Consider the following 56,140-nt stretch of genomic DNA (forward strand, 5'->3'; position numbering starts at 1 on the left):
AAGTCGGGCATCAGCCGGCCGGTCAGCCAGATCAGTTCGATGTTGCGCTGGCTCTCGCGTTCGAGGCGGCGGCTCGACGGAACGCGGTTGAGGTAGCCGTATACGTAAATCTTCAGCAGAGTCGCTGGATGGTAGGCTGGACGGCCCGTGGCCTCCGGTACCGCGCCCGCGAAGCCGAGCCGGCCCAGATCGAGCTCATCGACGAACACTTCGACAAGGCGAACCGGATTGTCGGCGGTGATGTAGTCGTCCAGGCAGTCGGGAAGGAGCGTGATCTGCTGACGATCCTCGCCTGCGATGAAGCGCTTCATCCCGACCTCCCCAGATCGGGATTTACTCTACCAGATCAGCACGTTTTCACACAGCCTGGTTAGGAAGCGGACCTTACAGAGCCCTAGCTCATATTCTTCTCTGCCTTGCGGCAGCTTGACCATGCTGGCCACCGTGGGTTTACCATCTGCAATCTCCATGGGCGCTCAACCGATGCAGACGGGATGGCCACATCGCACTTGGTCGCACGTTTACCACTCGACCTAATCCCTTTGCTATTCGATCTAGCTCGCCGCGTTCGTGGATTGAGGGCTTCTTGGCAAGGACCCGTTAAGGCCGCGGGCTCGATTTTCGGCGCGTCACGCAGGTCAGGTGGCGTTCCGACATGCATTCTTCAGTTCTCGGCTGTGCCGCGGCGATGGCCGTCGGCGCGAGCGGTGCCGCGTGCGCGGCCGATTGGTACACCGGGGCGGTCACGCCCGCGGAGCGCGACGCCTGGATCGTGGCGGTCGATGCCTCCGCCACGCTGTCCTCGCAGGGCTCGCAGTTCGCGTCCGCCACGCTGACGGCGGCTCCGCGGGACGACCTCACGGTCAGCGGGCCGCGGGTGCGCCTCGACGGGCTGATCGGCTCGTACCGGGCCGGCAGCGGGGGCACGAATAACGCGCTCGGCGACCAGGCCGAGATCGCCGCCATGGCGGGCTATGCCTGGGCGAGCCGGGACGCCGTGCTGTCCGGCTTCGTCGGGCTGAACCTGCGCCGCAACGCCCTGTCGCGGTTCGATGCGGACACGCCGTCCGAGACGGTCGCGGTCGGGCTCAAGGCCGCGCTCGACTACTACGCCCAGCCGACCGCCTTCACGATGATCCACGCGACCGGCACCTACTCCACCGCGTTCAACGCCTATTACGGCCGCCTGCGCGGCGGCATCGCGGCGTTTGCCGGCGGGTACGTCGGGCCGGAATTCGCGCTTCTGGGCGACGACTATTACCGCCAGTGGCGCGCCGGCGTGCACTTGTCGGGCCTGACCTTCGGGGCGATGCAGCTCGGCCTGTCGGCGGGCTACCTCCACGACCACGCCCGCAAAGGCGGCCTCTACACCACTGTCGATCTGCGGACGGGCTTCTGATGGCCACCCCCGCCTCGACGGCGCCGCGCCGCAACCTCGCCCTCACCTGGGCGGCCTGGGGCGTCAGCGCGGCCCTGGCGCTCGCCCTCGTGGCCCAGCCAGTGGCATCGAACGCCCAGCTCGCCCTCTTCGCGGCGGCCTGCGGCGGCATGCTGGCGCTGTGGCTACTGTGCCCGCCCCGCGGCCTGCCCCGGATGGCCTTCATCGCGCTGGCGATGCTGGTGGTCGGACGCTACCTCTACTGGCGGCTCGCCGGCACGCTGCCCGCCCTCGACGACCCGGTGGGCCTCGGTCTCGGGCTCGTGCTGCTGGCGGCCGAACTCTACTGCGTGCTGATCCTTACGGTCAGCCTGATCGTCAACGCCGACCCGCTGGAGCGCCCGGCGGCGACGCTCCTGCCGGAGGCGGCCCTTCCCACCGTCGATGTCTTCGTCCCGAGCTACAACGAACCCGCCGACATCCTCGCGTTGACGCTCGCCGCCGCCCGCCAGCTCGAGTACCCAGCAGAGCGCGTTACGGTTTGGCTGCTCGACGACGGCGGCACCGACCAGAAATGCGCCGACCCCGATCCGGCCCGCGCCGCCGCCGCGCGGGAGCGCCGGGCGAGCCTCCAGACTCTCTGCGCCGATCTGGGTGTCCGCTACCTCGCGCGGCAAAGAAACGAGCACGCCAAGGCCGGCAACCTCAATGCGGGGCTGGCCGCCGCGACCGGTGAGCTGGTGCTGGTACTCGACGCCGATCACGCGCCGTTCCGCCCATTCCTGCGCGAGACGGTCGGGCTGTTTTCGGCCGACCCCAAGCTGTTCCTCGTCCAGACCCCGCACGTCTTCCTCAACCCGGACCCGATCGAACGGAACCTGCGCACCTTCGGCCGGATGCCGTCCGAGAACGAGATGTTCTACGGGCTGACCCAGCGCGGCCTCGACAAGTGGAACGCCTCGTTCTTCTGCGGCTCGGCGGCCCTGTTGCGGCGCTCTGCGCTGGATGAGGTCGGCGGCTTCTCCGGCGTCACCATCACCGAGGATTGCGAGACCGCCTTCGAGCTGCATGCGCGCGGCTGGACCAGCGCCTTTGTCGACAAGCCGCTCATCGCCGGCCTGCAGCCCGACACCTTCGCCGACTTCATCGGCCAGCGCGCCCGCTGGTGCCAGGGCATGTTCCAGATCCTCATCCTCAAGAACCCGCTGACGAAGCCGGGCCTCGGGGCGATCCAGCGCCTGTCCTACCTGTCGAGCATGGCGTTCTGGTTCTTTCCCCTGCCGCGCCTGATCTTCATGCTGGCGCCGCTGCTGCACATCTTCTTCGACGTGAAGATCTTTGTCGCCTCGATCGACGAGGCCGTGGCCTTCACGGCGACCTACGTCGTCGCCAACATGATGATGCAGAACTACCTCTACGGCCGCCTGCGCTGGCCGTGGGTGTCGGAACTCTACGAATACGTCCAGGGCGTCTACCTGATCCGCTCCATCGCCTCGGTGCTAATCTCGCCGCGGAAACCCCATTTCAACGTGACGAACAAGGGCGCCGGCCTCGACGGCGACCGCCTCTCTTCGCTCGCCGGTCCGTACTTCGCGATCTTCGGCCTGCTCGCGGCGGGCTGCGCCACGGCGGCGTGGCGCTACCTCTACGAGCCCGGCGTCACCAGCCTGATGCTCGTGGTCGGCCTGTGGTGCCTGTTCAACCTCGTCATCGCGGGCGCCGCTCTCGGCGTCGTCGCCGAGCGGCGCCGGAGCGAAACCCATGCGAGCCTGCCGACCGCCCGGTGCGCCCGGCTCGACCTCGGGGGCGAGGTGATAGCGGTCACGGTCGAGCGGGCGGCCGCCGAGACCTGCCTCCTGCGCCGCCGCGACGGCGCCGCCTGGGGCGCCCGCGCGCCGGCCTCCGGCATCCTGACGCTCAAACCCGTCCCCGGCCGCCCGGTGCCCGCGCCCCTCACCGTCGCCTGCCCGAGCGGCACGGGGGATCGCCTCACCGTGACGGTCGAGGCGCTGACGCCCGCCGCCGCCTTCACCCTGGCCGACCTGATCTACGGCGATCCGGCGCCGCTGCGCGCCTTCCTCGCCGGCCGTCGCCGGCACGAGAACCTGCTGACGGGTTCGCTTCGGCTGCTCGGCTGGGGCCTCACCGAGCCGGTCCGCGCCGCCGCCTACGCCGTCGCGGCCCTGCGCCACCGGACGGCGGACGCCCTCCCGCTCGCCCCCGCAGCGGCACCCGCCGAAGTCCTGGTCGCGGAGCGCGAGACGCCGCAAGCGCCGGCCCCCGCGACCCTGCCGGTCGAGCCGCACATCGCCCCCCATGCGATCCGCCAGGCCGATGCGACGGCCGCACCGCCCGTGCCCTTCACGGCCGAGGCGTGGCGCGAGGCGGTCGAGGCCCTGAGCAAGCAGGAGGCCCTCCCGGCCGGCATGGTCGTCACCGGGTTCGAGCCGGCGGAATGGCGGGCCTGCATCGCCGCGCTCGCCGCCGCCGAGCGCAGGATCGAGGCGGGCCGGCACACCTCCGCGACGGCGAGCCCCGCCGCCGCCATCCTCACCGTGCCGGACGCCCACCCCGTGCCGGAAGCCCACCCCACGCCGGAGCTGCCGAGCGAGCGGCGCGATCCGGCCTCCCGCGGCGCCGCCATGCGGCGGGTCGCCTGAGATGTCCGCGATGCGCTTTGCCCTTCCCCTCGTCCTCGCCCTGCTCGGCGGCACCGCCGCCGCCGCGCAGAGCTTTTCGGGCTACGGCCCGGCCCGGCCGATGCTGCTGCCGCAGGCCCCCGGCCGGGAGGCCGCGGCCGAAGCCCCCACCCGTTCGGCGCCCGTTTTGCGCCGGCCGGGCTCGGTCGCCGCCTCCCTGCGGCTCGCGGGCGAGAACGGCGCGGTCACGCTCCCGCTCACCGTGACGGAGGCCGAGGCGCGCGCCGGCGGGCGCTTCCAACTCGGCTACCTCTCGGCGATTTCGGTGCTGCCCGAGGCTTCGACCCTGACGGTCTCGATCAACGGCACCGAGATCGGCGGGGTCGCCATCGACGGCGCCCGCGAGCCGCGCAATGTCGCCTTCGACGTGCCGCCGGGGCTCCTCGCCCGCGGCGTCAACGCGGTGCGGGTAGGCGTGGTCCAGCGCCACCGGGTCGATTGCTCGGTCGCCGCCACCTACGAGCTGTGGACCCAGATCGACCGAGACACCACCGGCTTCCTCCCCGCCGCCGAGGTTTTGCCCGGCCTCGACGATCTCGCAGCCTTCCCCCTCGCGGCCGACGGCGCCATGCCGATCCGCCTGATCCAGGCCGGAGGGCGCCTCTCCGCCCGCGGGGTCGAGCACCTGCTCGCTGCATTGCAGGCGACGGTGCTCGCCGGGCGCTTCGGCCAGCCGCGGGCGCAGTTCGTCACGAATACGGACGGCGACGGTCTCGCGCTGGCGGCGGCCCCCGCGGGCGAACTCGCGGAAAAGATCGATCTGTCGAGCCTCGGGGCCGTCACCGGGCCGGTGCTGGCGCTGCTGCCCGCTGCGAACGGACGCGCCGCGACCCTCGTCGCCACCGGCCGCGACGAGGCGGAAGTCGATGCGGCACTAGTCGAACTCGCCCGCCGCCGCGTGGCAGCGCCGCCCGGCACCCCGGCGGGCCTGCGCGCGCTCGCGGAAGCCGAGGGCCGCCCGGTCGAGGGCGGCGTCGCCCTGACGCTCGCCGATCTCGGTTTCGCCGACCAGCGCGTCAGCGCCCGCAGTCACCGCATCGAGTTCGACCTCGCGCTGCCCCATGACATCCTGGCGGCCGATTACGACCGGCTGACGCTCGATCTCGACGGCGCCTACGCGGCCGGGCTCGACCCGGAGGCCCGCATCAGCGTCGAGATCAACGGGGCCAGCGCCGGCAGCACGCCGCTGGCCAAGCCGCGGGGTGAGAGCTTTGCCCGCCGTACGGTCCTGCTGCCGCTGCGGCTGCTGCGGCCCGGCCTCAACCACGTGACGATCCTGGCCGAGCTGCCGCGGGCGCAGGACGCCGCCTGCACAGACCACGCCGTTGCGCCCGAGCGGCTGCGTCTCGCGGCGAGCACGCGGCTCACGATCCCGCCGCTGGCGCGGATCGCCCGCCAGCCCGAACTCGCCGCCTCGCTGGAGGCCGGCTTCCCCTACGCGGAGGGCGCGCGCCGCCCGACGCTCGCGGTTCCGGCCCCCGACCGCGACAGCATGGCCGCCGCCGCAACCGTCGCGGCCCGGCTCGCGGTGGCGGCGGGGCGGCCGATCCCCTTCGCCTTCGCGGCCGGGCGCGGCAGTGCCGAGGGCCCGACCGTGATGGTCGCCCCGGCCCGCCTGCTCGATCCGGCCACCGTCACGGCCGCTGGTCTCGATCCGCAGGCCCTGCGCGAGGCCTGGACCGGCCGCGAGGCCATGGCGGCCGCCGCGGCCACCCCCGCCGCCCGCCGCCGGGCGCTGCGCCAGGACGGCATCGCCGCCTGCCGCGCGCCGCGCCCGGCCGCGCCGGAGGCGCCCGCCGAGGCGGCGCCCGATCTCGGCGGCGCCTCCGCGGTGCTGGCGCAGGCGGTGACCGGCCCGCAAACCGACGACCTCCTCACCCTCGTCACGGCGCCGAGCCCCGCGGCACTCCGCGACGCGGTCGATTGCCTCGTCCATCCGCGGGTCTGGAGCCGGCCGCAGGGACGGCTCGCCATGCTCTCGGCCGCCGACGGCACCGTCGTCGTGCGGCCCGCCGAGGCGCCGCGCTACGTGCCGACCGCACCACCCTCGCTCGCCAACCTCCGCCGCGTGCTGGCCGGATGGCTCTCGCTCAACGCCGGCTTCTACGGGCTCGCCGCCCTCCTCGTCGCCGCCTGCCTCGCCGGCTTTTCGCGCCTCCTCGTGCGCCAGCTCGGCCGGAGGTCGTCATGAGATTCTTTGTGACCTTTGCGCTGATGCTGGCCCTCGCCGCGCATCATCCGGCCCGTGCCGAGCCGGCCGTCGCCTTCGCCGGCTCGCTCGCCGGTCAGGACGGCTGGCGCGCCTATCGCGAGCGCTTCGTCACCCCGCAGGGGCGCGTGGTCGATACCGGCAACGGCGGCATCAGCCATTCGGAGGGCCAGGGCTACGGCATGCTGCTCGCCGTCGCCGCCGACGACCGCGCGACCTTTGAGCGGATCTGGACCTGGACGCGGGCCAACCTGATGGTGCGCGACGACCAGTTGCTCGCGTGGCGCTGGGAGCCCGAGCGGCGCCCGGCGGTGGCCGACCTGAACAACGCCTCCGATGGCGACCTCCTCGTCGCCTGGGCCCTGGCCGAGGCGGTGCAGGCCTGGGGCGAGCCCTCCCACCGGGTCGCGGGCCGCCGCATCGCGGTCGAACTCGGCCGCAAGCAGATCCTGCCGCGCGCTGCGCAGGGGCCGCTGCTGCTGCCGGGGATGTCCGGCTTCTCCGCCGAGGAGCGGGCCGACGGCCCCGTGGTCAACCTGTCCTACTGGGTGTTTCCGGCCTTCGATCGCGTCACCGGGCTCGCCCCGGAATTCGACTGGGCCGGGCTTGCGCGCAGCGGACGGCGCCTGATCGCCGCCGCGCGATTCGGGCCGGCGCGGCTGCCGAGCGACTGGGTCTCGCTCGCCGGTCCCGCCCCGCGCCCGGCCGACGGGTTTCCGGCGCAGTTCTCCTACAACGCGATCCGCATCCCGCTCTATCTGGCGATGGCCGGCGTGACCGAGCCCGATCTCTACGCTCCCTTCCTGGCGCTGTGGGAGGGCAAGGCCGGGCCGGCGCTCGCCGACATCGCGGCGGGTGCGGTCAGCGACCGCCTCGTCGAGCCGGGCTACGCCGCGCTGCCCGCGCTCGCCGCCTGCGCCGCGCGCGGCACGCCGTTCCCGGCCGTGCTCCGCACCCCGCGGGCGGAGCAGAACTACTATCCCCTCACCCTGCACCTGCTGGCGCTCGCCGCACTCCGCACGAGGTTTTCCGCATGCGCGCCGCGTTGATTTGGGCGCCGATACTCGCGCTTACCGCCGCGGGCCTCGCGCCCGCCCTCGCGCAGCCCGCGGCCGACCGGCCCGACGAGACGGCGCTCCGCTACTACGCCGCGCAGAAGCAGGAGGCGCGCGTCGCCGCCGAGAGCGCGCGCCTGCGCCGCCAGCATCCGGGCTGGCAGCCCCCGGCCGACCTCTGGACCGCCGAGCCCGGCGGCGAGGACGAAGGCCCGCTCTGGGATCTCTTGGGCGCCGACCGTCTCACCGACCTACAAACGGCGCTCGCCGAGCGCGCCCGCACCGAGCCCGGCTGGAAGCCCTCCGCCGCGCTGACCCGCGCGATAGTGCGCCGCGACTTGCGCCGCACCGTCCTGGCGCTCGCCAAGGCGGGGCGCTGGGCCGATCTCGCCGCCACCGTCGAGCGCCGCCGGGCCGAGGCCGAATCCGGCGACCTCGAACTGACGCTGGCGATCGCCGAAGCGCTCGGCCGCACCGAGCGCGCCCCGGAGGCCGTCGCTCTGCTGCGGCGGCTGATCGTTGGCGCCGAGGGCGAGGCCCGCCGCGCGGTGCTGCTGCGGGCGATGGCCTTCCTGCCGATGGCCGAGATCGACCGCCTCGCCGACCTCTCTTCGGCGGACGAGCGTGTCCCGATCCGCACCGACCTGACCCGCGGGCGCATCGCGGCCGTGCTGCACGACGAGGCGGGTCAGACGGTGCCCCCCGACGACCTCGCGGCGTTCGAGACCTACGCCGAGGCGGCGGGCGATCCGAACCAGCCGGCCCTGGTGGCGTGGCTCGCGTTCAAGCGCCGCGATTTCCCGACCGCGCTGACATGGTTCAAGCGGGCGATGTCTCGGGGCGGCGACGCCATGGTGGCCCACGGCCTCGCCCACACCCTCGACCGGCTCGGCTACCGCCGCGAGGCCGAGGAGGTCGCCTATGTGTGGCGCGAGCCGCTGGTGAACAACACGCTGCTGTTCATCGACCTGCTGGAGGCCGACCTCACGCGAACGAACCCGCCGCCGATCGAGGCCGAGCGGCTCCGGCGCTACGCCCAGGTCGCTGCGTCCGTCGCCTCCGGCGAGGGGGCGCAGGCGCTGGCTTGGTACGCCTACAACAACTGCCAGTTCGACACCGCGCTCGGCTGGTTCCGGCGCGCGGTCGCGTGGTTCCCGAAGGAGGCCACCGTCTACGGCTACGCCCTGACCCTGCGGCGCCTGCACCAGGAGAAGGCGTTTCTCGACGTCGTGAACCGCTACGACGGCCTGTTTCCGAAGGTGGTCGATCTCCTGTTCCGCACCGGCGATCGCCCGACCCCGTGCGGGCCGCAACCGGAACACGCTCCGAAGCCGGCTTCCGCTTGGCTTGCCCTCGACGCCCGCGCCCCAGCCGGGCGCGTCCCCTCCGCCGAGGAGGCCGCCGCACCGGACGTCGCGCTCCCTAAGATCGCGCGCAGCCAGTTCCCGGTCGCGGTCGCGATGGAGAACGACCTGCGCGCCGCGCCCACCGGCCAGGCCGATCCGGCCCTTCCGGCGCAGAAGGTCTCCGCCCGGACGCCCACGATCGCCCGCCGCGTCCCCGGCGTCGGCCCGATGCCCTACGAGCGCTTCGGCTTCGCGCTGAAACCCGCCTGGAACGGCGAGGACGGCCCCAGCAGTCCGACCGCGGCCGAAAAGCCCGCACCCGTCGGCTCGCTCTGGTCGGACGAGCGCCTGAATGCCCCGCATGAGGCCGCCGGGCGAACCCTCGACGCCGACCGCACCGGCTCGATCCGCCGCCCGCCCGCCCGTCAGGAGAACCGCCCGTGATCCGCCCGCTCCTGCCCAACCTCACACTCTTGCTCACCCTCCCGCTCGCCCTGCTCGGCGCCTGCCAGAGCCGCGACATGGCCTCCCTCGCCGCGCCGCGCTACGCCAGCCTCGACGCCCAGTTCGCGGCGGGCCACGGCACCGTCGCCCGCCCCCTCGACCGGCACGCGGTGGCGGCTCTCCCGACCTGGATCGGCCGCCCGTCGAAGATCCAGGTCGCCGAACGCCCCGAGGGAATCGCCCAAAGGGTGACGTTCGCGAGCCCCGGCGGTACGGCCCGCCTCGTTGCCGCCTGGCCGGCGGCGGGCGCCGCCTCGCCCGATCTGCCGCCGAAGCCGACGCGGGACGGTATCCGCGACGAGTTGGCCGCCGCGCTTCCAGGGATAGTCATGGAGGTCGTGACGCGGCCCGCCCGGAACGCCTACGGCCCCTACGGTCTGGCGATCGGCCGCGACGGTGACGCTCGGCGCTGCCTCTACGCATGGCAGTGGATCGAGGCACCGCCGGCCCTCGGCTTTGCCGGCGCCGACCAGCCGCTGTCGCTGCGCCTCAGCCTGTGCCGCTCCGACCTCACCTTCGACGCCATGGCCGCCGCCGTCGACCGGCTGCGCCTCGTCCCCGCCGGGCAGGGCGAAGCGGTCGCAGCCGTTCCGCGTCCGCACCGCGCGAAGGCGCAGCCGGTCGCCGCCGCGCTCGCTTCCATGGCCGCCCCCGCGATCGCGCCTCTGCCGGCCCCCGCCCCGGACCCGTCCGGGCGGCGCTATCTCGGGGCCGATTTCGAGCCTGCCCCGCGCTCCGCCCTCGCAGCGGCTGCAGCGACGGTCCAAGGTGCCACCGCGGCGCCGGAGCCGTCGGCCCGGCTCGCCATCGACCTTCCGCCCGAGGCCCTGCGCGGCCCCGCGACCGATCCCTCCCGCCCGCGGCCCTGAGCGCGATGTCGTCCCTGCTTCCCCCCTCCGCCGCATCCGAATCGTCCGCCGAGGCGCACGCCCGCACCGGCCTCCGCATCCTCCTCGTCGAGGACGATCCGAGTTCGCAGGAGCTGATCCGCGCCTTATGCGAGCGCCGCGGCGACCGGGTCGAGATCGCCGCCGACGGCTTCCAGGGTCTGCGCCGGCTCGCCGAGGGCGAGCACGACATAGTGCTGATCGACTATCACCTGCCCGAGATGGACGGCTACGCGCTCGCCCGCTTGATGAAGGAGCTGTCCCGGCCGGCCGGCCGCCTGCGCCTGGTCGGCATCACCGCCGACCGCCACGGCCTCGCCGCACGCCGCGGCGCCGACCAGCTGTTCGACGCGATCCTGGTCAAGCCGCTGCGCCCGGCCGACTTGTTCGGGACGCTCGACCGGCTGGCGCAGCGCGCAGCCCCCGCAGCCCAGTCCGCGCCCGCCGACGAACTCTGGGCACGGCGCGGCCTGAAGGCTCGGCCCACCGCCCTGCTGTACCCTGAGGGCGCGACCGGCCCCGTCGAGGCCCTGTCCCAGGCGTTCCGCCTCGTCGCCTCCGCGGACGAGGCCGACCTCGTTCTCGTCGCCGATGAGGCCGGGCTCGGTGCCCTGAGGGCCCTCCGCGCTGCCGGCCCGGCCGGTCTCGTGCCGAGCGTCGCCCTGACCGACCGCCTCGGGCCGGCCTGCGACCTCGTCTTCCAAGTCGGCGACCCGGAGGCCTGGACGGCGGTGGCAGCGGCCAGCCGCGGCTTCCGCGAGCGCCGCGCCGCCCTGCCGCCGGATGCCGCGCCCGACGTCACCTCACGCCTCCTCCGGCTCCTCGTCGTCGCGGAGCGCGACCTAACCTTGCACCGCGACGCGACCGATCTCGCCTACGAGACGGGGGATTCCCCCGCTAGCCGGATGGCGGCCGTCCTCGCCCTCGCCCAGGCTGGGCTGGTGCACTGCGAGCCCTGCCTGCAGGGGATGCGGGTGGCAGTGACAGAGGCCGGCCGCGCCAGCCTCCTGCGACGCCAGCCCGTCTCGGCAGAGGGCGGCGCGCCCGCCCTCGCGAAGGCATCGGCCTGGGCGCCGCCGTCCGTGAAGGGCGGACCACTCGCCGGCCGCGCGTGGTCCGTCCCGGGCGTCACTGAGCAGCCCTCGATGCCTGACAGCAACGCCCACGCACCGCCGACCGCCAACCCGGAGACGGTGGCCGAACTCTGTCGCCTCATCGGCACCGATCACGTCGAACGGCTGCGGGAACGCCTGATCGAGATGCTGAAGGCGAGCTTCGTTGACGGCGCCGATGCCGCGACCCTCGCGCGAGAAGCTCACATTCTCGTCTCCGCGGCCGGAAGTCTGGGCTTCGATCACCTCGCCGCCCGTTGCCGCTCACTGGAATGCACTATCCGGTCGCAACGCGATTACCGAGATGAACTCATGCAGGTACGCCGTGCCGCGAAAGAAATCGCGGACCGACAGCCCAAGCGGCGCGGCCTACCCGGCCTGAAAACTTGCAGTCTCCCGGTTTGACCAATCCATACAGAGGCTGCTTGCGAGCGAAGAGCGGCCATTTCAGCGGTTTTGGCGGAAGGTCCGGAAGTGGCGCGAAGCCGTCCTTCAGCGGGCAGATGCTGAACAGTGGCTTCCCACCCTCTGCAGATCATCGCAGCGTCAAGCTGATTGGGTTTGCCCCTAGGCCATCCTGCTGCGTGGTGGCCAGGACCCCGCGGAACGCCTTGATGACTTGCTTGGTGGGGCCGAGTTTTTGCCCGAGATTGAAGTCGTGCATGCTCTCCCGGTGCGACCGACGAACGGATCCCCCCGCGTTGTGGATCAGCTTCGCCCGCGCAGAGTCGGCATCCAGTACCTTTATGACCTATCGCAGAGGCTCCCGAGAAACGGAGGATGGCTCAGCTGCAGTGAACACGGTCTCAGCCGTGCATCTCTCCCCATTCGATCCGAACAACGCGAGTAGAATGCGGAGGCGTCAACGAACGTGATCCGCCTGGGCAGGCGAATGGTCCGAGCCGACATCCCTGGTTGCGCGATGCCTGACGCCCGCCCACTCCCTGAGCGCGTCCCAGCCCCAAGCCTCTCTGTCGTTCAGATGGACGGTGCGCCGAGCAGCGCTAGGACGTGCGCTCGATTCGCCGGTCGATGGTCTCGGTCGGGGCGGATCACGCCGGGTGCGGTGGCCGATGGGCGTCGCGTCGAGAGGAAGAGGTCAGGTGCGCGGCGCGCGACGGGTTTGGAGGTCGGGAGAGAGGCTCCTCGGCCGCCCGTCGCGAAAGCCTGTCCGATGGCGCACTCCCCTCCCCGGCCCGCTCCGGATCGCTCCAGCGTGTATCGCGAGGTCACCGACCGCATCCTCGCCGACCTGGAGGCCGGTCGCCTGCCCTGGGTCCAGCCCTGGACCTCCGATCGCGTTCGGGCGCCGCTCGGACTGCCGGCCAACGCCGCCACCGGTCGCCGTTACTCGGGCATCAACATCCTGATCCTGTGGTGCGCCGTGGTGGAGCGTGGTTTCGCCGGCCAGGGCTGGCTCACCTTCCGGCAAGCGCAGGCGCTCGGCGGCAGCGTGCGCCGGGGCGAGCGCGGGACGTCGGTCGTCTATGCCGACCGCTTCACGCCGCGGGATGAACGGGTTCGTGCGGACCGCGACGGCGATGCGGCCCGCAGCGTCCCCTTCCTCAAGCGGTTCACGGTCTTCAACACCGAGCAATGCGACGGCCTGCCCGGCGCTGCCTGGGAGACCGCCGCAACGGTGCCGCCCGGCCTCATTCGTCCGCAGGTCGAGACGCTGATCGCCCGAAGCGGGGCCGACCTGCGGATCGGCGGCGACCGGGCCTTCTACGACATCGACGCCGATCACGTGCGGCTGCCGCCGCCCCACAGCTTTCGGCAGCCGATCGATTGGCACCGGACGGCCCTGCACGAACTCGGTCACTGGACCGGCGCGGGGCACCGCCTGGCGCGCGATCTCTCCGGTCGCTTCGGCTCCGCGCCCTACGCCCAGGAGGAACTCGTCGCCGAACTGACGGCGGCGTTCACCTGCGCCAGCCTGTCGATCGTGCCGACCGTCCGCCATGCCGACTACATCGGTGCCTGGCTTCAGATTCTTCGCGCGGACGAACGTGCGGTGGTGCGCGCGGCCTCAGCCGCCTCCCGTGCCGCCGATTTCCTCCTCGCCTTCCTTCCGTCGGACGCTGCGAATTTCCCGGCATCGGTCGCGGCCGATCCGGAGCGCGCCGAGCGTCCGTTCCGTGCGGAGGCCCTGTGATGCCGCGCACCGTCTCGGCTTACGCCGCGCTGATCGCGCGGGCCCTGCGCACGGAGGGCGGCCACCTTGCCGTCGGCCGGGGCGGCTTCACCTTGTGGTTCGGACGCGATGGCCGCCTGTCGGGGGGTGACGAGACCGAGATCCCGGAGGCCTGCCGCGCGGCCGGTCTGCCCGTGATCGACAGCCGCCCGGTCCCGTTCGACCGGCTGGCGCACCTCGTCATGTCCGGTCCGATGATCGCCGTCGGGGAGCCCCCGGATCCGCCGCCCCATCACGGTCTGTCCAACGCGCCGTTGGCGGTCGTGGCGGCGGCCTATCGTGCTTCGGGTGCGACCGTGTTCAACCTCGAAGCCGTCGAGCGTGGCACCGCGCGCTGAGAGGACGAGGACAGGAAAAGGCTTCGCGACGGCGTGAGATGATCGCGAGAGGTCCTCCCGGCCGCGTCCGTCGCGGAGACCCGACATGGCCCGACCCACCACGAAGCTGACCCTGCATGCCGCCCGCGCGATTCCATTCGACAAGCTCGTTCTGTCCCAGGCGAACGTCCGGCGCCTTCAGGCCGGTCAGTCGATCGAGGACCTCGCCGAAGACATCGCCCGGCTCAGCCTTCTCACCAGCCTTACCGTCCGTCCTGTCCGGGACGCGACCGGCGCCGAGACCGGCCTGTTCGAGGTGCCGGCGGGCGGGCGCCGCTACCGCGCGCTCGAACATCTTGTGAAGACCAAGCGCCTCGCCAATCATGCGAGCGTGCCCTGCATCGTGGTGCCGGCCGACCCCGGCCATACGGCCGAGGAGGACTCGCTCGCGGAAAACCTGCAGCGCGTGGCGCTCCATCCGCTCGATCAGTTTCGGGCCTTCCGGACGCTGCACGACCAGGGGCTGGGGGACGAGGCGATCGCCGCCCGCTTCTTCGTGTCGGTCCGGATCGTGGCCCAACGCCTCAAGCTCGCGCGCGTCAGCCCGACGCTGCTCGACCTCTACGCGCAGGACGGCCTCAGCCTCGAGCAGCTGATGGCGTTCACGGTCCGCGACGATCACGCCCGCCAGGAGGCGGTGTGGTCGGCGCTCGCCCGCAGCAATTCCCGCGAGCCCTACGCGACCCGCCGCATGTTAACCGAGAGCGCGGTAAACGGCACCGACAAGCGCGCCCAGTATGTCGGGCTCGCGGTCTACGAGGCGGCGGGTGGTGTGATGCTGCGGGACCTGTTCGCCGCCGACGATGGCGGCGGCTGGCTCCAAGATATCGCTCTGCTCGACCGCTTGACGGCGGACCGTCTGGCCGAGGACGCCGAGCGCATCCGGGCCGAGGGCTGGCGCTGGGTCGAGGCGATGTCCGATCTGGCCTACGGCCACTCGGTCGGCCTGCGCCGGTTGCGCGGCGAGAGCGGACTGAGCCCGGAGGAGCAAGCGAGCCGCGCGGCGCTGCTGCTGGAAGCCGAGGGGATCGAGGCGGAGCACGCCGCAGCCGAGGAGCTGCCGGCCGCCGCCGACCAGCGTCTCGGAGCAATCGAGGCGATGCTGGAAGCGCTGGACGAGCGGTCGCCGGTCTTCGAGCCGGAGCAGGTCGCCTACGCCGGCGCCTTCGTGTCGCTCGATGCCTCCGGTCGTCTGCGGGTCGAGCGCGGGTACGTGCGCCCGGAGGATGAGCCGGGCGCGGCGGAGCCCGGGACACGTGAGGCCGAAACTGGGACGGACGGGCCGGAGGCGCCATCGCCGGTGCCGGCACTCGGCGCCGCTGCGGCGGCCCCCCTGCCCCCGTGGAGGCCGATGAGGGCAGTGCCGTCATCTCCGATCGGCTTCTGTCCGATTTGACGAGCGGGCGCACCCTCGGCCTGGGCGACGCGCTCGCGCGCGATCCCGACGCCGCGTTGCTCGCCCTGCTGCATGCCCTGACGCTGCAAACGTTCGACCGGGAGAGCGGCGCGCGCGAGACATGTCTGGACATCGAGGTGCGCCACATCGCCCTGACGCGCGCCGCGCCGAGGCTTGCCGACAACCCGGCGGCCATCGCGCTCGCGCAGCGGCATGCCGACGGGTCTCAGCAGCTCCCGGTTCGGCCCCAGGACCGTTGGAAGGCGTTGCGCAGCTTCGATCACGACAGCCGGCACGACCTCCTTGCGTATTGCACGGCGCTCAGCCTCAATGCCGTGATCCTGCCGCACGATCGGCCCGGCCGCACCGTGACGCCCGCCGTTCGGATCGCCCAGCAGGTCGGCCTCGACATGACCCGCAGTTTCACGCCGACGGCCGCGAATGATTTCGGGCGCACGACGAAGACCGGCATTCTCGCCGCGGTGCGACAGGCCAAGGGCGAGGCAGCGGGCCAGCTCATCGACCACCTGCGCAAGGCCGACATGGCCGTAGAAGCAGAACGGCTCGTGGCCGGAACCGGATGGCTGCCGCAGCCGCTGCGCACGCCTGGGGACGATGGCGAAGCCCCCTCCCCTGCCCCGGACGGTGTCGATCGCGGCTCGGCCGCCGAGACCGGTCTTGCGCTTCCGGCCTTCCTGACCGAGCCGGACGCGAGCACCCCGTCGGACGCCGGAGCCTGGCCGCAAGCGGCCGAGTAACGCCATGGCCTTCTGCCGTCTCAGCCGACGCCGGCCCGTTGCGGCGCGGGCCGTGCGCTGACCCCACGCGTGCCGCTCGCCTGTCCCGCAATGGGCGGCGCGTCTCATCCCTCGCGCGAAGTTTGCCGCGGCAGGGCGGCTCATCGCGCCGCGCAGGAGAGGCCGAGGACGGACCGGAAGACCGCGAAGGTCACAGGCGGGCGCGAGAGCAGAACCGCGACGCGGCCGTCACATCTTCGGAGCTGTCCATGAACACGCTGGCCTCCCTCCTGCCGTGGCGCGTCCCCTCCCCTCCCCTCACCGTTCGTCGCCTGTCGCCGAAGAGACGGCCGATGCGCTGATCGCCGCCGCCCATGATCTCGCTGGCCTTCTCGAGACGCGTGGTCGCATCGCGTCGCCCGATCTCCGCGCGGCTGTCGCTTCGGGTCCGAGGGCCTGCGGCGGCGGGCGCTGCATCAGATGCTCGGTGCCGGTCCGGGCCGGCCGGCTAGCGCGCCGGGCTCCGGAGCGCCACCGCGACGTCGCTGACCCTATCGCATCTTGAGCGGGCCGGACGTCGCAAGGGGGCCGATCCACCGGAGGGCCGCGCAGCCGGCCTTCGGAGAGCGAGCGACCTTGGCCGGAGGGGATGGGGGAGGCGGCGCGTCCCCCGTCGCGGCCCGCAACGCCGTGGACCGGGCTTGCTCCCCGGCTGGGCCTCCTCGCACACCAGCAGGCTCGACCGCGGCGTCCTCCGCTGCGCTATGGCCCTGAACCGGGTGTGGGCCTCTCCCCCCTCCGGCGAGGGGCGCCCGTGAAAGCCGCGGCCGGAACGCGCACCGGAGCCTGCCGTGCACGACCATACCGCCGGGGATCCCACCGCGTCCTTCGCCTCGCCGATGGCCGAGGTCCTAACCAACCTCCAGCTGTTCGGCCCCCCCCGAACGCGGACGAGCCGGATCGTCGCCCCCTCCCCGCGCCCGAAGCGCTGGAGGCGATCGTGTCCGGCCTGTTCGCCGTCCTGCCCGAAGGCCTCGCCGAGACCCGGCGGGAGGATGACCTGCCCGACTTGCTCTGGGCGCCCGTCAACCTGTTTCACCGCAGGCTCGAACGCATCGAACGCGACCTCGACGACAACGAGCAGGCTCAACGGCGCAGCCAAGCCGAGCAGGATTTTTCGGAGGTGCGCTCGGTCGAACTCGAGTGGCCCACCGATCACGGCCTCGCCCTAATCGCGCGCCGCGAGAGTTCCGAAGAGATGCGCGAGGCCACGTGCCGGCACTACACGGCGCTCGTTGGCGCCCCGTGGCAGCCGCGAACCGGCTCGCTCGTCGCACGCCCCCGTTTGACCAACGCCGTCATCGACAGCCGTGCCTTTTTGGAGGCGCGGCGGCGCACGGAGGCCGCGGTCCTGATGCCCGATGGGACCCGGGGGCGCGCTGACCAGTGGCCCGACCTGCGACGATCATCGCTCGATCTGGGCCAAACTCGACCGCGTCCATACCAAGTATCCCGACTTGCTCCTGCTTCACGGCGGATCGCCCAGGGGCGCTGAGCACATCGCGGCCCTCTGGGCGCGCCAGCGGCAGGTGCCGCAGGTCGTGCTCAAGCCGGATTGGACCCGCCATCGGAAGCGCGCGCCGTTCAAACGCAACGATGCGCTCCTGGACGCTCTCCCGATCGCCGTGATGGTGTTTCCGGGAAACGGTATCTCGGTGAGCTTGGCGGACAAGGCCTGGGCTCAGGGCATCCTGGGTCCGCCGCTTCCAACTAATGGAGACGTGAGGCCCACCGCGTCGGCGGTTCGGCTCTGCCATCCGCCGACGCGTCCGTTTACAAAACTCAGCGCAGTTGCGTCGGCGGTGGAAAAAATCAGCGCTACGCCGACCGCCTCGCGCCGTCGGGGGAGAGTCGCAGGCAACGCGGGCTTACAAAACTCAGCGTCGCGGGGCCGTCGGTGCTCGATACCGCAGGCTCACTGGCCGCTCGGTGACGTGAAATGGGGTACGACACGCTGACTTTTGCCAGCGGAGCTCCGGGAGACGCTGATTTTTCGCACTCCAGGGGCGACGGGGGGACGGCGAAGGGGCCCACCGGTTCCCGGACTCGGCGCGGCGGCGCTGAGTTTTGTAAAGAATCCCGTTCGTGGCGCTGAGATTTGGAAACCCGGTCGTTGCGCCGGACCGGCGACTCCCGCCTGATAGCCTCCAGGTTGCCGTGCGTGTGACGTCAAGGAGAGTAGGACCGGCCATGAACGCCGCAGAAACCCGTCAGTTGAGCCTGTGGGAGCAGAGCCTTCTGCGTCCTGACGGGGGGACGGTCGGGACGCGGCAGGGCGTCGGTCCGGCCCTCGATGGCCGTATGGACGTCTCGTTCCTCCACAAAGGCTTCTGCATCGCCGGGCTTCCGCTGCGGCGCCCCAAGAACACGATGGAACCGTGGAACCGACGCGACGGCCGCTTCTCGCTTACCGTCGAGCCGGCTCGGTTCGTCCTGCCGAACGGACGCCAGATCGAAGTCGGCGTGCCGTTCGGGCCCAAGGCTCGGCTCCTGTCCATGTGGTTGGCCACGGAAGCGCGCGACCCGCGGCGCAGCGCCGGCGACCGCTGGATGGAGATGGGACGGATCACCGAATGGCTGCAGGCGGTCGGCTTGCCGGTCACGGGCGGCGAGCGGGGGTCGATCGGCCCGACCAAGGACCAGTTGGTGCGACTGAGCTTTCCTATCTTCACGATGTTCCTGAACGGGGATGACGGCGGACACGTCTTCAAGCGTGAGAGCCTGATCGAAGGCGGCGCCTTCAAGGACGACGATCTCGAGGTCTGGGCCTCGGGCGGGCACAGCGCCATGCGGTGGCCGGAAGCCCTGATGCTCAGCCAGAACGCCTACGATCGCTTCACGCGCCACTCGATCCCGGTGCCGACCGCCCGGTTGCGCCAGGTCGCCCACAACGCCATGGCGATCGATATCCTGGTCTACCTCTGCTACCGGCTGCCGCTGCTGTCGCGCGGCGAGAGCGAGCTGCTGACCTGGCGCGATCTGATGGCGCAGTTCGGCTCCTCCGAATTCGCCTCGCGGTTCAAGCAGGCCTTCTCGGAGTCGATCAAGCGCACGCTCGACGCCTACCCGGAAGCCAATGTGGCAATGACCACCGAGGGTCTGGTGCTGCGCCATTCCGAGCCGGCCGAACTGCGACGCGCCTTCGTCGCCGTTGCCGGGAGCCTGCCCCGTCGCGCGCGCGCGGCGCCGCGGCCCCGCAAGCCCCCGCGCGCCACGGATCCGTCCGGTCACGAGACGGGAGGAGACCTGTTGTCCTCAGCCGAGGCCGCGCATGGCTGAACCGCCGCGCGAGACCGCGCCGAGGCCAACCTGACGTCTCAGCCTCACCGAACCCCTCGTCAGCTGCGCCCATCGTGTGGGGCTGACGCGGAGTCACCCCTTCCATTCCGAACGGAGCAACTCGGCAAAAGAAAAGGCCCCCGAGACAATCGCCCCGGAAGCCCTCTCTGTCGTCTGGACAACCTCAGAGAATCACTCCCGGACATCGCTGTCAAGCGCGTGCGACGTGGCTTTCGCCTCGGCGGGCGCTGATCTCTTGCCTCAACGCAGGCGAGGACCATGCATCCCGGATCTCAACCCACGACGCCCTTCGGGCGGCGGCCGCTCTCGCTCGCCATGATGGCCGCGCAGGCGGCGGCCAAGGCCTGCCCCGAGGAGGCGGTTGGGCACAAATGGCGCATCTTCCGCGACGTCACCGAAGCGAAGGATCGTCTCGGCGTGTCGGACCGTGCGCTCGCCGTTCTGAGCGCCCTGCTCACGTTTCATCCCGAGACCACGCTGACGTCCGGCACGGAAACTGTGGTTTTCCCCTCGAACCGCGAGCTGTCCCTACGGGCGCACGGCCCCTCCCCGGCGACCTTGCGGCGGGCCTTGGCGCAACTCGTCGAGGTCGGCTTGGTGATCCGGCGCGATAGCCCGAACGGCAAGCGCTACGCGCGCCGCGACACCGATGGCGGCATCGCGCAGGCCTTCGGTTTCGATCTGACGCCGCTTCTGGTCCGGGCCGCGGAACTCGCCGGCCTCGCACAGGAGGTGAGAGCGGAGGCGCGCTTGCGCACGCTGCTGCGCGAAGAGATCGCCCTGCTGCGCCGGGACATCGTCAAGACCCTCGCGGCCGCCGTCGAAGCCGATTGGCCGGGTCCATGGTCGGCCCTAGCGGATCGGTTCACGGAACTCGGCGGCATGCCGGGACGCGCCGCCTCCGCTGCAGCGCTGCAGCCGGCCGCCGAGGCACTGCGCATGCTTCGTGGGGACGTGGATAAGTGGCTGTCTGAGGCAACGGATTTCACGAAAACGCACGCCAATGAGTCTCAGAATGAGCGCCATCATCAGAATTCAAAACCAGACCCTGCTCTAGAATCTGAACGATGCTTCCGAAGAAGCCCGGCGGCGACCGAGCGATCCGACTCGGACAGAGTGCGGGCCGATCAGCGTCCCCTCCCCTTGCCCATGGTGCTCGAAGCGTGTCCGGACATCGTTCTGTACGCCCGCGACGGCATCAGGAGCTGGGCCGATCTCGCGACGGTCGCCGAGATCGTGCGTCCCTCCCTCGGGATCAGCTCGAGTGCCTGGGAGGCCGCCGTCGCCGCGATGGGCCGAGACCCGGCGCTGGTGGTGCTGGCGGCGATCCTCCAGCGCGCCGCCATGATCAATGCACCGGGTGGTTACCTGCGCGCCCTGACGCAGAAGGCGCGCTCAGGCGGATTTTCCGCATGGCCGATGCTCCTCGCCCTGTGGCGGCTGCGGCACGGGGCGGCTGGCGCCGAGCGCCGACAGACCGGTTGACCGCGGTCAACTCGGTCACGATGGCGACCGGCCGGGATGTCGGTCGGCGCGATGCAGAAGGGCCCCTCGTGTGCGTCAACGTTCCGGTAACCTTTCGCGTGCTCTTCTCACGGTGTAGCAGCGTGCACAGCCGTTCAAATCGTGACAGGAGATCGAAACCGTGGCCAGCACCGCGGCGCTCGCCGCCTCACCCTCTTCGGTCCCAGCCATCATGGCGATGCATGATCTGATCGCCGGCGACGCCCAAGCGCTGTCGGCAAAACTGCAGTCCCACCGCCAGCGCCTGTTTCCGCCGAAGGCCCGGAAGCAGCTGCGGCGCTTCTCGTCCGGCGAAGCCGCTCGCCTGATCGGCGTCGATGACGGCTACCTGCGGCGCCTGTCGCTCGACGGGAAGGGGCCCGCTCCGGAGATCGGGCCCTCCGGACGGCGCTCGTACTCGAGCGCGGACATCCAGGCCCTGCGCAGCGTTCTCGACGAGGGGGCCAAGACCGGCCGGCGCTACCGGAAGAATCGCCGGGACGAGGAGCATCTCCAAGTCATCGCCGTGGTGAACTTCAAGGGCGGCTCGGGTAAGACGACGACGGCGGCCCACCTCGCTCAGCACATGGCGCTGCAGGGCTACCGCGTGCTCGCCGTCGATCTCGACCCGCAGGCGAGCCTGTCGGCGCTTCATGGAATCCAGCCCGAATTCGACGTACGGGACAACGAAACCCTCTACGCGGCGATCCGCTACGACGAGGCACGCCGTCCCTTGGCCGACGTCATCCAAGAGACCTACTTTCCCGGTCTCGACCTCGTGCCGGGCAATCTCGAACTGATGGAGTTCGAGCACGAGACCCCGCGCGCCCTCCTCCAACGGCGCAGCGACGAGAATTCCCTGTTCTTCACCCGCTTCGCGCAGGCCCTCGCGCCGGTCGCCCCGCGCTACGACGTGGTCGTGGTCGATTGCCCGCCGCAACTTGGCTACCTGACGCTCTCGGCGCTGTGCGCGGCCACCAGTGTGCTCGTCACCGTGCATCCGCAGATGCTCGACGTCATGTCGATGTGCCAGTTCCTGCTGATGACCTCCGAGATGCTCGGGGTCGTCGCCAAGGCCGGCGGCGACATGAACTACGATTGGATGCGCTACCTCGTCACCCGCTACGAGCCGACCGACGGACCGCAGACCCAGATGGTCGCGTTCATGCGGACGTTGTTCGGCGAGCGCGTGCTGACGAACGCGATGCTGAAGAGCACGGCGGTCTCGGATGCCGGCATCACCAAGCAGACGCTGTTCGAGGTCAGTCGCGACCAGTTCACGCGCGCGACCTATGATCGGGCGGTCGAGAGCCTGGACGCGGTCAACGGCGAGATCGAGGCCCTGATCCGCACGGCGTGGGGACGCTGATCCGATGGCTCGCAAGAATCTTCTCGCCGGCCTTCTCGACCCGGTCGAGCCGGCCCCACTGACCGAGTTGACCGCGGTCAACTCTTCGGAGACCGAAGGGACACGGGATCGTTCCGACCGTGTCCCCTCCCCCCTCGTTCCCAGTTTTGCCGGGCGCGGTGCCGTCGGCGCCATGGGCCGCTCGCTCGAGCGCCTGACCTCGGAGGTCGTGTCGGCCCGCGTCGCGGAAGACCAGCTCAAGTCCGGCACCGTTGCGGTCGATCTCGACCCAGGTCTCGTCGATCCGTCACCGGCTCCGGATCGGTTGCCGGTCCTCGACACCCCGAGCGAAGCCCGCTTCATCGAGGTGATCCGAGCCCAGGGTCAGCAGACCCCGATCCTGGTTCGACCGCATCCCGCGGTGCGGGGCCGTTATCAGGTCGCCTTCGGTCATCGCCGGCTGCGCGCCGCGGCCGCCTTAGGCCGCCCCGTCCGTGCCTTGGTCCGGACGCTCACCGATGCCGAACTCGTCGTCGCCCAGGGGCAGGAGAACAACGCGCGGGAAGATCTCAGCTTCATCGAGCGCGCCGCCTTCGCACTGACGCTGGAACGGCTCGGGCATGGCCGCGACGTGATCATGGCCGCCCTTCTCGTCGACAAGACCGAGCTGTCGCGCCTGATCGCCGTGCGACGCGCGGTGCCGGATTTCGTGGTCGCGGCGATCGGTCCTGCCCCGAAAGCGGGGCGGCGCCGATGGATGAGCTTGGCGGATCGCCTCGCCAGCCCGGACATGCAGGCGCGCGCAACCGAAATCGTCGCCGAAGACCCATTCGCCGCCCTCCCCTCCGACCTTCGGTTCGTGCGGGTGTTCGAAGCCGTGAAGCCCGTTCCGTCGCCTGCCCCACCTGTTGCGCCGGCCGCGAAACCTGCGGCTGTCGAGCGAGCGACGGATGCTCGCGGCCTCGCACGCATCGAGCGGACGCCGACGAGCGTGGGCCTGATCATCGATGAGACACGTCATCCTGCCTTCGGTGATTTCCTCGTCGCGCGCCTTCCGGAGCTCTTCGCAGCGTTCCAGCGCGAGCAGGCGGGCGCGACCGAGGCCTCCGCGCCCTGATCGTGCCTGACGGTACCGGATCGGGGCGCGGAACGGCGTGTGCCTCGGTCCGGGCTTCTTCGAAACAACGCGTGACGGAAGCCTCGTTCCACGATCCAGGCTGCAGCTGAGACGACCCAACTCGGTCGATCCGGCGCGAGACGGTGCGTTCCGCCTACGCCCCGGCCGTTGCGGGGAAGACGGAAGCGCGGCGGTCACGGTCCCGCGCATCGTCAGCCGGCATCGGGCTCGTACGGGATGACCGCGGCCGTCTCCTGAAGCCGATCGGTTCCCTCTCTCCGGTAGGGCAGGGGAAGATTGATTCGCGTCGGCCTCCGGACACTCCGGTGTGTCCGGGTGCTCTCCGTTCCGGGGGGGCCCTTCGATCTCACTGCTCGCGTTTGTTGGAGCCGATACACGACCAGCCTCGGGCCAGGACGACATCGTGGCGCCGAGCGGAGCGGTGCTCGCACCGGTCGATGGAATCGGACAACACCGTCGTCCGTATGCGTCGGTCGGCGGGATGGTTGGGTTCGACGGTGTGGCGCGGGCTCCGACGCCCTCTGCGGCCCCATCGATCGGCTTGGTCTGGCCAGGGCCGGCGTTCCGCCTCCGTCCGCTCGACCGCAACGCGCCTCCCCCGCCTCTTTTCCGCCGGCCTGCGGCCTTTGCATCGCGAAGCAAAAGAGGCGGGCGCTGCGCGTCCTCCACATCCGTTCCGGGCCTGCGGGCCGCGCCGCCGCGCGGCCCTGGACTGCGGCGCGAACGGCCCCTGCCCTTTCGGTCGCCATCGAGGCCGCGGAGGTCCGCGGAGCGCCTCGATCAACATCCTTCGGGAGCGACACCATGGCCACCATCGGCACTTTCACCCCGGCGCAGGACGGCTTTCTCCACGGGTCCATCCGCACGCTGACCCTCGACACGCCGGCGCAGCTCGAACCCGTGAACAGCGATCGGGTCGGAGCCCCAGCCTATCGCCTCTATGCGGGGGAGATCGAGTTGGGCGCCGCTTGGGCAAAGACGGCCAAGGAGAGCGGCCGCGCCTATCATCAGATCCGTCTCGATGATCCGAGCTTTCCTGCCCCAATCTTCGCCAACCTGATCGAGGATACTGACACCGGGGTCTTCTCCCTGATCTGGAGCCGCCCGCGGACGGCCAAGCCTGCGCGCCGCGGGACGAGCACGAAGGCGGAAACCGGCAAGGCCGAACGTCGCTCACGTCGGTCCTGAGCGGAGGCAGGCGGGGCCGGACGCGCGCCACCATCGGTGATCGGATGTCCGGCCCAGAGACCTGACTTCCGCCGATGGTCGCCGTTCTTCACCGATCGGCTGCTTCACACTGTTCAGATCGGAGGCCCTCCTGCCCTCGATGCCGCCGATGGATCCCGCCTTTCGACCTGACGACAGAGGTGCGAAGATGTGCTGATCCGTTCGGCGCCTTCGTCCGAAGGGTGATCGAAGCCTGCGGGATTGCGTCGAGCCGAAGCGGGCGTGCTGCTGGGGGAGGGGGACCATGCCGACTTGGCCAAAGGACCTGCTTTTCCGGCATGGTCCGGAACTGCCGATGGCCAAACGGATCCGGCGCACTCAGCACAACATCCATGCGATTCGAGCTTCGGGCTGTCCGGTTCCGACCTCCGCCTTCATCGACACGCTCGATCCCGCACAGATCGAGCTGTGGTTCGCGGACGGCGCCTATCGGGCGCATCGGCTGAGGTCGGCCACCACGCGGCTTGCAGCATTGCCGGAGGACGACAGCACCTCGCAACCGCCGCTGTCTTGAGTTCTTCAGCCGATCGGGGCGACGGTCTCCCCAAACTGCTTTTGTCGCACAACCGATCGATCTCGATCTCATACTTCTCGGCACCCTTCGAAAACGTGCCGTCGCATCTGGGTTGCTCGGTCGGGACGACGGTGTGAGCGTGACTCGGAGCGTGCGTGCTGGCTCGATGATCTGCCGCCGTCGAACCATCCTCGAGAAAGCCGAGATGTCTCTATCGAGACCGTCGGCCGATCCGGGCTCGAAGCGGGATGAGGTCCTCTCCGTCTCGAAAGAAACACCCCGTGCGGACGGGGCTGTGTTCGCTCGTCCCCTCCCCATCCGACGCCCCGCGATCGGACGTCACCGCGGCTGGGTCCATCGTGCTGCGGGCCGGGACATTCGGCCGAAGTCGAGCGCCGGCCTCACGGTCAGCACGGATGTCGCAGCTTTGCTCTGGGCGCCAAGCCTCGCTACACCGGATGCAACCGGTACGGTGCGGCGAAAATGGGAAACGACCAGAGCCAGCGATGAACGTGCTCGTCGTCAACAACCAGAAGGGTGGGGTGGGCAAGACCACCATTGCCGTTCACGTGGCTTGGCACTTCTCCGAGCGCGGTCGCCGCGTGTTGTTCCTCGACCTCGATGCGCAGTCGAACGCATCGGCCACCCTCGCGTCGATGGCCGGCACCACGAGCGCCGCCCGGCTGTTCGAGGTCGGGCAGGTGCCGAGCCCTCGCCCCTGCGCGCCCGACGAGATGGCGATGACGCTGGTGCCGGCCGAGCCGGCGCTGCTCGACGTCGAGCGGGCAGATTCGAAAAGCGTGGGGGTCTTTCGGGAGAACTTGGCAGCTGCGGCCTCCGGCTTCGATCTGTGCGTGATCGATACGCCGCCCTCGATGGGGCTGCGCAACCTCGCGGCCCTGGTCGCCGCGACCCACGTGCTCTCGCCGATCTACCTCGAGGACTACTCGCTGCAGGGCGTGAAGAGCCTGTTGCAGACCGTGATCGGCGTGCAGCAACGCTACCATCGTCCCGACTTGCAGTTCCTCGGCCTGCTGCCGTCGAAATTCAACTCGAAGTCTCCGCGCCAGCGCGCTCATCTCGAGCAGCTGCTGCGCGAGGCGGGCAAATACGTGTTTCCCGGGCACATCACCGATCGCGACGGCTACGCCGAAGCCGTTGCCGAGAAAATCCCGGTCTGGCGTCTCAAGAAGCGCTCGGCGCAGGAGGCGGGACGCGAAATCCGCGGCGTGCTCGACCGCGTGCAGAACGTGCTGTCCGGTTGAGGGCGAAACACCATGGCGCTTGATCTGAGCTTCACGTCGCTCGCCGACATCGCGCAGAGTGGGGGAGGGGGACGCCCCGTCGAGATTCCTCTCGATGAGATCATCGAGGATCCGGATCAGCCCCGGACCCTGTTCGACGACGACGCGTTGCGCGAGCTCGCCGCCTCGATCGCGCGGTTCGGCGTCATCCAGGCGATCAGCGTCCGGCCGAAGAACGCTGCGGGCAAGCACGTCATCATTTTCGGGGCCCGCCGCTACCGTGCCTCGCGTTTGGCCGGGCGGGACCGCATCCGCGCCGTCGTTGAGGCCGCGCAGACCCCGGACGCCTATCTGCAACTGGTCGAGAACGTTCAGCGCGACGACCTCAAGCCTCTGGAAATCGCCGCTTTCGTGACCGGGCGACTTCGGGCCGGTGACCGGACCTCGGCCATCGCCGAACGCCTGGGCAAGCCAAAGGATTGGGTCTCGCGCTACGCCGCCGTCGCGAAGATGCCGGATAGCCTGCGGGACAAGCTGGCGACATCGCCGATCCGAGCCGTCTACGAGCTGTTTCAGGCTTGGCGCGACCATCCCGAGGCGGTCGAGCGCATCGTGCGAAGCCAAGACGCGTTCACCGACGCTCAGGCGCGGCGCATCGCTCAGGATTTGCGCAAGCCGGCCTCTCCACCCAGCCCGTTACCACCAGCGACGCCGGAGCGCGCCGTCGACGCGAGCCAAGGTCGGCCGGTTTCGGGGGAGGAGAGGGCGGCGCCCGACGTGGCCGACGGGGATCGTCCGTCGGTCATCGCGGTCGAAGCTTCCCTCGCGAGCGGCCGAGGGACGAACGCGATCTCCCTCACCCGCGAAGTTCAAGGCCTCGAGCGCACGGTGCGCGCCCTCGACACGCCGATCGCTGCCCGGTGGCTGGCGCATTACGATACACTGTCCGCGCAGCTCGCGGCCGACTTGACCGAGGCGCACGATGTCTGGGTCAGTCGGAGGGCCGCTCTCCTCCTCATCCGTTCGGTGGCCGAGGCCGAGTGAAGCCATGGCGTTGATTAGGACCATCGCAAGTGGTCCGGCGCAGCCTGACGCCGGTCGCATGGTCGAGACGGGTCAAGACGGGCGCGACCGTCCGGCTCGCGCCGAACGGTCAGGCTCTAGGCGCGCCCTGCGGCCGCACCCCGAACCACGCCAACCGGCGCGTTTCGGCCGCTGACGCGGTTACGATCCTTCGCGCACGACACGGGGCACCGACTCGCTTCGTCGACCGACAGGGGACGAGTCCGGGCTCGCAGAGCGAGGCCGACGCGTCAGGCTTCGTGCCATCCTGTTTCCCCTCTGTGATCGGGAAGGCGAAGCGGGCGATCCCTCCGGAAACGGGGCTGTCTGCTCAGCCGTCCTATCGTACCGGCACGGATCGAACCGGCTCAAGGACGAGCGGTGCCCCCAAAATGCTGACGCATTTCGGCTCCCCCCCTCGCCGGCTCCGCCGGTCGCTTCGCGATCCCTGACCCACTTCGACACGGCCTGGTGCGGTCTCTTCGTCTTCCCGACGAGGAGCCCATCATGTCCATCATCGACCACATCTCGGACTTGCGCGCGGAACTCGCGGGCTCGATCCTGACGCGGCAGGAGCGCGCGATGCTCGAGGCCGAACTTGCGGCAGCGCTCGCGGCACGGGTAGAGGCCTCCCGAGCCACACGGACGGCCGAGCGGCCTTAACGCTCGAGGGGCGGGGAGGGGGCGCCGAGGCCTCTCTCCGCCGCGTTGGGACGAGATGAGGCTGCGGGTCCCGCGATCGAGACCTCTCGGCTCGCCGCCGATCCCACAAGGCGCTGTGGTACCCTCATACGCAGTGCCCGCATCTTTCCCTGCATCGTGTTCCTCGCAACGCCGGTGCGACGCGCGAATCCGTTGTCACGAGCAGAGTCGGCCTCTTTGCGATCCGGTCGTGCGGTGCGGAGCACCGTCTGCGGTACCTGTCTCGTCGGCGTTTTCGGTGATGAGCCGAGCCGCACCGATCGGAACACTTCCATCCCGTGGGAACGGCTCAGCCCAGCCACGCCCCTCGCCAAATCTGCTCATGGGCGTGGCCCCGCCTTTCCGAGGTCCGGCACACGCGAGTCGGATGTCCGCCTGAACGGGCGGCTGATGCGCCGCCGCCAAGCCGACAGCTGTTGACCGTTTGGCTTCGCGACCCTGTCTCGCCTTCCTTGAGCCCGAACGTCGTTCCTCATACGGCACGCTTGCCGGCACCACTGTTGGTTCAAACCAACGCTTGAGCGAGGGTGAAGAGGAGTGCAGGATAGGCTTGGCGCCAGCCATTTTTAAAGCGAGGTCGCTTGGCTTTCATCGGTGTCCAAGTCTCAGACGAGCTTAAGGCGCGGTTCACCGCGCGGGCGCAGCGGGAAGGGGGGCAGTCCGCGCTGCTGCGCAGGCTCGTCTGCACGGTGACCGATCAGGCGCCCGACCCGGTCCGGCCGCTCGCCGCGGGCGCGTCCGACAAGGTCACGGTCCGGTTCCGCCGCAGCGAACGGGCTGCCATCACCGATGCGGCGACCGCTCGGGGGATGACACGGACTGGCTGGATCGCCGCGCTGGTGCGCGCCCGTCTCGGCCTCGGCCTTCCCTTGAATCGCGGAGAAGAGGAGGCCTTGCGCGCCATCGCGCGGGAACTCCACCGGATCGGCGGCGGCATCAATCAGATCGCGCGCGCGGCGAATCTCGCCGCACAAACCGGCGAACCTGTCACGTTCGATCCGGCGGTGCTGGAAGAAACGCGCGGCGTCGTCGGCGAGGCAACGAGCGAACTGCGCCAAGTGTTGGCACGCAGCGCCGGCTCCTGGCAGGTGCCGGTATGAACACCGAGAGGGACGCGCTGCCGGTGCGCGGGATCGTCGGGGAAACGGAGACGGCTCTCTCCTATGTCTGGCGGACGCCGGCCCGGCGCCCGCGGAAGCAGCCCTTTGACCCCGTGGCTCCCTCGACGGGGCAGGGGGGCTTGGTCCGCACGGATCGCGCGCGTCTCGAGCGGATCGTCGCGCGGGTCCCGGAAGTGATGGTGAAGATCACGGGACGGACCAAGGGAGCGCAACATCTCCTTTCTCATCTCGCCTACATCACGCGGGACGGTCGGCTCCCCGCGGAAACGGAGGAGGGCATCGTTCTGACGGGCCGCGAGGGCTTGGGCGATTTGCAAGCCCGTTGGATCGACGATGTCGCTCTCGACAACCGTCGTCGCAGCGACGGAACCGTGTCCGTTAATATGATCCTATCGATGCCGCCGGGGACCGATCCAACGAAAGTTCGCGATGCGGTGCGGGCCTTCGCCCTGGACGCGTTTGAAGGTCGGCATGATTTCGCGTTCGTGCAGCATGACGACGAGGCGCATCCCCATGTCCATTTGACCGTGCGCGCGCTCGGCTACGATGGCCGTCGTCTCAATCCGCGCAAGGCCGACTTGCATCACTGGCGTGAGCGGTTCGCCGAGGAGTTGCGTCTGCGCGGCGTGGCAGCGGAAGCCACGCCGCGTCGAGCCCGGGGTCGCGTCCGCAAGGCCGAGCACGGTGCGGTGCGCGCGATCCGCGAGCGCGGTGTCGTCCCGCGGGTCGATCGCCTTGCCCGCGAGGCGATCGTGCGCGAAGCGCGCGGGGAGGGGGCGTCAGAGCGACCCTGGGAAACGCGAACGGCCGAGCGGCAGGTCGCCATTCGGGGCCAGTATCGCGCGACCGCGACGGAACTTGCGCAATCCAGCGAACCCTCGGACCGGGCGTTGGCGGACCGCATCACTGCATTCCTCTCGAACATGCCGGAGCCGAGCCTGCAGCGGCACGCGCTGCTGGGCGAACTCGCCGATCTGGCGAAGGCCGCCCGGATCGACCGAGGCGCCGAAACACCGCTCATCATCGACGCAGATCCGCGATCGACCGAGAAGAATCGTTAGCTCGGTTTATGTCGGCAGATCTATCCTCGACACGTGAAGGCAATCTGCGTCGCCGTCGGTGCATCACAGATCATACCTGCGAATCTCGCCTGGCTTGAGTACGGTTGCTCGAAGATCGTCGGGACAGACCCAAGCTCACGCGAACGCCAGCGTGGAGCCCCTGCTCGTCCCGTCAAGGTAGACGCGGATGGCCAGTTCGGCGGCCTCCCGCTGCATTGCCAAGACGGAGATTGAATAGCCCTCATCAGCCTGCCCGTTAGGAGCGAGCATCGCGCTGAAGGGACCATCCCGCCGCACCATGATGGTGCTCGGGAAGCCGGGCACCGACTGCTAATGCAGGCGGTTGGAGGCCAGGGCCGCGCGGTCGGCGATCTCGACCTGACCGCGCCGCAGGATCACGAGACCGGCCTCGGCCCATTGCGCCAGGATGCGGCTGACGACCTCGCGGACGCTGCCCACGTCGGCGGCGAGTTGCTGGTGGGTCTTGTGGACCACGCCGTCGGGGCCGGCCTCCGTGAAGAGCCGGCGGGCAAGCCTTTGCTCCAGCGGCGCGAAAGCCACCTCCTCGATCAGCGTGAACATGCTCGCCATGAGCCTGGAATAGTCGTCGAGGACGAAGCTTCGAAACTCCGGGCTCTCCGCCATCAACTGCTGGAACGTCGAGGCCGGGATCGCCGCCAGTTCGGTGCGCTCCTCCGCGATGCTCTCGGCAGGGAAGCCCCCGCCGGCCAACAGGCACTGGGTGGTGAGCACGCATGTCCCGCCCGCGCCGACTTTGTAGATCAGCACCTCGCGCCCGCCCTCCGACATCCGGAACACGCGGGTCCGACCGTCGATGCACATGAGGTAGTTCGCGCAGGCGCCATCGAGCTCGTATGCAACGGCCCCGGCTTCGAGGACGGGGAAGTGCACCGTGCCGCGCGCGATCTGCAGATGAGCGGCGGAGAAGCCCTTGATGAGGGGGAAGCGCTCGATCCAGCGCTCGACCTGATGGTTGTCCGGCATGTGTGACGTCCGCCTGCCGCCGGCGCGATGCATGACCGCCCGGTCGTTCTTGGAAGATTCTCCCGCCGCTCCAGGCCGGTGTTAACTGAAGTCACCGGCTCGTTCGGCCTCGCCGGCATACCATTTCCCGCGAGGTCCCATAAGCCGATCACCGGAACGCAAATCCAAGCCGTCCCAGCGCACCTCGCCGCACGAAGACCTACGCCGTCGGCGTCCGAACCCCGACCGCCCTGCGAGGCGACCTCTCCCTGACCCCGCCGCCGCCTCGGTTCCTGAGAGAATCGTCAGCGGCTGCCGACTTGCGTGACCCAGGTCACCGACGCCTGGCCGGATAAGGGCTATCGTCTCCTCAATCGGACCTGCGAACGGCAGGCATGACGACAACGGAGGAGCAAACGCCATGGCATCATCGCGCCGGACGACCGCCCTGGTGGCGGGCCTGACCCTGCCCATCTTGGTCGCCGCCGGATCGGCCCATGCCGCGGCGGGCGACTCCGGCGACCAACGCGCCGAGCGCTGGGGCGAGATCAAGCAGCAGATCTTCGGCGACGCCAAGATCCAGTCCGGGGGCAAGGCGGTGAAGATCGATGCCCCGAAGCGGGCGGATGACGCCTCCCTGGTGCCGATCACCCTGACCGTGCCCGACAAGGACAACGTCGCGGAGCTGTCGCTCATCATCGACGACAACCCGACGCCGTACGCCGCCCACTTCGTCTTCGGCCCGGCGGCGGACCCCAACGAGCTGAAGCTCCGCGTGCGCGTCAACAACTACACCGACGTCCACGCCGTCGCGAAGATGAAGGACGGCACGTTCCAGGAGGCCACGGAGTACGTGAAGGCGTCCGGCGGCTGCTCGGCGCCGATGGGCATGAGCGACGAGGAGGCGATGCAGGGCATGGGCGACATGCGCATGAAGTTCGGCGAGATGCAGCCGGGCAAGCCCGTCCAGGCGACCCTGATGATCCGCCACCCGAACTTCTCGGGCATGCAGATGAACCAAGTGACGCGCGAATACACCCCGGCCCGCTACATCCAGAAGATCATCGTCAGCTACGGCGACAAGAGCGTCTTCACGATGGACGGGGACATCTCGATCTCGGCGAACCCCGTCATCAACTTCGGCTACCTGCCTGACGGCGCCGGCCCGATGAAGGTCACCGCTACGGACAACCAGGGTGGTCACTGGGAGAAAAGCTTCCCGGTCCGTTCGGCAAGCAACTGATGCGACCCGTGCTCCACCTTCCCGTCGTGGCTGCGGCAGCGGTGTTCCTGATCGCCGCAGCGCCCGCCGACTCGCCCGTCGGCGTGCGGGAGCCGGACGGCTACTGGCAGGGGGCGCTGCACGGCTACACGCCACAGACCCTCGCAGGGGCCACCGTCGTCGATGCCGGCGAAGTCGCCAAGCTGATCGAGGACCATAAGCCGGTGCTTCTCGACGTCTCAGAGATCGACCGGAAGCCCGCTGGCCTGCCTCCGGGCCGCCTGTGGTTCCCCATCCACCGCAACATCGCAGGAAGCACGTGGCTGCCGGGCTCGGGTGAAGGCGACCTCGACGCGGTCGCCCAGGACGCCCTCAAGGCACGGGTCGCCGATCTCACCGGGGGCGACCTCGAAAGGCCCATCGTCACCTACTGCCACCCCGACTGCTGGGGCAGTTGGAACCTCGGCAAGCGCCTCGTCGCCCTGGGTTACCGGAAAGTCCACTGGTTCCCGCAGGGCATAGAGGGCTGGCAGGACGGCCATGACACAGCCGTGTCACGCCCTGACGCGCGATGGGCCGCACGCCCGAAGTCGACCGTCGGCCAATGACGACCATCATCCTCTATCCCGAAGGCTCGCCTCGATGATCCGCCGTACCCTCCTCGCCCTCCTCGCGGCGGCGCCGTTCGGGCTCGCCCCGGCCCAGGCCGCCGACTTCCTCCCGTACACGCCGGAAGCCCTGGCCGCCGCGCAGAAGGCCGGCAAGCCCATCCTGGTCGAGATCAGCGCGCCCTGGTGCCCGATCTGCAAGACGCAGAAGCCCATCCTGGCGAAGCTCGGGGCCGACCCGCGGTTCAAGGACTTGCAGGTGTTCGACGTCGATTTCGATAGCCAGAAGCCGGCTCTCAAGGCGCTCAACGCCCGCATGCAAAGCACGTTGATCGCGTTCAAGGGCGAGACGGAGGTCGGGCGCTCCGTCGGCGAGACCCAGCCCGAATGGATCGAGGGACTCTTGGAAAAGGTGCTCTGAGGCGAAACCGATGGTCGCCACCCTTGGCCTTGCCTTCCTCGCCGGCATCCTCTCCGTCCTGTCCCCGTGCGTGCTGCCGCTCCTGCCCCTGGTGCTCGGCGCGGCAGCTTCCGAGCACCGCCTGGGCCCCGCGGCGCTGGCCGCAGGTCTCGCGCTTTCGTTCGTCGTGATCGGCCTGTTCGTCGCCACGGTCGGCTTCGCCATCGGACTCGACACCGACGTGTTTCGCACCGTCGCCGCGGTCCTGCTGGTACTGGTCGGCCTCGTGCTGATGCTACCGGCCGTGCAGACACGGCTGGCAGTGGCGGCCGGTCCAATGAGCGACTGGACCGAGACCCGGTTCGGCGGCTTCTCGACCGCCGGTCTCGTCGGCCAGTTCGGGGTCGGCCTGCTGCTGGGCGCGGTCTGGAGCCCTTGCGTCGGCCCGACGCTGGGCGCCGCCTCGCTCCTGGCCTCTCAGGGCCAAGACCTCTTAAGCGTCGGCCTGACGATGTTCCTGTTCGGTGTCGGTGCGGCGCTGCCGCTGCTGCTTCTCGGCACCCTGTCGCGGGAGGTTCTCATGCGCTGGCGCGACCGCATGATGAGCGCCGGCAAGGGGCTGAAGGCCGCGCTGGGCCTGATCTTGATGGTGAGCGGGGCCGTGATCCTCGCGGGCTACGACAAGACGATCGAGACTGCGCTGGTGAATGCTTCGCCATCCTGGCTCACCGACCTCACCACTCGCTTTTGAGGGCCTGACCAAAGATGCGTCCTGTCCAAACTTACCTCGCCCCGCCGCCTTTCGGCGCCCCGGGCCCGGGACATGAGTGGCAGCGACCAATCGATGCCAAGCAAGTCCGGCTGAAGCCTTGCCGCAGAGATCGACGGGATCATGGGCGTCCGCGTATGCCCGGCCGATCAGACCAACGACACGAGGTTGGCGATCTGTATATCAGTTTGAGCCTGCTCTACGGAACTCTTTGCGATTAAATTAGCTCGGCGGCGCCATTTTTAAAATATTCACTCTTGTCCTTACAAGTCCCTTCATTGCGGGGCCGGTGAAACTCTCTCCGTACCGATGGGCAGGACACGAGCTTGTTCTGGGGCATCGTCGCTCGTACCTCAGCGAGGTTGTCTGTCCGTCCATGGTTCGCCGGACGGCCGCTTGAGCCGCAAGCGGCCGGTTGCGCGAGGGTGGAGGAGGGTGGCGACGGCGTCTATCGGTATCGGCGTGTGCAGAGAATGGCCGATGTGGGACCTCTATTTTATCGAAATATGAAAATTATCTTTCTTTCATGTCCCGAAATCGCTCGATCTTGCCGCCCATTTGAGCTTTGTCCATATCCCCCGACCGTTCTGTTTTCCACGCTTTCTCGCCGGTCGGCATTCTGTACGATGCTCGGTGCAACGCTCGCCCTTCGGCGACATGAAACGCCACGCGTTCGCGGGCGGCGCGGAGCACTGTGTCCCGCATGGTTGGATCGTCCGGGAATGCCCGACGCACGGCGCGGTCGAGCACCGCGATCTGCGAATGCGCTGCGGCAAGGCTCGGATCTGCGACCGTCGGGGCGGCCGACAGACTGCGAATCCGACCTTCCGCTTCGGCATGACTCCGCCGACGACGCTGGAATGCATCGTCTGGGGGCCGGTCTGCTCCGAGGCTCGGACTGTGTGCGAGCCGATCGGGCGTTCCGTTTTCGGATGACCGGGTGGGTTCTCGTCCATCGTTCGCAGCGGCTGCACCGGTTCGCTCCGCTCCATGCTGACTCGATGGACGGCGTGCCGGGTCGTTTCGGCCGTCCTTCGACCGTCGCGCGTCCTGTCGGGCGAGCACTTCGCGGTCCAGTGGCGACGGCGCGTAGCCCGTGACATCCAATCCGCGCCCGTGCGCCTCGAGCCAGATCTCTCGGCGAAACGCCGCGGACCCGGTTACATGCAGAGCCGTCCAATCCCGGTGCCGGGCGATCGCGACGAGGTCGCGAACGACCGCGGTCTCGTGCCGTCGTGTCGAAAGACGATGGCCCTCATCCTTGAACACGAGGTATTCGCCGCGCTCGTCGGCATAAGCGCGCCGCTCGTCCGTGCCATGGGCCGTCGGTGTGATGTAATACTTCCGGGCGACGCGCGCAGGGAGCGGCGCGGCGTTGTTCCCGTCCTCCCGTACGGCCGCATCCGCTGTCACGTCACTCCGGTCGTTCGTGGCTCCGAGCAGGCCGGCAGGGTCTCGATTCCTCCGCTCGATGGTGTCGGCCTCCATCGGCCGCGTTCGGGCACGCCGCCGGTTCGGCCCACTGTCGCTCTCTTCAGCCATGGTGCTGTCTCCGCGTCAGCCCGGCAAGGCCGCGGTTCGCGGCGAGGCGGCGACCTGCCGGTCGATATGCGCGATCGTCCAGTTCCGAATCTCGTCTTCCGACAGACCGGCCAAATCCACCTCGACATCGCCGAAGTTGAAGACCGCGTCCTCCGGGATGCGCGACGGATCGTGAATCTCGTCATCGCTCACGGGCTGCGGAGCCGAGAGCGTCCGCGTGATCGCTCCCAATTCCGTTCGTAAGCTGTCGACTTCATCCGAGAGCGCCTGCCATCGCGCGTCACTGTCGCCGGGCGAGGGGTGTATCCGGATTCGCGGAGGTGGGTGAAGCCTCGCCTGAAAGCGTCGATCCGTGAAATAGCGGATCTTGTCGGCCAGGATCGGTCGAAGGCCCGCCTTTAGGATGAAGCACTTGTCCTGAGACACGAGCTTGAGCTCCTGGGGCAGGAGCAGCGCCCGTTTCTGTTCGGAGAGGGTCTCGCTGTATCCTCGGCTGCCGGATCCGAGCAGACCCGACGGACGGCTGCGGCTTCGTCCCTCGACGGTATCGTAGCCGAAGCGCTCGGAGAGTTCGTTGGCGACCTCTTGGTCCTTCGGGGTGAAAACGACTTCGACGGCATGGTTCGTCATGATGTTCCGCGCGACGTCCGGCCCGTAGATCGCCCGCAACTGCGACGGACTCTGCAGGATGGTCAGGAGGCGCAAGCCGTAACCTGCCAGGAAGGCGACGCCGCGCGCGAGCACGGCGACGTTGCCGAGCGTGGGGAACTCGTCGAGCAGCAGCAAAACCTGCCGGCGCAGGGTCGGATTCTGCTCCGGCAGTTCGCGCGTGTTCAGGTCCACCACCTGCTGAAAAAAGAGGTTGAGCAGAGGGCTCAAGCGTTCGAGATTATCCGGCGAGACCGCCAAGTAGATCGAGATCGGTCGGGTGCGCAGCGCTTGCAGGTCGAAGCTCGATGCCGCGGTCGCCCGATCCACCCGTGGATTGAACCACAATTCGAGGCGGGCCGTGACGGTCTTACGAACGGATTGGAAGGTGTTGTCCGAGGCCGCCAGGAAATCGTTGAGTGCCTGAACGCAGCGCGGCGAGAGGCGATCGGGCCCCGCTCGGCGCTCGGCTATCGCTTTGGCAAAATGTGCCTTCAAATCGGCGGCTGCGGACAGCTGTCGCAGCACCTCGCCGATGGTCAGCGGCAAGCCGGGCGTCTCGGCGACGTAGCCGCCGATCGCGATGAAGGCGGCCCGCGCCGACTGGTGCCAGAACGGATCGGTCCCGGTCTCGGCCGGAAACAGCATGGTCGCGATGCGCTGCAGGTCGTCGTAGCGGTCACCGGAGTCCCGGCGCACGACAGAAAGCGGATTGTACCGCGCGGTGCGGCCCTCCTCGTCGAAGGGATCGAACAGGTAGACCTCCTGCCCGTGCGCGGCGCGAAAGCCCGCCGTGCGCTCCCAATTCTCGCGCTTCACGTCGAGGCAGACGACGGAGTCCGGCCAGTTGAGCAGGTTCGGGATCACGAGCCCGACGCCCTTACCGGAGCGGGTGGGGGCGTAACCGATCACGTGTTCGGTGCCGCCGAAGCACAGGTAGCGCCCATCCTTTGCGCCGAGCAGCAGGCCGCTCCCGGCGCGCAGGCCGTCCGCCCGGATCTCTCGTTCAGTCGCGAAGCGCGCCCGCCCGTGCAGCGGCGGCGGGCGGACGCGGACGGCGGCGCCGAGCCCGAACAGAAAGACCAGCCCGGTACCGAGCAGGCTCAGGCGCATCCAGCGCGCCACCCGCGGATCGTGTCCGTAAAGCGTGCCGTACTCGATCACCGACATCCAGTGCAGGCCGCCGTCGTGGACCCGCAGACCGAGCAGGAGCACATTCGAGGCGACGAACAGGTAGACGGCCGCCAGGAGGCCGAGCGCCACCATCGACAGCCCGATCCTGGCAGGCCAGCCGAGGCTCGGGCTAAGCGGGAGGCCGACGCTTGGCGAGCGGGTCATAATAGACCTCCGAAATCCTGTAGCGTCCGCCCTGGCGGGCCATCTGCACCACGATGTCAATCGAGTGGTGCAGGAGATGCCGGATATCGCGGCGGGCCAGGTCCCGCCCCTCCGCACTCTCCTTGACGAGGAGGGTGAGCTGCTCGAACGCCAGGGTGGCGGAATCGGCGTGGATCGTCGTGATCGAGCCGGGATGGCCGGAATTGACGTTGCGCAGATAGTAGAAGGCCGTCCCGTCGCGCAGCTCCTGCAGCAGGATGCGGTCGGGTCGCATGCGCAGGCACGCCTCCAACAGCTCGCGCGGTCCGGTCCGGGCGAGCCCGTGTCCGTCCTTCGCGTAGAGGAGACGGACGTGGTTGGCGTGCGGCACGCTCAGTTCCGGCGTGTCCTCGATCGTGAGGATGCGCTCGTCGGCCGGAATGCAGCCGACCAGACCCTTGGCCAGGGTCGTCTTGCCGGAACCGGTCGCGCCGGAGATCAGGATGTTGCGTCGGGCCTGAACCGCCCGCTCCAGGAAGAGGCGCCAGGCGCCGGCTTCCTGCAGGCCCACCAGTTCGCACTCGGCTTCGGACAGGGCTCCGTCCGATCGGCGGACATCCGCGAAGAGGTTCTCGCGCTCGAAGGCCTCGAGCGTTAGGATGGAGCGCGCCACCTTTCGAATGGTCAGGCTGAGGGTGCCGTGCGGCACGGCAGGCGGAACAACGATCTGGCAGCGCTCGCCGCCCGGCAGCACGGTGGAGACGATCGGCTGATCGGGCGAGATGTCCTGCTTCGTGAACGCGGCAGCCGCGAGCGCGAGGTGGCTTAAATGGTCCTCGGTCAGGGCCGGTGCGTCGTGGCGGCACCAGCCCGCCGGGCCCTCCACGAAGAGTTCGCCGGGTCGGTTGACGACGATCTCGGTCAACTGCGCATCGCCGAGGAAGACGGCGAAGGGCGCGAGATAGCAGTCGAGCACACGCCGTTCCGCGCTCGGGGGCGCCTGGCTGGATCGCGGCCCGCTTCGCCCCGGATCGTCGGCCCAGGACAAGCGATCCGCGCCGGACCCGCAGCTCATGGTTTGAAGACCGGCCCGCGCGGGCGAAGGCCCGCGGCCCGGTCGAGCGCATCGGTGCGGGATCCGGTCAGACGCAGACCGTAGACGGACGAGAAATCGAGATCGCGGGCGACGAAGATCGAGAGCCGCTCGCCCTGGTTCTTCGTCAGGGTCGGCGGGATGTTGATCGAATTCTCGGTGGCGATCGCGGCCGCGGACTGCCCGCCGCGCTGGACCGTGTTGATCTGCACGCCGCCATCGGAAAACTGCTGGCCCGCGAATTGTCCGGCATCGCCGACCACGGACAGCAGCAGGGCGCCGCCGAAGCGCTCCATGAAGTGGTTGTCGATCTCGCCATCGACCCCCGCCCGCCCGAGGGCGTCGGTCGCCGGCGAGGCGAGCGTTACGACCACGCCGGTCGGCGTTTTCGCGCGGCTCCACAGCACGAACATCCGCGACGCACCGCGGCGGACGCCACCGCGATACTCGCCCACGACCTGCGTGCCCTTCTCCATGAGAACGACGTGACCGTTGTCGCTCAGCACGTCGCGGCTGATCACGCAGGAGACGAAGCCGGCCACGTCCGACGACATGGCGGTCTCGAGCGTGCAGGGGATGGCCGTCCCCTGGGCAACCAGGAGGTTTCGGTCGGGCAGGCGTGCGGCCCGGACGCCCTCGATCACCGTCGGTCTCAGGCGGTCGTTCAGCTCATTGCGCGGCTCGGGGAGCCCGTCGCCGAGCGCGAGGTTTCTCGCCCCGCTCGGATCGATGCCCTCTCCGCCGCGCGATCCGGCTCTCGCCTGCGGCGGTCGATTGTAGACGAGCACCGGCGCTCGCCGGCTGCTCTCGAGGAGATCGTCCGACGGGGGACGGTCGAGCCGCTGAGGCAGGGGCGGCGACGGTGGCAGCGCCGCGGTTTGGGCGGGCTCCGTCGGCGGTTCGCGCGGACGCTCGAAGGTGCCGTTCACCGAAATGGTCGGCGTCGTGCGCGCCTGTGCCGGTGCGGGCTCACGCTTCCAACTGGCCCAGAGCAATCCCCCGCAGAGCGTCACGAGCGCGACCGTCCCGATCACCTTGCGGGCCGTTCCGGGCCGAGCTTGACTGACCCCGGTGACCGGCGTGATCGTACGATCCGTCCCCTCCAGACCGGAAGCGTGCGGCGTGTCGGGTGTCATGGCGTGCCTCCCGTGCTGCGGATCGGTCGGCGGACGGTGCGCATGACGGCCGGGCTGGTCGTGCGCGTGCCGTGATTGACCCCGACCGGGTCGAAGGCCTCGTTGAACAGGCAGGTCACCTGTGCCCCCTGGCGCAGCCGCAGCTCGCGTCCGATCGCGTGCACGACCACGAATTCCCCGCGCACGTCCTTGGGCACCAAGCTCTCGCTGCCGTCGCTCGCGACGAGATAGACAGCCGGCATCTCGCGGTTGCCTTCGAAGCGCAGGAAGGTCTCCTGGCCATCGTCGTAGACGCCGTCGGGCTCGAGCGTCGCGGCGCCTTGGGCGGAGTAGCGCCAGTTCCTCGGTCCCGCCGTGTCCGAGGCTGCGAAGGTCTGCTCGATCGCACCCGCCTCCGCCGCCGAGCGGCGCAGCGCCGCTTCGGTCCGCCGGAGCTCCGCCTCATCGCCGGGATAGGCGAACCGAACCGCGAAGTAGCTGTCCGAGAGCGAGCCGTCGCTGATCGAGAGTTCGAACTGGTAGGACCGTTTGCGGCCGTCGCGGCGCGTGGTCACCACCTGCAGATTGGTGGCAGGATGCCGCTCGCGGGGTTTCAGGAACAGGATGTTGCCGGCTGGCGCGATCTCCCAGGATACGGAATCGCCAATCGCGACATGGGCGATCTCCTCGCCCTCGGCGAACATCACCTGGGTCGAGGCGCGGATCACGCCGTTGATCTTCACGACGTTGGCCGGATCGTAGACGACAGTGCGCATCCGGGCATCGCGGTTGCCCGCTTGTGGATTCTGCAGCGCTTGCGCGGGCCAGGCGGCGCCCGCGAGCAGGATACTCAACATCCCGGCCCGAGCCAGGCATGCGGAACTCGAACGCGCGCTCATGGGGTCACCTCCGGATCCGAGCGGTATTCCGAGACCAGAAAGCCGAGCGGATTGACGAGGCGGTCGCCCGTCGACATTCGCGCCTTGGTCTCGAAGCCGAAGGCAAGGGTGGCGATCCAGTGCGAGGTCTTCGTCTCGTCGCCGCGCCGGCTCTCGCGCAGGTAGCGCACCGAGGCGAGATGCGGCCCGATCAGCGAGATCGCCTTGATGCGGATCGTGGAGACGCCGGACGGGCCGAAGGCCACCTGGGGGCTGTCCGGGTTCGATCCACGATAGAGGCTCGCGAAGCGCGCCTGCTCCGGCGCGCTCGAGAGCAGCGACACCGTCCGGAAGTTCAGGGGCGCCTCGACGAAGCTGTAGCCTTCGCGTACCCGCACGTACTGAGCGAGGAAATACTTCGTGACGGCCTCGTCATAGGTCATTGTGGTCGCGTCGACGCCCGAGACGACGTCGACGATCCCCGTGGCGTTGTCGACGCGCACGACGAAGGGCTCCACGCTCTTCAGGGGGCTGAGCGCGGCGACGGCGCCGACGGCGACGGTCGAGAGCGCGCAGGCCGCCGCCGCCACACTCCACGCCAATCGCTTCGACCGCTCGGCCATGGCGAGGCGGTCGTCCTCCCAGAGCCGGGCGCGCGCGAAGTAGGTCTTGAGGTCTGCCGCCTCAACCATGGTCGATCCTCCCGACGCAGGGCCGGAGCGAACCGGCCAGATCGAAGGCGGGCCGCTGCCGCGGTGCCAGCGCTCCGACCTTGCGGACCGCTGGCCTCGGCGATCCGGTTGGACGTGCCTCCGGCGCGGGATCCGTCGCGCTCACGACCGGCCCCGGGCGTGCTGTCCCCGGCCGCGCGGCCTCCCAATCCCACATCGAACGATTGAGCGGCCGGCGCGCACCCCCGTCGCAGCTCGGCGCCGGCGTCGGTCCCAGCACGGAGGTGCAGCCTCCCAGCCCGGTCGCCGCAGCGACCAGGATCAGCAACGCAATCCGATCCATGTTTCTATCCCCGTCCGTGGCCGACTGCGCCGCCGGCTGCTCTTGGCCGTCCCGATCCGGCTCGTCGGCTCATCGCCGCTCGATCGTGCCGCCCGCCCGACCCTTGCGGACGGCCGACACGGCGCGACCGGCCGCCGCGCGCGAACCGGCAAAGGCACCGAATACCCCGGCCGTCCCGCCGGTCATGGCCACCGCCGTGAGCGCTCGGCTCATGGTGCGACCGGCCAGCGAGGCGCCGCCGCCCGCCAGCGCGCCGGCGATCTCGGGCAACTGGAGCGCCACGTAAGCGGCGAGACCGAGCACGGCGCTGATGGCGACTGCGCCCACGATCAGTTCGCCCCCAGTGGTCGCGTTCGTTCCGTATTTGTCGACGAACTGGCTGACCGTCGTCAGCATCAGTCCGATCAGGGCGATGACGAGCACTTGCAGCACGACGAAGTTGACGAGCTGGCGGGTCCAGGCCTCGGCGAAGGGCCGAGTCACCTCGAACAGGGCGAGCGCCACGAAGATGGGCCCGAGCGCGACGACGAGACTGAGGCCGACCTTGGCGTAGAGCATGACCGCAAATTGCAGGAAGCCGGCGGCCGCGGTGAACACCATCAGGATCGCGGCGATCAGCGCCGGCGCGATGTTGGTCAGGCCAGATTGTTCGTAGATCTGCGTGGCGACGCTGATGCCCTTGTTGAGCAACTGATCGAACGGCCGCCCCGAGCTCATGTTCAGACCAGAGCCGGCGATGCTGTTGCCGATCTCGCGCGGCAGCGTGTCGTTGAAGAGCGTGGTCACGTAGGCCTGGAAGGTGTCGGCGTTCGTGGCGAGGGTGACGATCGCTACCAGCCGCACCGAGCGCCAAGCGAAGTCCAGGACCGGCTCGCGCACGGCACCGCGCAGGATCGCGATGCCGTAGAGCACGATGTAGAGCATCAGCCCGACGCGCAGGGGGCCGGCCACGGCCGCGGTCAGGTTCGTCACCGAATCCGAGACGAAATGCGTGATCGGCGCCTCGAACTCGCGCAGAAAATCATCGAAGACCTGGATCGCCATGACGGTCTCCCTTCAGCCTCTCAGACTACGAATGGCGCGCTCGCGCCCGAGCATCATCAGACGCTCCTTCGCTGCCCCTGCATTGCGACACTCGGCGTTCTGCCCGATGCCGCCGGGATCGTTGCGGCACCGTCCCCAGGTCTCTTCGAGCCCCTGCGGATCCTCGAGGAATTCGAGCACGGTTCGGCTCTCGGGTCGGGCGGATCGATCGGAGCCGTCGCAGGCGGTGAGCCCGAGAAGCACCGAGAAGCCGAGAACGAGCACCCTCATCGAACGGCGGCCTTCATTTCGTCGACGAGCTGGCGACCGCGCTCGCGCTCGCGCTGGGCGTCCATGCCGCGCTGGGCGCGCTGAATCATTGCCAGGCCCTGAAGGCGCAGGACATCGTTCTGCAGCAAAGCCGACTCGGCCTGCAGACGCGCCGAGAGGTCGGCGACGTCCTTTGCGCCGTGAGCCTGCCCGATTTGCCGCCGCAGCAGGTCGAGCTGGTCCACCCGCTTGGCTGCCGCGTCGTAGACGGCCTCGCCGAGCGTGTGCGCCGTGCCGGTCCGGCGTGCGATGCGCTCGAGCTCCGCCGCGTAGAAGTCGTTGCCGGCGTTGGCGGTGTAGACCCGGTTCTTGGCAAGATAGCCGTTCAACGAGTCGGCGAAGTTCCCTGATCCCGACCCGGCGACCAGACTCTCGATCTGCGAAAACTCGGCCGGCAACGCTTTTCGCAGAGCCGGCGTATTCAGCAGTCCGGCAATCTCGCCTGCATCGGTGATCTTGTTGAAGGAGTCGTAGAGCCGCTTCGCCTCGGTCAACTGATCGGTCAGCGTCGTGATCTGCCGCTCCATCTGCCGGGCCTGTTCGACGAGCTTGGCCACGGCAGTCGGATCGTAGACGAGCTCGAAGGCTGGGATCGGCCCCGCCGTGCCGAGACTCACGACCAGGGTGATCGTCGCGACGACGGAGCGCCTCATGCCGAGTTCCTCTCTGCGTGAAAGACGGGCAGCCAGCGGGCGGGGTCGTCCCCGACCCGCGCCCGGATGCGATCGAGCAGCGCGACCGTCACGGTGCGGCCGGACAGCACGGCGAGATGCGCGTCCTGCCCGGAGAGATCGAGCTCGGCGACGACGGCGTGTCGGCCCTGCTTGACCAGGAAGCGCCGGCTCTCGTGGGACAGCTCTTCCTTGATCAGGGCGAACTCGCGCCGGCTCAGATGAAACCCGTCGACGTAGTCGGCGGCCTGACCGCGGGGATTCGGAAAGAACACTTGCGTCGCGCATTGCTCGACGATCGTGTGAGCGATCGGACTGGCCAATGCGTCGCGCGGGCTCTGCGTCGCGAACAGCATCACGCCGTTCTTCTTGCGGATCGTCTTCAGACCGTCGTTGGCCAAGCTCCGGAATGCGTCGTCGCCGAGAGCCTTCCAGAACTCGTCGATGGCGATCAACAGGCGGCGACCGTCGAGAAGGGCTTCGACGCGATGGAAGAGCACCATCATGAGGGGCGTGCGCAGTTCGGGATCGTCGAGGACGGCGGTCATGTCGAACCCGAGCGCGGGGGCGTCGAGGAGGAGCGCGTCCGCGTCGCCGTCGAGGGCCCAACCGAGCGGCCCCCCCTGACACCACCGTTCCAGCCGCGCGCCGATGCCGTCCGGATCGCGCTGGCCGAGGAAGACCCGCAAGGCCGCGAACGAGCGCTCGTGTTTTGGCAGATCGCGCAGCGCGCGCAGGCCCGCGTCGATCCGTGCCTCCTCCGTCGCGGAGAGCGGACGGCCCTCGGCCGTGACAAGGCGCCGGACGAGGCGTCCGAAAAAGCCGAGGTTCTCGGGCGTCAGGTCGAGTCGCTTCAAGGGGGCGAGGCCGGTCGGCCGGCCCGTCTTGAGGGTCAGGTAGGTTCCGCCCAGGGCCCGCAGCGCGAGCTCGGCGCCGCGATCCTTGTCGAACAGCACGAGTTGGCAGCCGAGCTTTTCGGCCTGGGCCAGCGCGAAGGTGACGAAGACGGTCTTGCCCGAGCCCGAGGGCCCGCAAACGAAGGTGTTGCCGAGATCGCCGGCATGGAAGGCGAAGTGATAGGGCGCGCCGGAGGCCGTCTTCAGGCAGGCGACAGCCGCGCCCCAGTGCGTGCCCTCGGCGTGTCCGGTCGGGAAGGTGTGGAAGGGCGACAGGGCCGCGAAGTTGCGCGAGGTGATCGCGCCGGCCCGCGCGCGATACCGGAACAAGCCCGGCAACTGGGCCCAGTAGGCGGCCTCAAGGCCGAGATCCTCGCGTGCGACGACGGCGCCGGCCTCCGCAAGAAGGCGGCGTGCGCGGGCCATGGTCTCGGACAGGTGGCTCGGATCATCGGCACGCACGAGCACCGAGAGATGATGCTCGCCCATCACGAACCGACCGGATTCGAGGTCGTCGAGCGCAGTGTCGAGGCCCGCGACCTGGCTCGCGGCCGGATCGTTCGCGGAGAGCAGCTGATTCTGCTTTCGGGTCAGGACGGTCTTGGCCTCGGCCTTACCGAGGAAGGCGAAGGATTGGGTCGCGACCAGTTCCATCGGGGCGGAGAGCAGTCCGTCGAGCAGGCCCGGCTTGGTGGCGGCGGGATACTCCTTGAGGCCGAACATGCCGGCGAAGCTTGAGCGGCCGGCGCCGCGGATCTCCACGACCTCGCGACCGAAGACCAGTCGGTTGGTGTAGAGGGTTGGGCCGATCGGGCCGTTCACGAGCGGCACCGGCAGCCTCTCGCCGGAGACGAGTTCGTGCAGGAATTCGGCCGGCTGCGAGAACAGGAGGCCGGCCCGCTCCTCGAGCCCGAGCCGTCGCGGGGCGTAGGCGGCGAGCGCCGCCGTCAGGTCGCGCGTCGCGTCCTCGAGCTTCTTCAAACCGCTCGTCGCATCGCCACTGTCCCGCGAGCGCGCGCCTCCCAGTCGCGCCAGAAGGCTCGCGGCCCGCTCCGTCGGATCCCGGCCGGGATGCCAGACGAGACTGAGCGTCAGTTCGTTGCGGTAGAGATGCTGCTGCGTGAGCTGCGCACGATAGGCGACGTCGAGCTCGCGTGCGAAGGGCGATCGGAAGGTGCCGGTCGGATAGTCCGCGCAGCGTCGGCGCACGATATGGCTCCAGAGCGCGAGGCGCTCGTCGGCCACGTTGCGCAGCGCCAAATTGAGCTTGGTGTGGAGATCGTTGAGTTCGGCCGGATCCGCGGTTTCGAAGGAGACGCCTTCGAGCCGCAGGCAGGTCACGATGGCTCGCGTCGCCAAGCTGACGACGTGCTCGCTGACATGGTGCAGGTAGGGGAGGTGGGCCTCGGCCCCGACCTCGCGCGCCTTCACGCGCAGGGCGCGTCTGTCAGCCATGCGCGAGCTCCTCCGCGCGGTAGCGGCGCACCAGCCGAAGTGGCGTGCACGACGCGCCGCCCCACAGACCTGCATTCCGATGGCGTCCGCGCGTTTCGACCCAGGCGAACAGGATGCGGAACTGGTGCGGATCGTATCGGCATACGAGCCGACAGGCGGCGTGGATCGGGAGGGCGACGAGTCCGTAGAGAAGAGAACCTGCCAGGATGAACAGGACGGACGAGAAGATCATGTTGAGGCCCATGGCCTCCATCGTGACGCCGAGGATCATCGCCGGCCGCGTGCAGGCGAGAAACAGAGTGTCCTCGACGAGGGGCTCGTCGGTCATCGCCTGGCTCCGTTGCGTCATCCGAGGGGCGGAAGAGGGGAGGGGGCGGCAGGCCTACTTGCCGGTGATCGTCGAGACGATCTCGGAGGCCCCGAACAGGATCGCGACGCCGAAGATGACGTAGCCGGCCTTGCGCAGATCGAGGTAACCGAACATCCACGCCATACCGACCACAATCACCGCGATGGTCGCGAGCAGTTTCGCGACGTTGCCGGTCAGCGCGTCGACGATGTTCTGCAGAACTTTCTCGACGCCGCCCAGAGATTGCGCGGCGGCCGGCTCCACCATGGTGAAGGCCAGCAGGACGGACGCGGAAACCAGGAAAGCCGCGTGGCGTTGGGCATGCGTCATCGGTCGTCTCTCTGCGAAGAGGAAAGGGGACGTGCTGCTGTCGGGTGCCGCTAGGGCGCGCTGCCGTAGACCAGGGCCGCGCTCGCCTGCGCCTGTCCGTAGACATCCCACGCGCGCGGTTGATACGTGGCGGTGGTCGGCGGGCCTGGGACAGGGGGCTGCGGAGGAGTGTCGTCCGCTGCAACCCCGCGCACAACCTTGTCCGGGGGCTGAGCCTTCGACCGCGCCGGGCGCCTCGGGTCCACCGTCAAGGCTTTCGCATCCCTGGTGAGGAGTTCACCGGCGACGCGCAGGTTCGTACAGCTGTCGAAGGCTTCACCCAACGGTAAGTCTCTACGATCGAACTCGCGTGCATCGACGCCGAGCAGCCCGAGGCGCACGGGCTGGCCCGCGACTTTCATCTCAGAGGCCAGGGCGATCGCTTCGGGCCGCGACATCGCCCGTACAGTCAGCGCCCGCCCATTCTGATGGGTCGTAAGAACCAGGGGCTCGAATCCGCTGGCGGTACGTGCGGCCGTAACGAGCGCTTGCAGCGGAGCGTCCGGGGCACAGCGTTCGATCAGAGCGAGCAGGGCGACCATCTCGATCATGTAGAGTTCCTCCCCACGCGCCACGATCCTCGATGTCTATGCAGACAAGAAACGTGGCAGAAGCGCATCGATGATGGTCGATGTGCGCAATTTTGTATTCAATCCGCCCGGTTCACCATCGGGTTATTTTGATTTGGACGGCGTTGCGAACGGCTTGGCTTGAAAAAACTTGGCACAAATCGTTCCGCGCGGACTCCGTGAATCTGGTGCTTAAAATGCATAGACTATGCGCAGAGCACCGACGGCACGCATCGAAAGTGCGAACTGAGCGCCTGCTGGCGAGGACGGCCGACTGTCGTGCTCCGGCCACAACTCCCATTGCGCCTCACGCGGCCACCTCGATTGGGATACTGAGCCCTTGCTTCAACTCGTCTCCCAACATGTCGCGTCGTACGATTCGCAGGCCCAAGAAGGAATGCTGGTACGAGGCGATATGGCGATCATAGCTTTCGAGGTCTTGCGCAATGACCGTGAAGGCGAAATCGGCGTCGCCAGTCGTGACGCGGGAGAGGCGCGCGACGAACGGATCATTTCGGAGCGCATCGAACAGGCGGTCCTGTTCATCTGCCGCTTCTCCGTGGAAGCTGCAGAGCAGACTAACCCGAACCGGGAAGCCGACTTTTTTCGGTGACACAACGACAAGATAACTCTCGATGACGCCAGCCTCGACGAGCGCCTGAACACGGCGCGACACCGCGGATTGCGATAATCCGACGATGTCACCGACTTTGGCGGCGCTCAATCGAGGGTCGCTCTGCAAAACATTCAAGATTTTTGCGTCAAGTCGGTCAAGCTTCATATATGGTTTCCCTTGTCGTTTGAACTACGATGTGGAACGTCTTTCATGTAGTATTGCATGGACATAGTCAAAATTTGCCAATAATATGTATTCAGCACGATTGTCTAAAAGATTGACACTCGTGCCAAGCTCGATTTGTCCAGTTAGCAACTCCAGCGCCTTCGATGCAATTTTAAATTGGCGGCGAGGCGCTTAGCAGAGCTCGTGCATCGCGGGCCAGCATCAGCTTGACGATTACCTAATATATTAGGTGGAGGCGGCGGAGCTTACAGGCTGCCATGCCTCATGAGATTGAGGACGGTCTTGGCAGTGAACTTGAGGAAGCTGCGCGCCCAAAAGAAGCTTTCGCAAGAAAGCCTCGCTGCGCTCGCTGACATTAATCGCAACTATGTGGGCATGCTTGAGCGAGAGCAATTCTCTGCAACCATCGATATCATCGAGAAGCTCGCAGATGCGCTCGACGTCGAGCCAACAACTCTTTTGACGCGCGGCTCAAGTTCATAGCCTGTAGACGATCACATTGGCTACGTCGGAGACATACGCTCATTCAGAGGGTTATACAAATCAGTTCTTAGGGCGGATCGCCGCCGCACCAAGTCTTCGTATGTTCTTGACCATGCGGTTAACTACGGGAAGTAAGTATAGAAAGTCTGCGCACTGACATTGAGGCGTTCGGCGAGCGCGGCGACTGGGATGGTTCCAGCGTCGATCATCCCCCGGCCGACGGCCATTTCGGCGTCGATGAGCCGATGCGGGCGGCCCCCTTGCGCCCTTCGTACCTGGGCGGCCTTGCCGGCGGGGTGCCGCTGCGGTTCAAGTTCAAAAACCACCCAACGGTCATGCCGGGGAGATTGAACATCTGTGCCCGGTGGAGGTCTCGGTGTCTATTTGCTCGGTGGGCGAGTGGCGCTTCCGCCTTGCTCCTGTGGCCTGTGGGCGGTATTGAGCATTTCGCACAGCAAATGCCGAGGCAGTCGATTTTTCAAATCACCAGTTGCTTACAGTGCGCAGGAAGTCCAATGCGGCTTCGAGGGCAGGGCGTTTGGTGCCGGCGCGCCCACTCTCCTTCTCCTCAAAGATCCGAAAGCAGCCAGCGGCCTTCAAGACGTCGCACTGCAGATCCAGATCCAGATCCTCGGTTGAAACGCGCGCGCGGCCGATCAGCATGTGAAGATTGTATGAAAACACCCTTTTCCGCACAATAGGTTTCTTCACATATTTTCGTCACGCAAACGGAGCTGTTTCGGATGCCCGGGGAGGGGGCTTCCCTCTATGTGAAGAAAGCGGTCGTTTTCCGCACATTGTATGGTTCAACGATCTGGTGTGCTTCGTGACCTTGTTATTGATATTTGATTTTGGTCTGTTTTGAGTGGCGAAAAGGTATTTATCGTACTGGCTAAGTTATGGTCCGATAAAGGTACACCCAAAACGAACTGAACAGATGGGCTGCTATGGGTGGGAAGCAGGCTTTCATAGGAGCTGTCGCTACGCACTGCATCGCAGCATAAATCGAGCGTTCGTCGAACCTATGATCGAGTGCTACGAACCGCCGTGCTGCCGTAGAGGTCGAGGGACACCCCACACGTAACCCTTCAGGCCAAGCTGTAACGCATGGGGAAAGGCTTGGCCGGTTGAGACGCCCAAGTCCATAGGATAAGCGGGATCGTTCGGGGAAAGGGGGGAGATGTGCCGATCGTGAAGGCGTCTGACGACGCAGATCTCGCGCGGCTGATTAGGTCTGTCGCCGAAGGCGACCGTACGGCTTTGCGCGCGCTCTATATCGCGACCGCCCCGAAACTTCTCGGGACCATCCTGCGTATCATGCAGGATCGGGGTGCGGCCGAGGATGCACTGCAGGAGGTGTTCGTGCGCATCTGGCAGCGGGCCGGCAGCTACGATCCGAACTGCGGCACGCCCTTCCCCTGGCTCGCTGCCATCGCCCGGCACAAGGCGATAGATCGCCTGCGGCAGGAGAAGGCCGCGCGTCTGACTCAGGCCGAGGAGGGCTGGCTGGAGCGCCTGGCCGACCTCGGGGATGGGGAAGCCGACCTCGCCAGGCGCGACGCGCTCGCCCACTGCCTCGACGCCGTCGAGCCGGCGCAGCGCGATTGTCTCGTCCTCGCCTATTGCGAGGGCTGGTCGCGCGAGGAGCTGGCCGCGCGGCACGATCGGCCGGTCAACACCATCAAGACGTGGCTGCGCCGCGGCCTGACCGGCCTGCGCAGCTGCCTAGAGGTGGAGGCGGTATGAGCACGGGACCGGGTAAGTTCGGGCCCGGCGACGGCGCGGAAGCTCCGCCCTTCTGGGTCGAGGATCCGGACGGGGCGGCAGGCGAGTACGTCCTCGGGACTCTCGATGCGGCTGAGCGCGCCGCCTTCGTGCGCGCGTTGGACCGGACGCCCGCGCTGCGGGCTGCCGTCGCTGCCTGGGAGGCGCGGCTCGCACCGCTCGCCGCGACGGCGCCCGCGATGGAGCCGGATCCGCGGGTCTGGGCCGGCATCGAGGCTCAGGTCGCCGCACACCCCGATGCCCAGGGTACGGATGCGGGCGGCACGGCGCGCATCGTCCGGCTGGAGCGCGGATTGCGGCGCTGGCGGTTCGGCGCAGCGGCGGCGAGCGCACTCGCGGCGGGTCTCGCCCTCTGGATCGTCGCCGGGCCGAGGCCCGCGCCGGACGGACAGCAATACCTCGCCGTGGTCGATCGCGGCGGCGCGCTGCCAGCGCTCATCGTGCGCGTTGATCTCGACCTAGGCCGCGTGCATGTGCGCAGCCTCGCGGCGGAGACGCCGCCGGACCGGAGCCTGGAACTCTGGTACATCCACGCGGGGACGGCCCCCCGCTCGCTCGGCCTGATCACCGATGCGACCGAGACCCTGACGGTGCCTTCCGACCTCCGCTCCGATGCTCCCGACGTGACGCTCGCGGTGACGGTGGAGCCGAAGGGTGGCGCCCCAGGGGGTAAGGCGACCGGACCAGTGATCTATTCGGGCCGGCTCATCCGCGAATGAAGGTGGCCAGCCTCTCCCCTGCACGAGGCAGGGGAGAGGCCGTGCGGCCGGCGAGGTCGCGGCGTGCGATCAGGGCATCAGCACGCCGTTAACGACGTGGATCACGCCGTTCGACTGCATGACGTTGGGCACGGTGACGGTGGCGGTGTTGCCCTTAGCATCGGTCACGAAGACCTTCTTGCCCTGCGTCTCGACCGAGAGCGCGGCGCCGTTGACGGTCTTGAGGACGGCCCGGCCGCCGCCTTCCTTGGCCAAAGTCGCCAGGTCCTTGGCGGTGAGCGCGCCGGGGACCACGTGGTACGTCAGGATGCCGGTGAGCTGCGCCTTGTTCTGCGGCTGGACCAGCGTCTCGACCGTGCCCGGCGGAAGCTTGGCGAAGGCGGCGTTGGTCGGCGCGAACACCGTGAACGGGCCAGGACCCGAGAGCGTTTCGACGAGGCCCGCGGCTTTCACGGCGGCGACCAGCGTGGTGTGATCCTTCGAGTTGACCGCGTTCTCGACGATCGTCTTGCTCGCAAGCATCGGCGCGCCGCCGACCATGGGGTTCTTGGCGAGCGCCGGAACCGCCGCGGTGGCGAGGCCGAGGCCGAGGGCAAGAGCGAGGCGGACGAGGATCGTGGACATGCGTTCTGGCTCCCTTGAAGCGCACCCCGTCGGGGGCATCGCGGGTCTTTACGGAGGCCGAGGACCAGAAAGTTTTCAGTCACGCGAAAAAAATTGGGGTCGGTCATCCCTCAAATGTGACCTTGGCGGCGAACTGGCCCAATGGTCTGCACGGGTGGCTTGCAGAAGTTGCTGACGCTACCAGTCTGGTATGGGTGGACCCATACCGGACTGAAAGCGCCGGTTCTCCTCTCCACACCCTAAAAGTACCGTCTTGAACCTAAGTTTACGAACGGGGAGGGCGGCGGTTGGCGACCCAATAAAAAGCCCCGCGCTCGCAAACGGCGCGGGGCGAGTGACGATGGAGTATCCTTGGGAGGATACGCGTTACTCTGCATAATGAATGCCGCACGGCAACGGCTAGTGGTCGAACCGCCAGCCTAAAGCCAAGCTGATGTGCGATAACGCACCTCGGCCTGATTAATGTAGCCGGGTAAGTTTGCTGGACAGCACCGCTTCGTATCCTAAGACTGTCCGTATGACCCCGGTGCGCCGCTGCCTCCATAAGGTCGATCATCTCTCGGCCGTGCCCGATAGCACCGTCGCGGATCGGGTTGATGCCGCCCTTGATGAGCTGGAACAGGCTTACCGCAGGCCAAGCGAGCGCATCGTGGCGCTGGAAACCGTCTTGCAGGAAGTCTGCCGCGATCACAGGACCGGCGGCACACCGCTCGGCCGGTTCGTCCAGTCGAGCGTGGAGCGTCGCCAAGAGAAGCTGGCCCGTTCCGCCTGACCGTGCCCGGTCGGGCCTCAGTGGGTGGCCTGCCCCTCTGCGGCGGCCTTCCGGTCTTTCTTCTTTTTGCGCAGCTTGGCCGCCTTGACCGGCTCGTCGTCGTCCACGGCCCGCTCTGCCAAGGCGAAGCTGTGCAGTTCGCCATGGTCGCCGCTTTGGCCCTCGGCCAACGCATAGAACGCGGCCCGGACGACTTCCTTTTTGGTCGCCTCCGGGTGCCGCTCGCGCACGGCGGCGAGGAGCGCCTTGGGTTTCATGCCGGTAGTGGCGACGCCGCGGAGCGTGTTCGCCAGTTCTTCAATCGAGGCCATATCGCACCTGTTGCCCCTTGCACCGTTCGGGCGGCGTGGGGTTCTTTCGACGGCCTAGCCTAGCATGACAGTCAAATGACAGTCTCCCCGCGTGGATTATGGCTCGGGTGTCACGCTTCTGTGTGCAGGGATCGCCTATGTAGGCCGCAGTTCCTTTCCTGAGACCGGGAACCCACTTACGGCGCGTCGTGGCCTCTGCCGCACGCGCCGTTTTCATTGGAGCCTGAGTTATGAGCAGCCGACCGCTAGGGGTCGAAACCGGCTGTCAGGTCCGGTTCGCTAAAGGTCGACCCATATCGGACCGATAGCGCCGGTTCTCCTCTCCACACCTAAACCGAACTAAACGGATGGGCTGCTGGGGGTCGAGAGCAGCAGTTGGCTCAATGCCCAGAAGCGGACGCCGTCTTCCTTGCCGGGCGTTCGCACCATGATCGGGAGCCACATTGCGCAGATCAAAGTTCAAGGGGCGCGTGAAATCACGCGCTCACCCCGTGAGTGTCTGCAGGCTGATGTTGATCTCGCCTACCCCCTGAGCTGCCGTCTGCATGCTCGACGAGATTTCCTGGGTGACGGCGCTCTGCTCCTCGACCGCAGAGGCCACGCCCGTCACCATCTCGCGCACAGACCCGATGGCTTGCACCACTGACAGCAACGCTCCGACCACCTCTTCCGAGATCCCCTGCATGGCGTGGATGTCCCGCGCGATCCGCCCGGTCGCCTGCGTCACTTGGCTCGACAAGTTCTTCACCTCGCTGGCCACCACGGCAAAGCCACGCCCAGCGTTTCCGGCCCGCGCAGCCTCAATCGTTGCGTTCAACGCCAGCAGGTTGATCTGCTCTCCGACCGCCTGGATGAGTTGGACGACGCCGTTCATCGATACGGCCGCCTCCTTCAGTTTCGCGGTGGAGCGATCAGCGGCGCTGGCCTGTTCGTGGATGGCGTCGACCTCGGAGCGAGAGCGGGTTAAGCTCTGTGCGATCTCCCCGATCGAGGCGCTGAGCTCCTCTGAGGCAGAGGCTACGGCCTGCACGTTGATCAGCGTCTGGCTCGACGCGCTGGTCGCTGCGTGCTGGGCTGCTGTCTTGGCGGTGATGTCCGTGGCGTATTTCACCACCTTGAACGGTTTGCCGTCGTCGTCGAAGATCGGATTATAGCTGGCCTGGATCCAGACCGTTCGACCACCCTTTCCCAGACGTCTGAACACGCCGGCCTGATATTCGCCCCGCCGAAGCATATCCCACAGCTGCAAGTACTCTGCCGACTCTGCATCCGACGGCTCGACGAACGTCCGATGGTGCCGACCGCGCACCTCATCAAGCCGGTAGCCGACGACGTTCAGGAAGTTCTCGTTGGCCTCCAAGATCGTGCCATCCATGCCGAAGTGGATGACGCCCTGCGACCGGTTGATGGCCGCGATCTGTCCCGCCACGTCGGCCCGGTGCAGCTTGTCCTGCGTCACGTCGGTGGCGAACTTGACGACCTTGTACGGCTTGCCTCGCCGGTCGCGGACCGGATTATAGATCGCCTGCAGCCAGAGCTCCCGCCCATCCTTACCGACGCGCTTGTACTCGGCACGCTGGAACTCGCCGCGCGCCAGCGCCGCCCAGAACTGACGATAGGCTTGGCCGTCGCGCTCGGCGGGTAGGACGAACAGGCCGTGGTGCCGGCCCTGGATCTCTTCCAAGGTGTAGCCGACGGTGCTGAGGAAGTTGGGATTGGCCGTCAGAATGGTGCCGTCCAAGGCGAACTCGATGGAGGCGCGTGAGCAACTGATCGCCTGGAGCACAGCCTCCTGATCAAGGCTGTAGCGCTGCTGCGCGGTCACATCGCTCGAGAGTTGGACGACCTTGACAACCCGCCCGGCACGATCGAGCACCGGGCTGTAGCTGAGCTGCAGCCAAACCTCGTCACCTTGCTTAGTGAGATGCCGCGAGCGTGTTGTGCGACACTCCCCCTGAGCGACGGCGGACCAAAGCTCCCGTTGCTCTTGACTGGCCGCCTCGTACGGATCGAGCACTACGTCCAGCGAGTGGCCCCGCAACTCTTCCAAGGTGTAGCCGAGTAGATCACGAAAGCGCGCATTGGCGCTCAGCATTGCACCGGAAGGTGTCAGCTCAACTACGCCCTGGGTGCGCTCTACAGCGTCCAGTAGTGAGTAATCACCGCGGGGGAAGAAAAGCGGCGCCATGTCTCATCCCAAAGCGGCTTTACGGAAGTACCTGGCCCTACACGAACCGGAGCACCGCACCACCGCTATACGGATTGCTGATTTATAGAATGGGCAGAAAGTGCTTAAAAATGACTTAATATGTGGTATCACATATATGTTATCTTGATTTATGCCGAATGATGACCTGGATTAGGGGAATTGCTATCGATTAATACGACTCCTTCGGCCCATGTATGGTTCTGATTGCAAATTTTGCCGAATTAGTGCTGTCCTGATGGCCGGCTGCTTGCTGACGCTCGCCTGCGTGCAGACGCTGCTGATCGGCGCGGCCAATGCCAGCGTGGGCATTTTCAGCACCAAGCGGGATGAACTCGACGCGCAGACATTACACGCGGGGCAGTACCAAATCGTCGGTGCGGTCGCTCGGCTGACCACGGTCGCGTAGCCCCAGACCAGACGTTCCTAGGGTCCGATTTGGGTCGAAGCGGCTGCCATGGCCGGTTCGCAAAAGGTTACCCATAGCAGACTGACAGCGCCGGTTCTCCTCTCCACACCTAAACCGAACCACACGGATGGACTGCTATGGGTCGAAAGCAGCGGTTCGAGGCCACAGGCACAGAGCCGGCTCCTGGCGCAAAACGTTCGTGCACCTCAGGATTTGATTTCCTCATACGGTTTCTGCACGCATTTAAGTGACTGGAAAACGGTCGTTTTCTGCACATGGGATCCGCAAGGCGGAATTGCTGCTGAAGGTGTGAAGCAGGCTGCCAATTGTCGGCGGGTAGCTGAGCGGCGGAAATCTGTTCGGGGCAGCAGTTAGACCCTGGCCCGCCACACTGAAGGCGCGCTCAACTAGCTTTTCGGTGGTCCGCAACGACCTGGTAGGTCTGCGCCGTTCCCTTTCGGGTGCGCTTGGCGGCGTAGAGCGCCGCATCGGCTTGCCGTAGGAGCACATCACGGTCTTGCGAGGCTGTGCTCGACCACGCGATGCCGATCGTTCCCGTCACTCGGGCGATGTGACCCTGTCCGTCGATGACGATCTCAAGAT

54 protein-coding genes and 1 pseudogene (1 of these 55 cut by a window edge) are annotated in these 56,140 nt (G+C 68.2%); 32 read left to right on the plus strand and 23 right to left on the minus strand.

Annotated features, from left to right (window positions below):
* On the minus strand, positions 1-311 hold a 311-nt coding region (locus tag BM140_RS18440), incomplete at its 3' end, for a transposase (protein ID WP_131803884.1).
* A gap of 344 nt (positions 312-655) precedes the next feature.
* Here BM140_RS18440 and bcsS point away from each other — a divergent pair.
* The 7 genes from bcsS to BM140_RS18475 are packed head-to-tail and all read left to right on the plus strand — an operon-like array spanning position 656 to position 11,595.
* The gene (gene bcsS / locus BM140_RS18445) at positions 656-1,399 is read left to right on the plus strand and encodes a cellulose biosynthesis protein BcsS (protein ID WP_091949817.1); all 744 of its coding nucleotides are present in this window, start codon (positions 656-658) and stop codon (positions 1,397-1,399) included.
* Positions 1,399-4,038 (plus strand): UDP-forming cellulose synthase catalytic subunit, encoded by a 2,640-nt coding sequence (gene bcsA / locus BM140_RS18450; protein WP_091949819.1) that lies wholly within the window; start codon positions 1,399-1,401, stop codon positions 4,036-4,038. Before bcsS ends, bcsA begins: the two co-directional genes overlap by 1 nt.
* A gap of 10 nt (positions 4,039-4,048) precedes the next feature.
* Positions 4,049-6,268: a cellulose biosynthesis cyclic di-GMP-binding regulatory protein BcsB gene (locus BM140_RS18455; RefSeq protein ID WP_165616494.1), complete on the plus strand. Its 2,220-nt coding sequence runs from the start codon at positions 4,049-4,051 to the stop codon at positions 6,266-6,268.
* Entirely contained in the window at positions 6,265-7,335 is a 1,071-nt protein-coding gene (locus tag BM140_RS18460) for a family 8 glycosyl hydrolase (protein ID WP_091949824.1), read from the plus strand. Before BM140_RS18455 ends, BM140_RS18460 begins: the two co-directional genes overlap by 4 nt.
* Complete coding sequence (locus BM140_RS18465) at positions 7,320-9,131, plus strand: hypothetical protein (RefSeq protein ID WP_091949826.1); 1,812 nt, start codon at positions 7,320-7,322, stop codon at positions 9,129-9,131. Before BM140_RS18460 ends, BM140_RS18465 begins: the two co-directional genes overlap by 16 nt.
* Positions 9,128-10,060, plus strand: a complete 933-nt coding sequence (bcsN, locus tag BM140_RS25195) for a cellulose biosynthesis protein BcsN (protein WP_114436007.1) — start codon at positions 9,128-9,130, stop codon at positions 10,058-10,060. The genes BM140_RS18465 and bcsN overlap by 4 nt, the downstream gene beginning before the upstream one ends.
* A 5-nt stretch (positions 10,061-10,065) precedes the next feature.
* On the plus strand, positions 10,066-11,595 hold the full coding sequence (locus BM140_RS18475) for a response regulator (RefSeq protein ID WP_114436008.1): 1,530 nt from the start codon (positions 10,066-10,068) through the stop codon (positions 11,593-11,595).
* Between the two features lie 130 nt (positions 11,596-11,725).
* Here the strand turns inward: BM140_RS18475 and BM140_RS26620 are convergent, their stop codons facing one another.
* On the minus strand, positions 11,726-11,854 hold the full coding sequence (locus BM140_RS26620) for a hypothetical protein (protein WP_280142606.1): 129 nt from the start codon (positions 11,852-11,854) through the stop codon (positions 11,726-11,728).
* Between the two features lie 510 nt (positions 11,855-12,364).
* Between BM140_RS26620 and BM140_RS18480 the strand changes: the two genes are divergently transcribed.
* From BM140_RS18480 to BM140_RS18545, 16 genes and pseudogenes are all read left to right on the plus strand, one after another.
* Positions 12,365-13,345, plus strand: coding sequence for an ArdC family protein (locus BM140_RS18480; protein ID WP_063987026.1), 981 nt, complete (start codon positions 12,365-12,367; stop codon positions 13,343-13,345).
* A complete protein-coding gene (locus BM140_RS18485; protein WP_091949832.1) occupies positions 13,345-13,722 on the plus strand; it encodes a hypothetical protein in 378 nt (125 codons plus the stop codon). Before BM140_RS18480 ends, BM140_RS18485 begins: the two co-directional genes overlap by 1 nt.
* An 85-nt stretch (positions 13,723-13,807) precedes the next feature.
* Positions 13,808-15,157 (plus strand): ParB/RepB/Spo0J family partition protein, encoded by a 1,350-nt coding sequence (locus BM140_RS26105; protein ID WP_207549479.1) that lies wholly within the window; start codon positions 13,808-13,810, stop codon positions 15,155-15,157.
* A complete protein-coding gene (locus BM140_RS26110) occupies positions 15,103-15,915 on the plus strand; it encodes a hypothetical protein (protein WP_207549480.1) in 813 nt (270 codons plus the stop codon). Before BM140_RS26105 ends, BM140_RS26110 begins: the two co-directional genes overlap by 55 nt.
* An 878-nt stretch (positions 15,916-16,793) precedes the next feature.
* A pseudogene (locus BM140_RS18495) lies at positions 16,794-17,645 on the plus strand (DUF2493 domain-containing protein); the annotation flags it as partial.
* A gap of 499 nt (positions 17,646-18,144) precedes the next feature.
* On the plus strand, positions 18,145-19,233 hold the full coding sequence (locus BM140_RS18500; RefSeq protein ID WP_091949834.1) for a replication protein RepA: 1,089 nt from the start codon (positions 18,145-18,147) through the stop codon (positions 19,231-19,233).
* Positions 19,234-19,512: 279 nt separating this feature from the next.
* On the plus strand, positions 19,513-20,739 hold the full coding sequence (repC, locus tag BM140_RS18505; protein ID WP_063987030.1) for a plasmid replication protein RepC: 1,227 nt from the start codon (positions 19,513-19,515) through the stop codon (positions 20,737-20,739).
* Positions 20,740-20,950: 211 nt separating this feature from the next.
* Positions 20,951-22,126 (plus strand): plasmid partitioning protein RepA, encoded by a 1,176-nt coding sequence (repA, locus tag BM140_RS18510; RefSeq protein ID WP_063987078.1) that lies wholly within the window; start codon positions 20,951-20,953, stop codon positions 22,124-22,126.
* A gap of 4 nt (positions 22,127-22,130) precedes the next feature.
* On the plus strand, positions 22,131-23,222 hold the full coding sequence (gene repB, locus BM140_RS18515; RefSeq protein ID WP_063987031.1) for a plasmid partitioning protein RepB: 1,092 nt from the start codon (positions 22,131-22,133) through the stop codon (positions 23,220-23,222).
* Positions 23,223-24,047: 825 nt separating this feature from the next.
* The gene (locus BM140_RS18520; protein WP_063987032.1) at positions 24,048-24,431 is read left to right on the plus strand and encodes a DUF736 domain-containing protein; all 384 of its coding nucleotides are present in this window, start codon (positions 24,048-24,050) and stop codon (positions 24,429-24,431) included.
* A gap of 334 nt (positions 24,432-24,765) precedes the next feature.
* Positions 24,766-24,984 (plus strand): hypothetical protein, encoded by a 219-nt coding sequence (locus BM140_RS18525; protein ID WP_063987034.1) that lies wholly within the window; start codon positions 24,766-24,768, stop codon positions 24,982-24,984.
* A 506-nt stretch (positions 24,985-25,490) separates the two neighbouring features.
* Complete coding sequence (locus BM140_RS18530) at positions 25,491-26,249, plus strand: ParA family protein (protein WP_063987035.1); 759 nt, start codon at positions 25,491-25,493, stop codon at positions 26,247-26,249.
* Between the two features lie 12 nt (positions 26,250-26,261).
* The gene (locus tag BM140_RS18535; RefSeq protein ID WP_063987036.1) at positions 26,262-27,272 is read left to right on the plus strand and encodes a ParB/RepB/Spo0J family partition protein; all 1,011 of its coding nucleotides are present in this window, start codon (positions 26,262-26,264) and stop codon (positions 27,270-27,272) included.
* 525 nt (positions 27,273-27,797) lie between these two features.
* Entirely contained in the window at positions 27,798-27,953 is a 156-nt protein-coding gene (locus tag BM140_RS25200; RefSeq protein ID WP_165616493.1) for a hypothetical protein, read from the plus strand.
* A 620-nt stretch (positions 27,954-28,573) separates the two neighbouring features.
* A complete protein-coding gene (locus BM140_RS18540; RefSeq protein WP_063987037.1) occupies positions 28,574-29,092 on the plus strand; it encodes a plasmid mobilization protein in 519 nt (172 codons plus the stop codon).
* Positions 29,089-30,174 carry a relaxase/mobilization nuclease domain-containing protein gene (locus tag BM140_RS18545; RefSeq protein ID WP_063987038.1) on the plus strand — a complete coding sequence of 362 codons (1,086 nt, stop codon included), beginning with the start codon at positions 29,089-29,091 and terminating at the stop codon, positions 30,172-30,174. Before BM140_RS18540 ends, BM140_RS18545 begins: the two co-directional genes overlap by 4 nt.
* A gap of 330 nt (positions 30,175-30,504) precedes the next feature.
* On the opposite strand, the gene BM140_RS18550 is transcribed toward BM140_RS18545, so the two are convergent.
* Positions 30,505-31,179, minus strand: a complete 675-nt coding sequence (locus BM140_RS18550; protein ID WP_063987039.1) for a Crp/Fnr family transcriptional regulator — start codon at positions 31,177-31,179, stop codon at positions 30,505-30,507.
* 400 nt (positions 31,180-31,579) lie between these two features.
* Between BM140_RS18550 and BM140_RS18555 the strand changes: the two genes are divergently transcribed.
* From BM140_RS18555 to BM140_RS18570, 4 genes are read left to right on the plus strand one after another with little or no spacing between them, the layout of a single operon-like run.
* Positions 31,580-32,401, plus strand: coding sequence for a quinoprotein dehydrogenase-associated SoxYZ-like carrier (locus tag BM140_RS18555; protein WP_091949836.1), 822 nt, complete (start codon positions 31,580-31,582; stop codon positions 32,399-32,401).
* Positions 32,401-32,988: a rhodanese-like domain-containing protein gene (locus BM140_RS18560; RefSeq protein ID WP_091949838.1), complete on the plus strand. Its 588-nt coding sequence runs from the start codon at positions 32,401-32,403 to the stop codon at positions 32,986-32,988. The genes BM140_RS18555 and BM140_RS18560 overlap by 1 nt, the downstream gene beginning before the upstream one ends.
* Before the next feature lie 34 nt (positions 32,989-33,022).
* Positions 33,023-33,409, plus strand: coding sequence for a thioredoxin family protein (locus tag BM140_RS18565; protein ID WP_091949840.1), 387 nt, complete (start codon positions 33,023-33,025; stop codon positions 33,407-33,409).
* A 10-nt stretch (positions 33,410-33,419) separates the two neighbouring features.
* Positions 33,420-34,139, plus strand: a complete 720-nt coding sequence (locus BM140_RS18570; RefSeq protein ID WP_091949842.1) for a cytochrome c biogenesis CcdA family protein — start codon at positions 33,420-33,422, stop codon at positions 34,137-34,139.
* A gap of 531 nt (positions 34,140-34,670) precedes the next feature.
* Here the strand turns inward: BM140_RS18570 and BM140_RS25510 are convergent.
* The 14 genes from BM140_RS25510 to BM140_RS18640 form a co-directional block, all read right to left on the minus strand.
* Positions 34,671-35,699: an LPD7 domain-containing protein gene (locus BM140_RS25510; RefSeq protein WP_131801277.1), complete on the minus strand. Its 1,029-nt coding sequence runs from the start codon at positions 35,697-35,699 to the stop codon at positions 34,671-34,673.
* Between the two features lie 15 nt (positions 35,700-35,714).
* Positions 35,715-37,613, minus strand: coding sequence for a type IV secretory system conjugative DNA transfer family protein (locus BM140_RS18575; protein WP_091949844.1), 1,899 nt, complete (start codon positions 37,611-37,613; stop codon positions 35,715-35,717).
* A 37-nt stretch (positions 37,614-37,650) separates the two neighbouring features.
* On the minus strand, positions 37,651-38,640 hold the full coding sequence (virB11, locus tag BM140_RS18580) for a P-type DNA transfer ATPase VirB11 (protein WP_244535491.1): 990 nt from the start codon (positions 38,638-38,640) through the stop codon (positions 37,651-37,653).
* Between the two features lie 95 nt (positions 38,641-38,735).
* Complete coding sequence (gene virB10, locus BM140_RS18585; protein WP_091949848.1) at positions 38,736-39,893, minus strand: type IV secretion system protein VirB10; 1,158 nt, start codon at positions 39,891-39,893, stop codon at positions 38,736-38,738.
* On the minus strand, positions 39,890-40,771 hold the full coding sequence (gene virB9, locus BM140_RS18590) for a P-type conjugative transfer protein VirB9 (protein WP_165616495.1): 882 nt from the start codon (positions 40,769-40,771) through the stop codon (positions 39,890-39,892). Before virB9 ends, virB10 begins: the two co-directional genes overlap by 4 nt.
* Positions 40,768-41,442, minus strand: a complete 675-nt coding sequence (locus BM140_RS18595; protein WP_091949852.1) for a VirB8 family type IV secretion system protein — start codon at positions 41,440-41,442, stop codon at positions 40,768-40,770. The genes virB9 and BM140_RS18595 overlap by 4 nt, the downstream gene beginning before the upstream one ends.
* Positions 41,443-41,833: 391 nt before the next feature.
* Positions 41,834-42,808, minus strand: coding sequence for a TrbL/VirB6 family protein (locus BM140_RS18605; protein ID WP_091949856.1), 975 nt, complete (start codon positions 42,806-42,808; stop codon positions 41,834-41,836).
* 12 nt (positions 42,809-42,820) lie between these two features.
* Positions 42,821-43,078: an EexN family lipoprotein gene (locus BM140_RS25940; protein WP_244535492.1), complete on the minus strand. Its 258-nt coding sequence runs from the start codon at positions 43,076-43,078 to the stop codon at positions 42,821-42,823.
* On the minus strand, positions 43,075-43,770 hold the full coding sequence (gene virB5, locus BM140_RS18615; protein ID WP_091949860.1) for a P-type DNA transfer protein VirB5: 696 nt from the start codon (positions 43,768-43,770) through the stop codon (positions 43,075-43,077). Before virB5 ends, BM140_RS25940 begins: the two co-directional genes overlap by 4 nt.
* Positions 43,767-46,139 carry a VirB4 family type IV secretion/conjugal transfer ATPase gene (locus tag BM140_RS18620; RefSeq protein ID WP_091949862.1) on the minus strand — a complete coding sequence of 791 codons (2,373 nt, stop codon included), beginning with the start codon at positions 46,137-46,139 and terminating at the stop codon, positions 43,767-43,769. The genes virB5 and BM140_RS18620 overlap by 4 nt, the downstream gene beginning before the upstream one ends.
* On the minus strand, positions 46,132-46,467 hold the full coding sequence (locus tag BM140_RS18625; protein WP_091949864.1) for a VirB3 family type IV secretion system protein: 336 nt from the start codon (positions 46,465-46,467) through the stop codon (positions 46,132-46,134). Before BM140_RS18625 ends, BM140_RS18620 begins: the two co-directional genes overlap by 8 nt.
* Positions 46,468-46,521: 54 nt before the next feature.
* Positions 46,522-46,818 (minus strand): TrbC/VirB2 family protein, encoded by a 297-nt coding sequence (locus BM140_RS18630; protein ID WP_063987054.1) that lies wholly within the window; start codon positions 46,816-46,818, stop codon positions 46,522-46,524.
* Between the two features lie 50 nt (positions 46,819-46,868).
* Positions 46,869-47,408 (minus strand): lysozyme family protein, encoded by a 540-nt coding sequence (locus BM140_RS18635; protein ID WP_091949866.1) that lies wholly within the window; start codon positions 47,406-47,408, stop codon positions 46,869-46,871.
* 325 nt (positions 47,409-47,733) lie between these two features.
* The gene (locus BM140_RS18640; RefSeq protein WP_091949868.1) at positions 47,734-48,207 is read right to left on the minus strand and encodes an Lrp/AsnC family transcriptional regulator; all 474 of its coding nucleotides are present in this window, start codon (positions 48,205-48,207) and stop codon (positions 47,734-47,736) included.
* 309 nt (positions 48,208-48,516) lie between these two features.
* Between BM140_RS18640 and BM140_RS18645 the strand changes: the two genes are divergently transcribed.
* The gene (locus BM140_RS18645; protein ID WP_244535504.1) at positions 48,517-48,711 is read left to right on the plus strand and encodes a helix-turn-helix domain-containing protein; all 195 of its coding nucleotides are present in this window, start codon (positions 48,517-48,519) and stop codon (positions 48,709-48,711) included.
* A gap of 122 nt (positions 48,712-48,833) precedes the next feature.
* Here the strand turns inward: BM140_RS18645 and BM140_RS26380 are convergent, their stop codons facing one another.
* The gene (locus BM140_RS26380; protein WP_114436010.1) at positions 48,834-48,938 is read right to left on the minus strand and encodes a helix-turn-helix domain-containing protein; all 105 of its coding nucleotides are present in this window, start codon (positions 48,936-48,938) and stop codon (positions 48,834-48,836) included.
* A gap of 256 nt (positions 48,939-49,194) precedes the next feature.
* Entirely contained in the window at positions 49,195-49,374 is a 180-nt protein-coding gene (locus BM140_RS18650; protein WP_342030033.1) for a recombinase family protein, read from the minus strand.
* A gap of 519 nt (positions 49,375-49,893) precedes the next feature.
* Here BM140_RS18650 and BM140_RS18655 point away from each other — a divergent pair.
* The gene (locus BM140_RS18655) at positions 49,894-50,457 is read left to right on the plus strand and encodes a sigma-70 family RNA polymerase sigma factor (protein WP_091949872.1); all 564 of its coding nucleotides are present in this window, start codon (positions 49,894-49,896) and stop codon (positions 50,455-50,457) included.
* Positions 50,454-51,215, plus strand: coding sequence for an anti-sigma factor (locus BM140_RS18660; protein ID WP_091949874.1), 762 nt, complete (start codon positions 50,454-50,456; stop codon positions 51,213-51,215). The genes BM140_RS18655 and BM140_RS18660 overlap by 4 nt, the downstream gene beginning before the upstream one ends.
* 69 nt (positions 51,216-51,284) lie before the next feature.
* Here the strand turns inward: BM140_RS18660 and BM140_RS18665 are convergent, their stop codons facing one another.
* Positions 51,285-51,839, minus strand: a complete 555-nt coding sequence (locus BM140_RS18665; protein WP_091949876.1) for a fasciclin domain-containing protein — start codon at positions 51,837-51,839, stop codon at positions 51,285-51,287.
* Positions 51,840-52,356: 517 nt separating this feature from the next.
* On the opposite strand from BM140_RS18665, the gene BM140_RS18670 reads away from it, so the two are divergent.
* Entirely contained in the window at positions 52,357-52,611 is a 255-nt protein-coding gene (locus tag BM140_RS18670) for a hypothetical protein (RefSeq protein WP_091949878.1), read from the plus strand.
* Positions 52,612-52,628: 17 nt separating this feature from the next.
* On the opposite strand, the gene BM140_RS18675 is transcribed toward BM140_RS18670, so the two are convergent.
* On the minus strand, positions 52,629-52,922 hold the full coding sequence (locus BM140_RS18675; RefSeq protein WP_244535493.1) for a hypothetical protein: 294 nt from the start codon (positions 52,920-52,922) through the stop codon (positions 52,629-52,631).
* Between the two features lie 484 nt (positions 52,923-53,406).
* Positions 53,407-55,110, minus strand: a complete 1,704-nt coding sequence (locus tag BM140_RS18680) for a methyl-accepting chemotaxis protein (protein WP_091949881.1) — start codon at positions 55,108-55,110, stop codon at positions 53,407-53,409.
* Between the two features lie 268 nt (positions 55,111-55,378).
* On the opposite strand from BM140_RS18680, the gene BM140_RS25945 reads away from it, so the two are divergent.
* Complete coding sequence (locus tag BM140_RS25945) at positions 55,379-55,537, plus strand: hypothetical protein (RefSeq protein ID WP_165608572.1); 159 nt, start codon at positions 55,379-55,381, stop codon at positions 55,535-55,537.
* Positions 55,538-55,940: 403 nt separating this feature from the next.
* Here the strand turns inward: BM140_RS25945 and BM140_RS18685 are convergent, their stop codons facing one another.
* Positions 55,941-56,140, minus strand: the 3' portion of a protein-coding gene (locus tag BM140_RS18685; protein WP_091949883.1) for a diguanylate cyclase domain-containing protein. The gene runs 1,252 nt beyond the window's last position; 200 of the gene's 1,452 nt are visible here — the last part of the coding sequence; the start codon falls outside the window, past its right edge — the gene reads right to left on this strand; the stop codon is at positions 55,941-55,943.

It is taken from the genome of Methylorubrum salsuginis (genome assembly GCF_900114375.1).
GTDB lineage: Bacteria > Pseudomonadota > Alphaproteobacteria > Rhizobiales > Beijerinckiaceae > Methylobacterium > Methylobacterium salsuginis.

Excerpts from the sequence above, each read along its gene's own strand:
- bcsS (WP_091949817.1), top strand. The coding sequence starts at position 656 with ATGCATTCTTCAGTTCTCGGCTGTGCCGCGGCGATGGCCGTCGGCGCG.
- bcsA (WP_091949819.1), top strand. The coding sequence starts at position 1,399 with ATGGCCACCCCCGCCTCGACGGCGCCGCGCCGCAACCTCGCCCTCACC.
- BM140_RS18455 (WP_165616494.1), top strand. The coding sequence starts at position 4,049 with ATGCGCTTTGCCCTTCCCCTCGTCCTCGCCCTGCTCGGCGGCACCGCC.
- BM140_RS18460 (WP_091949824.1), top strand. The coding sequence starts at position 6,265 with ATGAGATTCTTTGTGACCTTTGCGCTGATGCTGGCCCTCGCCGCGCAT.
- BM140_RS18465 (WP_091949826.1), top strand. The coding sequence starts at position 7,320 with ATGCGCGCCGCGTTGATTTGGGCGCCGATACTCGCGCTTACCGCCGCG.
- BM140_RS18475 (WP_114436008.1), top strand. The coding sequence starts at position 10,066 with ATGTCGTCCCTGCTTCCCCCCTCCGCCGCATCCGAATCGTCCGCCGAG.
- BM140_RS26620 (WP_280142606.1), bottom strand. The coding sequence starts at position 11,854 with ATGCACGACTTCAATCTCGGGCAAAAACTCGGCCCCACCAAGCAAGTC.
- BM140_RS18480 (WP_063987026.1), top strand. The coding sequence starts at position 12,365 with ATGGCGCACTCCCCTCCCCGGCCCGCTCCGGATCGCTCCAGCGTGTAT.
- BM140_RS18485 (WP_091949832.1), top strand. The coding sequence starts at position 13,345 with ATGCCGCGCACCGTCTCGGCTTACGCCGCGCTGATCGCGCGGGCCCTG.
- BM140_RS26105 (WP_207549479.1), top strand. The coding sequence starts at position 13,808 with ATGGCCCGACCCACCACGAAGCTGACCCTGCATGCCGCCCGCGCGATT.
- BM140_RS18500 (WP_091949834.1), top strand. The coding sequence starts at position 18,145 with ATGAACGCCGCAGAAACCCGTCAGTTGAGCCTGTGGGAGCAGAGCCTT.
- repC (WP_063987030.1), top strand. The coding sequence starts at position 19,513 with ATGCATCCCGGATCTCAACCCACGACGCCCTTCGGGCGGCGGCCGCTC.
- repA (WP_063987078.1), top strand. The coding sequence starts at position 20,951 with ATGGCGATGCATGATCTGATCGCCGGCGACGCCCAAGCGCTGTCGGCA.
- repB (WP_063987031.1), top strand. The coding sequence starts at position 22,131 with ATGGCTCGCAAGAATCTTCTCGCCGGCCTTCTCGACCCGGTCGAGCCG.
- BM140_RS18520 (WP_063987032.1), top strand. The coding sequence starts at position 24,048 with ATGGCCACCATCGGCACTTTCACCCCGGCGCAGGACGGCTTTCTCCAC.
- BM140_RS18525 (WP_063987034.1), top strand. The coding sequence starts at position 24,766 with ATGGCCAAACGGATCCGGCGCACTCAGCACAACATCCATGCGATTCGA.
- BM140_RS18530 (WP_063987035.1), top strand. The coding sequence starts at position 25,491 with ATGAACGTGCTCGTCGTCAACAACCAGAAGGGTGGGGTGGGCAAGACC.
- BM140_RS18535 (WP_063987036.1), top strand. The coding sequence starts at position 26,262 with ATGGCGCTTGATCTGAGCTTCACGTCGCTCGCCGACATCGCGCAGAGT.
- BM140_RS25200 (WP_165616493.1), top strand. The coding sequence starts at position 27,798 with ATGTCCATCATCGACCACATCTCGGACTTGCGCGCGGAACTCGCGGGC.
- BM140_RS18545 (WP_063987038.1), top strand. The coding sequence starts at position 29,089 with ATGAACACCGAGAGGGACGCGCTGCCGGTGCGCGGGATCGTCGGGGAA.
- BM140_RS18550 (WP_063987039.1), bottom strand. The coding sequence starts at position 31,179 with ATGCCGGACAACCATCAGGTCGAGCGCTGGATCGAGCGCTTCCCCCTC.
- BM140_RS18555 (WP_091949836.1), top strand. The coding sequence starts at position 31,580 with ATGGCATCATCGCGCCGGACGACCGCCCTGGTGGCGGGCCTGACCCTG.
- BM140_RS18560 (WP_091949838.1), top strand. The coding sequence starts at position 32,401 with ATGCGACCCGTGCTCCACCTTCCCGTCGTGGCTGCGGCAGCGGTGTTC.
- BM140_RS18565 (WP_091949840.1), top strand. The coding sequence starts at position 33,023 with ATGATCCGCCGTACCCTCCTCGCCCTCCTCGCGGCGGCGCCGTTCGGG.
- BM140_RS18570 (WP_091949842.1), top strand. The coding sequence starts at position 33,420 with ATGGTCGCCACCCTTGGCCTTGCCTTCCTCGCCGGCATCCTCTCCGTC.
- BM140_RS25510 (WP_131801277.1), bottom strand. The coding sequence starts at position 35,699 with ATGGCTGAAGAGAGCGACAGTGGGCCGAACCGGCGGCGTGCCCGAACG.
- BM140_RS18575 (WP_091949844.1), bottom strand. The coding sequence starts at position 37,613 with ATGGTGGCGCTCGGCCTCCTGGCGGCCGTCTACCTGTTCGTCGCCTCG.
- virB10 (WP_091949848.1), bottom strand. The coding sequence starts at position 39,893 with ATGACACCCGACACGCCGCACGCTTCCGGTCTGGAGGGGACGGATCGT.
- virB9 (WP_165616495.1), bottom strand. The coding sequence starts at position 40,771 with ATGAGCGCGCGTTCGAGTTCCGCATGCCTGGCTCGGGCCGGGATGTTG.
- BM140_RS18595 (WP_091949852.1), bottom strand. The coding sequence starts at position 41,442 with ATGGTTGAGGCGGCAGACCTCAAGACCTACTTCGCGCGCGCCCGGCTC.
- BM140_RS18605 (WP_091949856.1), bottom strand. The coding sequence starts at position 42,808 with ATGGCGATCCAGGTCTTCGATGATTTTCTGCGCGAGTTCGAGGCGCCG.
- BM140_RS25940 (WP_244535492.1), bottom strand. The coding sequence starts at position 43,078 with ATGAGGGTGCTCGTTCTCGGCTTCTCGGTGCTTCTCGGGCTCACCGCC.
- virB5 (WP_091949860.1), bottom strand. The coding sequence starts at position 43,770 with ATGAGGCGCTCCGTCGTCGCGACGATCACCCTGGTCGTGAGTCTCGGC.
- BM140_RS18620 (WP_091949862.1), bottom strand. The coding sequence starts at position 46,139 with ATGGCTGACAGACGCGCCCTGCGCGTGAAGGCGCGCGAGGTCGGGGCC.
- BM140_RS18625 (WP_091949864.1), bottom strand. The coding sequence starts at position 46,467 with ATGACCGACGAGCCCCTCGTCGAGGACACTCTGTTTCTCGCCTGCACG.
- BM140_RS18630 (WP_063987054.1), bottom strand. The coding sequence starts at position 46,818 with ATGACGCATGCCCAACGCCACGCGGCTTTCCTGGTTTCCGCGTCCGTC.
- BM140_RS18635 (WP_091949866.1), bottom strand. The coding sequence starts at position 47,408 with ATGATCGAGATGGTCGCCCTGCTCGCTCTGATCGAACGCTGTGCCCCG.
- BM140_RS18640 (WP_091949868.1), bottom strand. The coding sequence starts at position 48,207 with ATGAAGCTTGACCGACTTGACGCAAAAATCTTGAATGTTTTGCAGAGC.
- BM140_RS26380 (WP_114436010.1), bottom strand. The coding sequence starts at position 48,938 with ATGGCCGTCGGCCGGGGGATGATCGACGCTGGAACCATCCCAGTCGCC.
- BM140_RS18650 (WP_342030033.1), bottom strand. The coding sequence starts at position 49,374 with ATGCTGATCGGCCGCGCGCGCGTTTCAACCGAGGATCTGGATCTGGAT.
- BM140_RS18660 (WP_091949874.1), top strand. The coding sequence starts at position 50,454 with ATGAGCACGGGACCGGGTAAGTTCGGGCCCGGCGACGGCGCGGAAGCT.
- BM140_RS18665 (WP_091949876.1), bottom strand. The coding sequence starts at position 51,839 with ATGTCCACGATCCTCGTCCGCCTCGCTCTTGCCCTCGGCCTCGGCCTC.
- BM140_RS18670 (WP_091949878.1), top strand. The coding sequence starts at position 52,357 with ATGACCCCGGTGCGCCGCTGCCTCCATAAGGTCGATCATCTCTCGGCC.
- BM140_RS18675 (WP_244535493.1), bottom strand. The coding sequence starts at position 52,922 with ATGGCCTCGATTGAAGAACTGGCGAACACGCTCCGCGGCGTCGCCACT.
- BM140_RS18680 (WP_091949881.1), bottom strand. The coding sequence starts at position 55,110 with ATGGCGCCGCTTTTCTTCCCCCGCGGTGATTACTCACTACTGGACGCT.